General features: G+C 62.9%; 58 protein-coding genes and 1 pseudogene (1 of these 59 only partly in view). 37 read left to right on the forward strand and 22 right to left on the reverse strand.

The window, feature by feature from the left end; all coding sequences use genetic code 11:
- Positions 1-443: 443 nt before the first annotated feature.
- Both KUH32_RS01105 and KUH32_RS01110 read right to left on the reverse strand, forming a co-directional pair.
- Positions 444-1,280: a protein NO VEIN domain-containing protein gene (locus KUH32_RS01105; protein ID WP_217776229.1), complete on the reverse strand. Its 837-nt coding sequence runs from the start codon at positions 1,278-1,280 to the stop codon at positions 444-446.
- A gap of 90 nt (positions 1,281-1,370) precedes the next feature.
- Positions 1,371-4,121 (reverse strand): UvrD-helicase domain-containing protein, encoded by a 2,751-nt coding sequence (locus KUH32_RS01110; protein ID WP_217778212.1) that lies wholly within the window; start codon positions 4,119-4,121, stop codon positions 1,371-1,373.
- Positions 4,122-4,584: 463 nt separating this feature from the next.
- Between KUH32_RS01110 and drt3a the strand changes: the two genes are divergently transcribed.
- From drt3a to KUH32_RS01125, 3 genes are all read left to right on the forward strand, one after another.
- Positions 4,585-5,817, forward strand: a complete 1,233-nt coding sequence (drt3a, locus tag KUH32_RS01115) for an antiviral reverse transcriptase Drt3a (protein WP_217776230.1) — start codon at positions 4,585-4,587, stop codon at positions 5,815-5,817.
- Positions 5,818-5,833: 16 nt separating this feature from the next.
- The gene (drt3b, locus tag KUH32_RS01120) at positions 5,834-7,813 is read left to right on the forward strand and encodes an antiviral reverse transcriptase Drt3b (RefSeq protein WP_217776231.1); all 1,980 of its coding nucleotides are present in this window, start codon (positions 5,834-5,836) and stop codon (positions 7,811-7,813) included.
- 219 nt (positions 7,814-8,032) lie between these two features.
- Positions 8,033-8,281 carry a hypothetical protein gene (locus KUH32_RS01125; protein ID WP_217776232.1) on the forward strand — a complete coding sequence of 83 codons (249 nt, stop codon included), beginning with the start codon at positions 8,033-8,035 and terminating at the stop codon, positions 8,279-8,281.
- 100 nt (positions 8,282-8,381) lie between these two features.
- Here KUH32_RS01125 and KUH32_RS01130 read toward each other — a convergent pair whose 3' ends face one another.
- The 5 genes from KUH32_RS01130 to KUH32_RS01150 all read right to left on the reverse strand — a co-directional run bounded on the left by KUH32_RS01130 (position 8,382) and on the right by KUH32_RS01150 (position 12,803).
- Complete coding sequence (locus tag KUH32_RS01130; RefSeq protein ID WP_217776233.1) at positions 8,382-9,191, reverse strand: competence protein CoiA; 810 nt, start codon at positions 9,189-9,191, stop codon at positions 8,382-8,384.
- 192 nt (positions 9,192-9,383) lie between these two features.
- On the reverse strand, positions 9,384-10,058 hold the full coding sequence (locus tag KUH32_RS01135) for an ankyrin repeat domain-containing protein (protein WP_217776234.1): 675 nt from the start codon (positions 10,056-10,058) through the stop codon (positions 9,384-9,386).
- A gap of 65 nt (positions 10,059-10,123) precedes the next feature.
- Entirely contained in the window at positions 10,124-10,606 is a 483-nt protein-coding gene (locus KUH32_RS01140) for a GlcG/HbpS family heme-binding protein (protein ID WP_217776235.1), read from the reverse strand.
- Between the two features lie 89 nt (positions 10,607-10,695).
- Positions 10,696-11,304: a response regulator transcription factor gene (locus tag KUH32_RS01145; RefSeq protein WP_217776236.1), complete on the reverse strand. Its 609-nt coding sequence runs from the start codon at positions 11,302-11,304 to the stop codon at positions 10,696-10,698.
- Complete coding sequence (locus KUH32_RS01150; RefSeq protein ID WP_254898955.1) at positions 11,301-12,803, reverse strand: sensor histidine kinase; 1,503 nt, start codon at positions 12,801-12,803, stop codon at positions 11,301-11,303. Before KUH32_RS01150 ends, KUH32_RS01145 begins: the two co-directional genes overlap by 4 nt.
- 385 nt (positions 12,804-13,188) lie before the next feature.
- Between KUH32_RS01150 and KUH32_RS01155 the strand changes: the two genes are divergently transcribed.
- The 8 genes from KUH32_RS01155 (at position 13,189) to KUH32_RS01190 (ending at position 22,765) form a co-directional block, all read left to right on the forward strand.
- On the forward strand, positions 13,189-14,106 hold the full coding sequence (locus tag KUH32_RS01155) for a LysR family transcriptional regulator (RefSeq protein ID WP_217776237.1): 918 nt from the start codon (positions 13,189-13,191) through the stop codon (positions 14,104-14,106).
- Between the two features lie 96 nt (positions 14,107-14,202).
- Positions 14,203-15,813: an ABC transporter substrate-binding protein gene (locus tag KUH32_RS01160; RefSeq protein ID WP_217776238.1), complete on the forward strand. Its 1,611-nt coding sequence runs from the start codon at positions 14,203-14,205 to the stop codon at positions 15,811-15,813.
- Positions 15,814-15,874: 61 nt separating this feature from the next.
- On the forward strand, positions 15,875-16,849 hold the full coding sequence (locus KUH32_RS01165; protein ID WP_217776239.1) for an ABC transporter permease: 975 nt from the start codon (positions 15,875-15,877) through the stop codon (positions 16,847-16,849).
- The gene (locus KUH32_RS01170) at positions 16,849-17,733 is read left to right on the forward strand and encodes an ABC transporter permease (RefSeq protein WP_217776240.1); all 885 of its coding nucleotides are present in this window, start codon (positions 16,849-16,851) and stop codon (positions 17,731-17,733) included. The genes KUH32_RS01165 and KUH32_RS01170 overlap by 1 nt, the downstream gene beginning before the upstream one ends.
- Positions 17,730-18,707 (forward strand): ABC transporter ATP-binding protein, encoded by a 978-nt coding sequence (locus KUH32_RS01175; RefSeq protein WP_217776241.1) that lies wholly within the window; start codon positions 17,730-17,732, stop codon positions 18,705-18,707. The genes KUH32_RS01170 and KUH32_RS01175 overlap by 4 nt, the downstream gene beginning before the upstream one ends.
- Complete coding sequence (locus tag KUH32_RS01180; protein WP_217776242.1) at positions 18,704-19,705, forward strand: ABC transporter ATP-binding protein; 1,002 nt, start codon at positions 18,704-18,706, stop codon at positions 19,703-19,705. Before KUH32_RS01175 ends, KUH32_RS01180 begins: the two co-directional genes overlap by 4 nt.
- On the forward strand, positions 19,702-21,336 hold the full coding sequence (locus tag KUH32_RS01185) for a gamma-glutamyltransferase (RefSeq protein WP_217776243.1): 1,635 nt from the start codon (positions 19,702-19,704) through the stop codon (positions 21,334-21,336). Before KUH32_RS01180 ends, KUH32_RS01185 begins: the two co-directional genes overlap by 4 nt.
- A 13-nt stretch (positions 21,337-21,349) precedes the next feature.
- Positions 21,350-22,765 (forward strand): amidohydrolase, encoded by a 1,416-nt coding sequence (locus KUH32_RS01190; RefSeq protein ID WP_217776244.1) that lies wholly within the window; start codon positions 21,350-21,352, stop codon positions 22,763-22,765.
- A 263-nt stretch (positions 22,766-23,028) separates the two neighbouring features.
- On the opposite strand, the gene KUH32_RS01195 is transcribed toward KUH32_RS01190, so the two are convergent.
- From KUH32_RS01195 to KUH32_RS01210, 4 genes are all read right to left on the reverse strand, one after another.
- On the reverse strand, positions 23,029-23,976 hold the full coding sequence (locus KUH32_RS01195) for a DMT family transporter (protein WP_254898956.1): 948 nt from the start codon (positions 23,974-23,976) through the stop codon (positions 23,029-23,031).
- Between the two features lie 425 nt (positions 23,977-24,401).
- On the reverse strand, positions 24,402-24,950 hold the full coding sequence (locus KUH32_RS01200) for an RNA polymerase sigma factor (RefSeq protein ID WP_217776245.1): 549 nt from the start codon (positions 24,948-24,950) through the stop codon (positions 24,402-24,404).
- Positions 24,940-25,122, reverse strand: a complete 183-nt coding sequence (locus tag KUH32_RS01205) for a NepR family anti-sigma factor (RefSeq protein ID WP_217776246.1) — start codon at positions 25,120-25,122, stop codon at positions 24,940-24,942. Before KUH32_RS01205 ends, KUH32_RS01200 begins: the two co-directional genes overlap by 11 nt.
- 126 nt (positions 25,123-25,248) lie before the next feature.
- Complete coding sequence (locus KUH32_RS01210) at positions 25,249-25,503, reverse strand: DUF7218 family protein (protein ID WP_217776247.1); 255 nt, start codon at positions 25,501-25,503, stop codon at positions 25,249-25,251.
- Positions 25,504-25,662: 159 nt separating this feature from the next.
- Between KUH32_RS01210 and KUH32_RS01215 the strand changes: the two genes are divergently transcribed.
- From KUH32_RS01215 to KUH32_RS01235, 5 genes are all read left to right on the forward strand, one after another.
- The gene (locus tag KUH32_RS01215; protein WP_217776248.1) at positions 25,663-26,610 is read left to right on the forward strand and encodes an amidoligase family protein; all 948 of its coding nucleotides are present in this window, start codon (positions 25,663-25,665) and stop codon (positions 26,608-26,610) included.
- Positions 26,604-27,320 carry a gamma-glutamyl-gamma-aminobutyrate hydrolase family protein gene (locus KUH32_RS01220; protein ID WP_217776249.1) on the forward strand — a complete coding sequence of 239 codons (717 nt, stop codon included), beginning with the start codon at positions 26,604-26,606 and terminating at the stop codon, positions 27,318-27,320. The genes KUH32_RS01215 and KUH32_RS01220 overlap by 7 nt, the downstream gene beginning before the upstream one ends.
- A 106-nt stretch (positions 27,321-27,426) precedes the next feature.
- The gene (locus tag KUH32_RS01225) at positions 27,427-28,284 is read left to right on the forward strand and encodes a formate/nitrite transporter family protein (RefSeq protein WP_217776250.1); all 858 of its coding nucleotides are present in this window, start codon (positions 27,427-27,429) and stop codon (positions 28,282-28,284) included.
- A 21-nt stretch (positions 28,285-28,305) separates the two neighbouring features.
- Positions 28,306-29,649 (forward strand): NADP-specific glutamate dehydrogenase, encoded by a 1,344-nt coding sequence (gene gdhA / locus KUH32_RS01230; protein ID WP_217776251.1) that lies wholly within the window; start codon positions 28,306-28,308, stop codon positions 29,647-29,649.
- A gap of 64 nt (positions 29,650-29,713) precedes the next feature.
- Complete coding sequence (locus tag KUH32_RS01235; protein ID WP_217776252.1) at positions 29,714-30,211, forward strand: Dps family protein; 498 nt, start codon at positions 29,714-29,716, stop codon at positions 30,209-30,211.
- Positions 30,212-30,326: 115 nt separating this feature from the next.
- Here the strand turns inward: KUH32_RS01235 and KUH32_RS01240 are convergent, their stop codons facing one another.
- Positions 30,327-31,136, reverse strand: a complete 810-nt coding sequence (locus KUH32_RS01240; RefSeq protein WP_217776253.1) for a response regulator — start codon at positions 31,134-31,136, stop codon at positions 30,327-30,329.
- A 158-nt stretch (positions 31,137-31,294) separates the two neighbouring features.
- A complete protein-coding gene (locus KUH32_RS01245) occupies positions 31,295-32,266 on the reverse strand; it encodes a ferredoxin reductase domain-containing protein (RefSeq protein WP_348541066.1) in 972 nt (323 codons plus the stop codon).
- On the opposite strand from KUH32_RS01245, the gene KUH32_RS01250 reads away from it, so the two are divergent.
- From KUH32_RS01250 to KUH32_RS01260, 3 genes are all read left to right on the forward strand, one after another.
- Positions 32,247-32,711, forward strand: a complete 465-nt coding sequence (locus KUH32_RS01250) for a PRC-barrel domain-containing protein (protein WP_217776254.1) — start codon at positions 32,247-32,249, stop codon at positions 32,709-32,711. The two genes, KUH32_RS01245 and KUH32_RS01250, sit on opposite strands and share 20 nt — an antisense overlap.
- 156 nt (positions 32,712-32,867) lie before the next feature.
- Entirely contained in the window at positions 32,868-33,593 is a 726-nt protein-coding gene (locus KUH32_RS01255) for a Crp/Fnr family transcriptional regulator (RefSeq protein WP_217776255.1), read from the forward strand.
- A 55-nt stretch (positions 33,594-33,648) separates the two neighbouring features.
- Positions 33,649-33,846, forward strand: coding sequence for a hypothetical protein (locus KUH32_RS01260; protein ID WP_217776256.1), 198 nt, complete (start codon positions 33,649-33,651; stop codon positions 33,844-33,846).
- A gap of 175 nt (positions 33,847-34,021) precedes the next feature.
- Here KUH32_RS01260 and KUH32_RS01265 read toward each other — a convergent pair whose 3' ends face one another.
- Entirely contained in the window at positions 34,022-34,996 is a 975-nt protein-coding gene (locus KUH32_RS01265) for a DNA topoisomerase IB (protein WP_217776257.1), read from the reverse strand.
- Positions 34,993-35,439, reverse strand: a complete 447-nt coding sequence (locus KUH32_RS01270) for a DUF2383 domain-containing protein (RefSeq protein WP_217776258.1) — start codon at positions 35,437-35,439, stop codon at positions 34,993-34,995. The genes KUH32_RS01265 and KUH32_RS01270 overlap by 4 nt, the downstream gene beginning before the upstream one ends.
- Before the next feature lie 172 nt (positions 35,440-35,611).
- Between KUH32_RS01270 and KUH32_RS01275 the strand changes: the two genes are divergently transcribed.
- Together KUH32_RS01275 and KUH32_RS01280 are read left to right on the forward strand one after the other, a co-directional pair.
- Positions 35,612-35,773, forward strand: a complete 162-nt coding sequence (locus KUH32_RS01275; RefSeq protein ID WP_217778219.1) for a DUF1328 domain-containing protein — start codon at positions 35,612-35,614, stop codon at positions 35,771-35,773.
- Between the two features lie 49 nt (positions 35,774-35,822).
- Complete coding sequence (locus KUH32_RS01280) at positions 35,823-36,098, forward strand: hypothetical protein (RefSeq protein ID WP_217776259.1); 276 nt, start codon at positions 35,823-35,825, stop codon at positions 36,096-36,098.
- 100 nt (positions 36,099-36,198) lie between these two features.
- Here KUH32_RS01280 and KUH32_RS01285 read toward each other — a convergent pair.
- A pseudogene (locus tag KUH32_RS01285) lies at positions 36,199-36,759 on the reverse strand (type 1 glutamine amidotransferase domain-containing protein).
- A 142-nt stretch (positions 36,760-36,901) separates the two neighbouring features.
- Between KUH32_RS01285 and KUH32_RS01290 the strand changes: the two are divergent.
- The 5 genes from KUH32_RS01290 (at position 36,902) to KUH32_RS01310 (ending at position 39,940) form a co-directional block, all read left to right on the forward strand.
- The gene (locus tag KUH32_RS01290; protein WP_217776260.1) at positions 36,902-37,087 is read left to right on the forward strand and encodes a PLD nuclease N-terminal domain-containing protein; all 186 of its coding nucleotides are present in this window, start codon (positions 36,902-36,904) and stop codon (positions 37,085-37,087) included.
- 129 nt (positions 37,088-37,216) lie between these two features.
- Complete coding sequence (locus tag KUH32_RS01295; RefSeq protein WP_217776261.1) at positions 37,217-37,768, forward strand: hypothetical protein; 552 nt, start codon at positions 37,217-37,219, stop codon at positions 37,766-37,768.
- Between the two features lie 25 nt (positions 37,769-37,793).
- On the forward strand, positions 37,794-38,156 hold the full coding sequence (locus KUH32_RS01300; protein ID WP_254898957.1) for a phage holin family protein: 363 nt from the start codon (positions 37,794-37,796) through the stop codon (positions 38,154-38,156).
- A complete protein-coding gene (locus KUH32_RS01305) occupies positions 38,149-38,910 on the forward strand; it encodes a hypothetical protein (protein ID WP_217776263.1) in 762 nt (253 codons plus the stop codon). The genes KUH32_RS01300 and KUH32_RS01305 overlap by 8 nt, the downstream gene beginning before the upstream one ends.
- 4 nt (positions 38,911-38,914) lie before the next feature.
- Complete coding sequence (locus tag KUH32_RS01310) at positions 38,915-39,940, forward strand: AI-2E family transporter (protein WP_217776264.1); 1,026 nt, start codon at positions 38,915-38,917, stop codon at positions 39,938-39,940.
- On the opposite strand, the gene KUH32_RS01315 is transcribed toward KUH32_RS01310, so the two are convergent.
- Positions 39,937-41,175 (reverse strand): DUF2254 domain-containing protein, encoded by a 1,239-nt coding sequence (locus tag KUH32_RS01315; protein WP_217776265.1) that lies wholly within the window; start codon positions 41,173-41,175, stop codon positions 39,937-39,939. The genes KUH32_RS01310 and KUH32_RS01315 overlap by 4 nt on opposite strands.
- A gap of 3 nt (positions 41,176-41,178) precedes the next feature.
- Positions 41,179-42,540 carry a mechanosensitive ion channel domain-containing protein gene (locus KUH32_RS01320; RefSeq protein WP_217776266.1) on the reverse strand — a complete coding sequence of 454 codons (1,362 nt, stop codon included), beginning with the start codon at positions 42,538-42,540 and terminating at the stop codon, positions 41,179-41,181.
- A gap of 257 nt (positions 42,541-42,797) precedes the next feature.
- Here KUH32_RS01320 and KUH32_RS01325 point away from each other — a divergent pair, with 257 nt between their 5' ends.
- The 11 genes from KUH32_RS01325 to KUH32_RS01375 all read left to right on the forward strand — a co-directional run bounded on the left by KUH32_RS01325 (position 42,798) and on the right by KUH32_RS01375 (position 51,543).
- Positions 42,798-43,262 carry a hypothetical protein gene (locus KUH32_RS01325; RefSeq protein ID WP_217776267.1) on the forward strand — a complete coding sequence of 155 codons (465 nt, stop codon included), beginning with the start codon at positions 42,798-42,800 and terminating at the stop codon, positions 43,260-43,262.
- A 119-nt stretch (positions 43,263-43,381) separates the two neighbouring features.
- Complete coding sequence (locus tag KUH32_RS01330; RefSeq protein WP_217776268.1) at positions 43,382-43,594, forward strand: hypervirulence associated TUDOR domain-containing protein; 213 nt, start codon at positions 43,382-43,384, stop codon at positions 43,592-43,594.
- Positions 43,595-43,736: 142 nt separating this feature from the next.
- On the forward strand, positions 43,737-44,129 hold the full coding sequence (locus tag KUH32_RS01335; RefSeq protein ID WP_217776269.1) for a hypothetical protein: 393 nt from the start codon (positions 43,737-43,739) through the stop codon (positions 44,127-44,129).
- A 141-nt stretch (positions 44,130-44,270) separates the two neighbouring features.
- Positions 44,271-45,473 (forward strand): sensor histidine kinase, encoded by a 1,203-nt coding sequence (locus KUH32_RS01340; RefSeq protein WP_217776270.1) that lies wholly within the window; start codon positions 44,271-44,273, stop codon positions 45,471-45,473.
- 191 nt (positions 45,474-45,664) lie between these two features.
- The gene (locus KUH32_RS01345; protein WP_217776271.1) at positions 45,665-47,389 is read left to right on the forward strand and encodes a sensor histidine kinase; all 1,725 of its coding nucleotides are present in this window, start codon (positions 45,665-45,667) and stop codon (positions 47,387-47,389) included.
- 9 nt (positions 47,390-47,398) lie between these two features.
- Positions 47,399-48,874, forward strand: coding sequence for a phospholipase D family protein (locus tag KUH32_RS01350; RefSeq protein WP_217776272.1), 1,476 nt, complete (start codon positions 47,399-47,401; stop codon positions 48,872-48,874).
- A gap of 65 nt (positions 48,875-48,939) precedes the next feature.
- Positions 48,940-49,926: a YihY/virulence factor BrkB family protein gene (locus KUH32_RS01355; protein WP_217776273.1), complete on the forward strand. Its 987-nt coding sequence runs from the start codon at positions 48,940-48,942 to the stop codon at positions 49,924-49,926.
- Positions 49,927-50,070: 144 nt separating this feature from the next.
- Complete coding sequence (locus KUH32_RS01360) at positions 50,071-50,283, forward strand: hypothetical protein (RefSeq protein ID WP_217776274.1); 213 nt, start codon at positions 50,071-50,073, stop codon at positions 50,281-50,283.
- Complete coding sequence (locus tag KUH32_RS01365) at positions 50,276-50,737, forward strand: baeRF12 domain-containing protein (RefSeq protein ID WP_217776275.1); 462 nt, start codon at positions 50,276-50,278, stop codon at positions 50,735-50,737. The genes KUH32_RS01360 and KUH32_RS01365 overlap by 8 nt, the downstream gene beginning before the upstream one ends.
- A 90-nt stretch (positions 50,738-50,827) precedes the next feature.
- Positions 50,828-51,025, forward strand: a complete 198-nt coding sequence (locus KUH32_RS01370; protein ID WP_217776276.1) for a CsbD family protein — start codon at positions 50,828-50,830, stop codon at positions 51,023-51,025.
- Positions 51,026-51,027: 2 nt separating this feature from the next.
- On the forward strand, positions 51,028-51,543 hold the full coding sequence (locus tag KUH32_RS01375; RefSeq protein WP_348541067.1) for a pyridoxamine 5'-phosphate oxidase family protein: 516 nt from the start codon (positions 51,028-51,030) through the stop codon (positions 51,541-51,543).
- Between the two features lie 96 nt (positions 51,544-51,639).
- On the opposite strand, the gene KUH32_RS01380 is transcribed toward KUH32_RS01375, so the two are convergent.
- From KUH32_RS01380 to KUH32_RS01395, 4 genes are all read right to left on the reverse strand, one after another.
- Positions 51,640-52,149 (reverse strand): anthrone oxygenase family protein, encoded by a 510-nt coding sequence (locus KUH32_RS01380; protein ID WP_217776277.1) that lies wholly within the window; start codon positions 52,147-52,149, stop codon positions 51,640-51,642.
- Positions 52,150-52,209: 60 nt separating this feature from the next.
- A complete protein-coding gene (locus tag KUH32_RS01385; RefSeq protein ID WP_217776278.1) occupies positions 52,210-53,037 on the reverse strand; it encodes a Rossmann-fold NAD(P)-binding domain-containing protein in 828 nt (275 codons plus the stop codon).
- Between the two features lie 105 nt (positions 53,038-53,142).
- Complete coding sequence (locus tag KUH32_RS01390) at positions 53,143-54,147, reverse strand: AraC family transcriptional regulator (protein ID WP_217776279.1); 1,005 nt, start codon at positions 54,145-54,147, stop codon at positions 53,143-53,145.
- Between the two features lie 78 nt (positions 54,148-54,225).
- On the reverse strand, positions 54,226-56,265 hold the 3' portion of the coding sequence (locus KUH32_RS01395) for an efflux RND transporter permease subunit (RefSeq protein ID WP_217776280.1). It continues 1,104 nt past the right edge of the window; only the last 2,040 of its 3,144 coding nucleotides appear in the window; the start codon falls outside the window, past its right edge; it ends in the stop codon at positions 54,226-54,228.

Genomic DNA, 56,265 nt, shown 5'->3' on the forward strand with positions numbered 1-56,265 from the left:
TGTTTTCAGACCTCTAGTATGCACAATGCGGAAACCTGCTTTTGGCAGCTACTCCGTAGACAAGGCGACGAGTCCGAGCGTCAAGAGTTGGTATCTTGCGCACAACAATGGGAGCGCAAGATAAAAGAGGTGCGGCAACACGTGCCCAGGTGTCTGATGTTGATGAAGAAATCGCACGGCGACTCTCTAACCCTTGCCGCTTAAGGGCGCCTAAATATCTGATCTTGGGTAGAAACTGACGCCGCAAAAAGCGTCCATCGGGAATGTGCCGCTGAATTATTCGCGCAAAATCAGTGCGTTGACCGTACTTTCGCCGCGTCATGTTAAGGAGTGCGGTTGAATAAAGCCAGTCACAACAACCAGTTGCGTGCCGACTGCGGCACCCCTTTTATCTCGCGCTCCATTGATGCGCGGTCTCGGGGGTCATGTCTCGTCAACACAATTCAGTGAAAGCTTGCTTGAAAGCTGGTCGCCGTGAGCGACACATGCGCGTCAAGCGGCGGGCGCAACTCGAAAGCCTTGGGCGTTCGTGCGAAATTCCAAAGGCGAAACAAGCACCATTCCTCGCGCCGTTCATCTGCCACTGCAAGTTCATTGCGCGAGACATGGAACGGCGTGCGTTCCCACCCGTTTGTGGTCTTCACCTCGATGAGACGCTGCCGTCCGTCTGCATTGAAACTGGCAATATCATAGCCCGCGCCATCCCCTTCTTCTTCCGAAACCCAGCGGATTTGTTGCGCCAAGTCCTCCCGCCCCGCTGCAGTCAGAGTGTTACGCTCGTGTTTCAAGACGCGCTCTTCTCCAGCCTTACCAAGGGCGCGGTTGCGTTTATCCCGCGCGGCCACGTCGAACTTCTTGGCGATGTGGAGCATCTGCTCAAGCTCGTCCGGCGGCGGTTGGTTGGTCAACGTCGGTGCAGGCCCGACCCAGAGTTGCGCCGCCTCGGCCATGCCTTCCATCGGCCGGGAAGAAAGGGAACGATACGCCCAGTCTGGACGCATCGCCAACCAGCGTGCGACGGCGTCGATCAAGCTGGCCTGGAAGTTGAACGCGGGTTTGTACCCGGTGATCCAGGCCTCACCGAGCCCTTTGAGCACAGCGCTGATGTTCTGATGTTTGAACTCAACCGACCCGTCCGAGCGGTCGTTGAGGTGCGGTAGAAGCTGCCGTCGATGCTCGGCCTTGTTGTAGGGATGGCCTGCCACATCTTCGGCCAGCATCGCGAAGTAATCCGCGACGATCAGGTCATTCTCGGCATCTGTCCACGCTTGGCTCGACATCATGCCAGGCTAGGGGAAGGTCAGGCTTATGTCACTTAGTTGCGCAACTTTGGGTGCTTGCGCCCGACGTGAAGGGTCTTGATAGTGTATTTAGCGCGATGCCGTCTTCGCGATCTTCGCTTTCCCATTGCAGTCCGGGAATCGGACACACCCGAGGAAGGGTCCGAACCTGCCACGGCGTTCAATGAGCCATCCATCGTCGCAGCTGGGGCAGGCTTGCTGCGACGCATTGCATTCCGAACATTCCATCACGCTGCGTTTTTGGTCCCGGACCGGGAGTCCCACACCGCATTCTGGACATGCCGGCATACGGTTTCCGCACAGTTTCACATGTTCGCAGCGATACCACCCCGGCCCGTCCTGTCCGGGCATGTAGAGAAGACGCCCGCCGCATTGCAGGCAGGTATGTGTACGTTCGGTTGTCTCAATCGGGCTGACGACGCCGTAATCCGGATCGTTCATCAGTTCGGTAACGAAGACTGAAGGCCGTGCTTCTGACGCAAGGATTGTGACCGAGCGCCGGGCGCGCGTCATGGCGACATACATCACGCGACGCTCTTCTGCGTTCTCGAACAGCTCCGCTTCCGGTGAGACGAGACTTAGCAATGGATCGTCAACGATCATGGACGGGAACCCCATACGAGCCTTGTCGGCCCCGAGAATGATCACATGGTCCGCCTCCAGGCCTTTGGAGGCATGGATCGTCTTGAAACTCAGCGAAAGTGCCGGGTGTTGCCGCCGCAGGCGCCTGAGATCAGGTTCATTGAACCTATATCGGCCAAGCAAGAGCACGGACGGCATTTGGACGCCACCTGTGCAAGTCTCCGACAGAGAGGTGAGGGTTTCGTCGAGCACGTTTTCGGCGTTTTCGCGCCGGGTCCATGCAACCTGGATCGCAGGCTGATCCGTTTCTCCTGCCGCACGCACTGTCTTTGTAATCTGGGCTGGGTTCCGCAAGACGAAGCGTCGTGATGCGTGCGCAATCTTGTCCACCGATCGGAATGTGCGGCCAAGATCAACGGTTCGGTGGATGCCGGATGCACCGGCAAAATGCCCCCCAAACTCGGTCCCGAAGTTCCGCATTATGTGAATATCGGAACCGGCAAAGCGATAGATCGATTGCCAATCATCACCGACCGCAAAGATCTTTGCATCCGAGTGCTGCTCCTTGAGTGCCTTGATAAGACGCGCGCGTCCGGTCGAGATGTCTTGAAACTCGTCAACGAGAATGTGGCGAAAGGGGCTGTTGTAGCGTCCGCTTTCGACATGCGCAGTCGCCCGGATCACCATGTCCTCGAAATCAATGCGGTCGCCCAAGCGGTTCTGGTACTCGCGGAAGACCGCCCCGAATATCTTGAGGAAAGCCTCGGCCCTCTTTCCCATCTTCAGGGTGGATGCTTTGTCGGAGCAGTCATCGATCTGATAACCGCCGTTCTTGAAATGGCGAAGAAAGGTGCCGATCAGTGACGAGAACCCGTCCACGACCCCGACCTGTGTGACCTGATCATAAATCTCGATATCCGGGATCGGTCTCATGGTGACGTGTGGCGCGAGCTTTTCGGCGAGCGCGTCGAGCAACCGACCCTCCTCGCGCTCCCAGCTATAGGTTTCGATCAGGACCGTCTCGTGTTCCGCATGGACTTTTCGTTTCCAATCCATGCCGGCTAGGTATTCGTCTTGATCGACAAATGGCGCGGTTGTCAGCTGCTCGGTGCCATCTGAGGTTCGTCTCTTCCGCACCCCAAAGTGTTCGATGTAGACACCGCTTTCGGTCAGGCGGAAATCCGGTGTGTAGACACGTCGTCCAGTCCCGGTCAGCTTGTGTTCGTAGGTAGGTTCGTATTCGTAGGCAATGCCGTTCCGATACAACCAATTCGCGATGAGTAGTTCTTCGAAACTGTTGACGGTTTCCCCTTGCAGCGTCCGTAAATTGCGGCTTTCGACCTCGGAATACCATTCATGGGCGGACTTGAAGTCCCAAGGTGATGGGAAGTCGTCGAAGAAGCCTGCGAACCAGCCGATCACGGTTTCTGCCACGTCGCTGACGCGGCTGACGATGTATCGCAGGATGTCGCGGATAAGCGATAGAAACGCCTTGTCGTCCGTTGCCGTCGGCGCAAGCGCGGGCTTTTCCCCTTCGACATCGCCTATGATCTCGTAGGCCAGCGCATGAAACGTGCGCGCGGCGATGGGCACGCCACAACGAGCTTCGATCCTCTCAGACATCTCAGTCGCTGCATCTCGTGCAAAGGCCAGGAGAAGCAGTTCTTCCGGAGACCTGATCCCGGCCTTAACGAGATAGGCCGCTTTCGCGGTGATGACGCTGGTCTTGCCCGATCCGGCCCCGGCTAGAACCAGCGTCGCATCCTCATCGACGACTACGGACAGACGTTGTTCGGGCGTCAACGGCATGGACTCGACGGTGTCGAGAAATTCCGTCCAACGGTCGAGCTGTGCATCGACAAAGCGCTCGATCGCGGCTTCGCGGGCTTTGGCAGGGTCAGCAGAGAAGGAAAGGATCGGGGCGATTCGACGCATCGTCTTGTCGCCAACAGCCTCGGCGTTGAGCTTGGACAAGACACGGTCAGTCAGGTCCAATGCCTCTCGTGCCAATGGGTCGATATGGAATGCTGACGGGTATCGCTCAGGCGCTTGGAGCTTCTCTAGGGATTGAAGGAGCCGCTGGATTCTCTCCTCTTCCTTGGCAAGTTCCCTAAGGTTGAATTTGGACCACGCCTGCCCAACCGCTTCAGCAAATGAATTCGCAGCGGCCTTGCTGACGGCTGGAAGAATAATCTGCTTGCCACCAGCCAGATCAAGGGAAAAAGACGAAGAAAGCATCCCCCGCTTCGTCGCCGGTTTTGCGACGACTTCTTCGAAGCCGATGTTGGCTCGCTTGCCCCCACGCGCTGCAATACCACCGCCTTGTAAACTTAGCGCACGCGGAAGTCGGCGGCGCGGGTCACCAAGGAAAGCAAGTAAGGGCTGAGATTTCAGTTCCATAGACGATGGTTTAGAGCGTTTTCTGACCGTTTGGCAGACTGAGTTCGAAGAAAAGACGGTTCTGGTTCATCGATGAGCCCGATGCACTTGAACATGGCCCAAAGGTCTTGCAGTGAGGTAGCGCGGGCGGGCAGCTGACCTTCGCTGCGCCTGCCTAACGGCGAGGCAAACTTCAGAAAAGTAGACCTCTCCCAAACCGACTATAGACGTGATATCAACTAGAGATAGTGCGGACAGCGACCGTCGTTACAAGATGACAGATCAAGTTCTTAGCGGTCACAATGGATTCTGGATTTGAAATATGTATGACCCGACATTTGGTCCCACTTCTCTAAATCGACATATTAGAAAAACCGACTTCAAGGACAAACCTAAACTTAAGACCGAAGCATTCAGAAATGCTCAAATTACGAAAGCGGTGAATTACGCTAAATCCGGTCTCAAGGGCATCACGCTAGAGAAGAATGATCTTTCGGGTCGGGCAATCTACAAAAACAATGACCTACCAACTGAGCTTGTATTGCGGAAAGCCGTCCAAAATATCAGAAAAATCTCCAGCGCGAGGCAGAGTAATCGGCTTGATATTATTCAAAGGCTTCAACTTCTGTGCCAAGAGGGCATGCCTTTTGCCGTAGCGAAATTCGATGTCAGACAGTTCTACCCATCGGTAGATCAGGCTTCTCTCACGGGTATGGTGCAACGTAGATTGGATACTGCACCTGGAACGAGAACAGTTCTTGAAGGCTTCATAACTGCATGTGCGGCACAAGGCATCCACGGCGTCCCTCCCGGGCTGGCAATAAGCGCAGCACTGGGGGAAATGTATATGCAGGACTTTGATGCCTCCATGCAGTCTCAACTAAAACCACATCTCTATGCTCGGTACGTAGACGATATCATATTGGTTTTGCCGCCAACAAGAGACCTGAAGGGCTTACGAAAAAGTGTTTCCGAGCTTCTGCCGCCCGGCTTATCCCTCAATGAAAAGAAGACGCGGTTAATCAATTTCACTGAGACGAAAGCCAAAGTGCCAATAGCCGAACATCAGTTTGACTATCTTGGTTTCTCGTTCTCTGTGTTGGGGATTGGCAAAGACAGACCGAACAACAGGAAGGTCGTTCTTGATGTCTCTGACAATAAGGTGAAGAAAAGAAAGACGAGGGTCGCACGGTCACTTCTTCAGTATTTAAAGGACGGAGATTTTGGTGACCTTAGAGACCGATTTCGAGTCAACTCCTGCAATTATAAGTTCTTCGATACCCGAAAATCGCGGGTCCGTTCGGCGGGCATGTACCATACCTATGGTCTAATTGACCTCCCTTCAAAGTCATTGAAAGAGCTGGACGCCTTCCAAAGAAAAATCCTCCTATCAAAATCTGGGAAGATTTGCGGACCTCTGTCTCTTTCACTCTCCCTTGCACAACGGAATGAGCTTTTGACCATTTCCTTTGAGAGGGCATTTATCGACAAGATACACTTTAATTTCACTCCAGAACGATTGAAGTTTCTCATGGAGTGCTGGAAATATGCCTAGAAAAAGCAAAACTAAGGTGCGCCTGAAGAAAAGCGATGTTTGGCGTACTGTTTTGACCGACACAGCCCCTTTTGAAGTTCCGATCATCTTCAGCAACGATGGATTCTACAAGAATTTAAGCGATCTTCAGTCTAAGTCTGAGCTTCTCCAAAAGTTTGTTGAGACGATCGTCTTGAAGCAGCGAAAATTCACGGTCCCATTCAAGTATAGCATAGTCAAAGGGGAAGATAGCTTACGTACCCTGAGCCTTGTCCATCCGCACGGACAGGTTGAAGTCGCTCACTTTTATCACGAGTACAATCAACTCATCTGCGAGTATGGCAACCGAAGTCCATACTCGATACGAAAACCAACGAAAGTTGGAACATCGTACTTTTTTGACTCTCCTGTAGCGGACAAGAACAAGTACAAGAACGCCACAGTCGACACGACTGAGATCGACACGCTTGTGAGAAATCCAGCCAGCTACTTCTCTTACTCAGGATTTGATCGGCTGTATCGATTCTTTCTTTCGGATGATCACATCCGCTTGGAGAAAAAGTTCAAACTGATGTGTGCCTTAGACATCTCCAAATGTTTTGACAGCATCTACACACATTCCATCGCCTGGGCTACTAAATCGAAGAAGCTTGCAAAGGACAGCATCGGAGCACAGTCCTTCGGCAATGACTTCGACAGCATAATGCAAAAACTCAATTACAACGAGACAAGCGGAATCTGTATAGGTCCAGAGGCGAGCAGAATTTTTGCTGAAATTATACTTGCTAGAGTTGACAGAAATACGTCGAGCCGACTTGAAAATTTGCCCTCTCGGCTAAAGATGCGACAAGACTATGAAAGCAGACGCTATGTCGACAACTATTACATTTTTGCCAATACCAAAGAGGACTTAGCAACAATTCAACATGAACTGACGCTAGCCTTGCGAGAGTATAATCTACATTTGAATGAACTGAAGACGGAGATTATCGAAAGGCCGTTTTATACTCGGAAGTCGCTCGTGATTGACAGGGTGGACCTGAGTATCAAAAAGCTTTGGGAAAAGACGCTCGACCGCGACTACCACGAAGGACGACGAATTGAGTTTCCTCGGCACATCTATAAGCACCATGCTCTGTTTGGCGACTTCACAAGAGAGGTGAAGGCAGCTTGCTATGCGTCGGAAATGGGATACGACGCGGTTTCAAATTACATCATTGGCGCCATGCGAAACAAACTCGTGCAACTGGCGGACACCTATACCGATGCCGAAGCTTCCGACAACGAGTACTTTTCGAAGCTGCACTATCGAGAAGCGATTTTGATACTGCTAGATATCGGCTTCTACTTCTTCACCCTACATCCGACAGTTGCATCATCTTTGCGACTATCGCATACGCTCGTTCGATCGGCGCAGCACCTCAAAAATAATGACACCGAAGGCTTCCAAATCGTCCGAGAGGCGTCTTTGAGATGGACGTCGCTTTTGGCGCGTTCTCCTACATTCTACAAGCTCTACGCAAAAAGCTCTGTGGTGCCGATTGAAATGTTAAACATCCTGCTAAGCCTTCAAGAGTTCTCCGGTGACGGGACACTAGAGGCTGAAGTTCTCGATAAGATTGAAAGTGGTGGTGGAGAAGTCGGCTATTTTCAGACCGTCGTTGGCTTATATGTCTGCGGAAACAGCCCAGCTCTTAGAGGTAGAAAAATCGGAATATTTGACCGAGCTAGCGCGCGTCTTCGGGATGAGGATGATCTAATTCGAGATGCGGAATCTGCCCACCTAGCGTTAGACTTACTTGCATGCACGTTCGTTTCAAAGGCCAAAAGGGAGCAGTTGCTCGTAGACATTTGGCCCAAGCTTTTGTCTTCCAACGATGCACTTGGTACGATCACCAAGGCAAAGGCTAAACAGCTAGTCAACGAGATTGAAACCCAGCACTGGTTCGTTCGTTGGGACGGGATCGATTTACTTAGTATGATCGAAAAGAAGGAATTGAGCGCGGTCTACGCCTGATGTATCCTAGCCTTGGTTGAGGCGGTGCCTGCTGCCCATTTCGAATGGGTACAGACCTTGAGTTCAAACTAGCTAGACTGTTCAATCTAGCCAAGAGTGCTTCTGGAGCGAGCAATCGCACACACTTTTGGCACCCCCTCAGCTCCATAACTCAAGCAAATTGCTGTACACGGATATGCGCACGCGGCGAATGTCGGCAATGCGGGCTGCGAGCGCAGCATGTTAGCACAGTTTCGAGTGACCGTTGTGGGCCTTTTGAGGCCTACTGATCTGGGCGTGCATATCAGCGGCGTGCGAACCAAAGCGCGAAGTCGCCAGTCCTTCCGATTGAAAGGTGTCGAGTATCAAATTTCCCCTGCCAATGGCTACGAGAAGCCAGAATTGCCCAACTCTGCTGCACATTTTGCTGCACAATCCGCACCACGCCGCGATCCCGCGCCCAACAAAAGCAATGACTTAACCAGCTGATAAATAAAAACTTTCGGACTTCGTCTCCGCCATTTTCAATTGATTTCATTGGATCAATAGGCGTTCAACCAATCCTATCCATGAACTACCCATGCGATTTTCAGGGCTTTGAAGGGGTCAGATTGGCGATACGCGCGGCAGGCCAGTGATACCTCGATGTGCTGAAAGCGCGTCGCTTGGACACGGCAATCAACAAGTCTTCGGCCTTGAACGGTCCTTCTAGGGTCAGTTCCTTGAACCGCTTTGAATACTTCCAGAACCCGCCACTGTAGTTTTCTTCGCCACCTTCCAAAAACCACGTCGATTCTTCGACGTAGGTTTGGTGCCCCGTCAAACGCCCTAGCCAAAACGCCTTGTCGTTCGGGTCATACATCCACATGCCATTCTTGCCGTTGAAGCCGTGCACCCAACGTTCAAAGTGACGGGGCGAGTAGCGTTCGACAAACCAACCCCCATGCCGGGGCACGCCGCCGTCCCATACCCTCGACGTTAGGAAGGGTATCCAGATTTGGGCGATGCCCGCACGGGCGTAGGACAACGCGCGGCGCTCAATTTCGTCTATCCCGATTGGGGTGTGTTGCAGTTCAAAGGCGATTTGCAGCCCCTTCGGCGACCAAGCCATAACGTCGGCGCGTCGGTCGCCCGGCAAAGTGTTAACAACGAATTCAAGTTCTGCCCGCAGGCCGCGTTCTTTGAGTGCGGCGGCAACTATGACTTTCGATTCCATGTGCGCACGGGTTTCGCCCTTTACCCAAGTGCAGGTTATCGGCGGCTTGTGGGCAAAGTGGTGAACGACCTTCCGGCCTTTCTTCAATACGACTTCGCCCCTGCACTTCGGGCAATGATAAGTAGGGCCGCGTTCCGCTGTGAAAGCGTCAATTCGGTTTCCATCACTTTCGGCTATAAGCATCGCTACCCCTACATATCGAATACGACGGGTATGTAAGCACAAAACATGCTGCGAACGTCAAAAAGAAACCCCGGCTGCGACGGTGAACGCAAACCGGGGTCAGTTGCCCTTGGCACTTAGGGAACCGGGCGTGTCCGAGCGCCGCGCCTGTCGCGCACTCAGGTAAAACGCAGACTATCCCAAGCAAGCGGATCAGTGGTCTCTTCGGAGACGTTCGACCATCTGCTTGAACCCTCGCGCCTCGGCATGCTGAAGCGGCGTGACGCCATCGCGATCGGCCAGCCAACGGTCGGCACCTGCGGACAGGAGCGCGTCGAGCACCGCCTGGTGATCCGGGCCGCCATCACCAAGAACAACCGCTTCCATCACGGCGGTCCAGTGCAGGTTGTTGATGTGATCGAGCGGTGCGCCGGCGTCGATCAGGCGCCGGACCACCTCGGCATGGCCAAGATGGGCTGCGGCAATCAGCGCGGTGCCAAGGTAGGGGCTGGTGACGAGGCCCGGATCGTTGCCCAGTTCAATCGCGAGCGACATCAGTTCGGGGTCGTCCACCACCGCGGCAATGGTCACCACATCATAGGCTTGGTGTTCGAGCGCATTCATGTCGGCACCGGCTTCGGCCAGAGCGCGCAGCGCGTCATCCTCGGAGGCGAAGGCGGCGACATGCGCCGGCGTGCGGCCCCGAGAGTCACGGGCATCGACGTCGGCGCCCTCCGCGACCAGCTGCGCGATCCTGGCGACATCGCCCTCATGCGCGGCCCGGAAAAGACCGTCATAGGCGGCGACTTCGCTCGGCGAAGGGGCGGTTTGTGCCGCAACCGGGCCGGCAAGTCCGACGAGGAGGGCAATCAGGGGAAGGCGGCGCATGGGTCTACCTTTCTTGGGGTGATCGTGAGGAAGGGCCCGCGCCTCACGCGCGGAGCCCGTCCGACTTATTCGGCGCCGATCGCGTCGAGACCGACACGGGCGCAATCCGCATCGATCGCACCCGACGGTGCGCCGCCGACGCCGATGCCACCCACGAGCGCACCACCGATCCGGATCGGCAAGCCGCCGGTCTGGATCACGAGACGCGGATCCATGTCGCGCAGGCCGTTGTTCTGGGTGTTGCCGGAGATGAATTCGGCCAGCCCGGCGGTGTCGCGACCCAGACCGGCCGAGGTGAAGGCCTTGCCGGTCGCGCTCGACGCGGTGTGCGGGCCGGAATTGTCGGCCTTCAGAAGCGCCTTGGTGTTGCCGTCTCGGGCGACGATGGCAACGCTGACGCTGTGACCTTCAGTGGCACAGGCCTCGAGGGCCGCATTTGCAGCGTCAGTCGCCATGGCGAGCGGCAAATAGGGGCTGGTCGGCAGGTCCTGCGCCACGGCGGCCGCGGGCACGGCGAGAGCGGCGAGAAGAGCGGTCGTTCTGAGCATGTGGGTTCTCCTTTGCTGGTGACAGGGAGAAGCCTACGCCGTCTCTGGTCCTCGCCCCATTCGTAGGCCGGTCCGACGCCTCCGTAGAACTACCGAGTGCTCTCGGCCTCGATCCAGAGACGCGTCATCTCGGCCGGCGAGGTCGTGCCGAGCTTGGCCCCGATCGCCGCGCGATGGCTTTCCACCGTCCGGGGCGAGACATCGAGCGCTCCGGCGATGTCACGCGTCGCGAAGCCGCGCGCGACGAGCGACAGGACTTCGCGCTCGCGCGGTGTCAGCCCGGATAGCAGCGCCATCGTTTCGCGGCGCTCGGCATCGGCTTCGGCGGTTTTGCCAAGCGCCACCTGGCCCTTCTGGATGGCGTCGATCAGGTCCTGTTCGTCCACCGGTTTCGACAGGAAGTCGATGGCGCCGTTGCGGAACGCCTTGCGGCAGGCGTCAATGTCGCCATGGCCCGAAATCACTACTGTCGGCCAAGCCACGCCACTGGCGGTCAGGCGTTCCTGCAGCTTCAACCCGGATATCGCGGGCATCCGGATATCGAGGATCAGGCAGCCCGGATCGAGCTTTGGCAGGGCCGACAAGAAATCCTCGGGACCGGCAAAGGTCCTGACCTGGATCCCAACCGTCGAGAGAAGCAGCGAAAGCGCGTCCCGGACCGCTGCGTCGTCGTCGACCAGATAGACCGGGGCCGTCATTCCGCAGCCTCCTGGGCCTCGCGGACCAGCGGCAGGCTGATCCTGAACCGTGCGCCCTCGCGGGTTTCGATCACCGTCAGATCGCCACCGGCGCGCTCGACCAGGCGATGGCTGAGCGCGAGGCCGAGGCCCGTTCCGCTTTCCCGTGTCGTCACGAAGGGCGTGAACAGACGGTCCCGCACGTCCGGCCGGATGCCGGGACCGGTGTCGCTGACGTCGATCACCGCCATCTCTCCGTCCGGCGATGCGTCGACGGCAACCTCCCGCGCCCCCGAACTCTCGGCAACCGCATCCAGAGCGTTCCGCATCAGGTTGAACAGCACCTGCTCAAGCTCCACCCGATCGCCCTCCACCGTCAATGGCGTCGGCGGCATCGTCAGATTGAGCCGGGCGCCAAGCTCCGCGGCTTGTCCCGCGAGCAGGGTTTCGGCCACGCGGATGCAGTCCCTCAGATCGATCGGTTCCGCATTTCGCGCGCGCGGCCGGGTCCATGTGCGCAGGCGCTCAAGAATGGCGGATGCGCGGCGCGTCTGCCCGACCACGTCCTCGAGGATCTGCGCGACGCGGTCCGTGTCGCCCCGTGCGGCCAGGTGCCGAGCCGCCTGCGCCTGCGCCAGGATCGCGGTCAAAGGCTGGGTCAGCTCGTGCGCCATACCGCTTGCCATCTCGCCAAGCGCGTTCACCCGGGAGGCATGGGTGAGACGGGTTTCGAGACCGCTCAATTCGGCCCGCGCTTCAGCGGCGCGCACCTTGGCGCGCTGCCGTCCGACCACGCGCAGAGCGAAGCCAAAGAGTGCGATCAGAGCGAAGACGAGGGCCACCCTGCGCGGTGGCAAGCTGTCCGATACCGTCATGCGGATCGCGGTCTTGAGTACCAGCGGCTGGGTGCCGCTCGACAGCGCCCGGGTGAATTGCGGCGCGCGCCCGTCCCCGACCACACCGACGAGCGGCGTGCCGTCGGGAAGCGCCAGCCACCGCGCCGTCTCGGTTCGCGTCCAATAGGCGGAATCTCCGTCGAGCAGGGCCTCGGCATCGATGACGAGAGCGAGCCCGTATCGCGCCGCCTCGGTATTCGGGCTCCGCTTCACGATCAGATAAGCCGGGCGGTCGGACGGATGGCGCACCAGGACCGGGGCGCCGGTCGAACGTCCGGCCGCCGCGCGGATCACGTCCCCTAGCTGGGCCTCCTTGATCCCGATTTCCAACGTGCCGCCCACGCCGTCGAGCGGCACGAGCGAGACGCCGATAACGCGAGGGTAGAACCGCATGATCGCCCCTGCAACCTCGCGAAGGAGATCCGGACGCTGCTCTGCACCGGCCACCGCGATCGCCGACAGCGCTGTCAGATGCGCATCATGCTGGTCGACCCGTTGTGATGCGACCGCGTGAAGGCGCTCGCTTTCCGCAGTCAACTCTCCCAGCCGTGCGTTGCGTTCGAACCCTGCCAGCGCCGCAAGCGCAAGGCCGCACAGCAAAAGCCAAGCGCCCCCCTGTGCCATGGGGCCGCGCAGGAGGTCTCGAGCTGATCGCGTTCTCTCTGACACGTGTCCCCTTCCGGTGCCACCGATGCCGTTGGCGCATCACGAAGTCGGGACAAGCATAACCTCTTGGCACGATTTTGAAATCCGTAGGACTACAGAGACGGGTCGGCTTGCGATGACGGCTTTTGTTTTGCACCCGTTTCGAATGCGCGGAAAGCGGGCCGCAACCGCGGCATTCCTTCATCCTCCATCTGGCTCGAAAGCCTACTGCGGGGAGGACCACTTTTCAGCGGACAGGCCACAGGACAAACGCCAAGAGAGCCCGGAGCGGTCTCGTTTTACTTTCCGGGCCGTTCGCAGATAGAGTCGCGCATCGGGACGCCACGAACCCACAGAAGGTCAGATGGACATAAGACAACTCGAGGTGTTCGAGGCGATCATGCGGTCAGGCTCGGTCTCGGCGGCAGCGAGGGAACTGGGGCTGACGCAATCCGCCGTCAGCCGCATCCTGGCTCGGCTTGAATCGAACCTCGGGTCCGACCTGTTCAGCCGGGCGAACGGGCGGCTGACACCGACACGGCACGCCAACCGCGTCTTGCCACAGGCCCGCAGCGCGCTGGAATCCGTGGCGGCGATGCAGGCCATGTCGGGACGGGCCGAGCCGCGGGACCGCAAGCTGACCTTTGTCACGGTGCCCAGCCTGTCCTACGGCCTGGTGCCGTCGGTCCTGCGCGCGCTGTCGGACCAGCGCCCGGATATCCGTTTCGGCTTTGACGTGCGAACCACCGAAGCGACGGTCGATGCCATGGTCCGCCAGGAGGCCGAGTTCGCCGTGGTCGCTCTGCCGGTGTCGCATCCGGCGTTGAAGGTGACGCCACTGTTCCGCACGGCCAGCTGCGTGGTCCTGCACAAGAACCACCCCCTGGCAGGAAAGGAGGTGATCCGTCCCGCACACCTGGCCGATGAGCGGATGATTTTCCTTTTGCGGCGGCAGCCGACACGGCAATTGATCGAAGACGCCTTTCTGCGCGACGGGCTGACACCGGATATCCGTGTCGAGACGTCGAATGTCGCCACGGCATGCCGCTGCGCGGCCGAGGGGCTGGGCGTGGCGGTCGTCAACGCGATGATGGCGGGCTATTCGAACACGTCCGACCTGGCCATCCGGCCTTTCGAACCCCGTATTCACCACACGATCGCGCTGGTCGAGCAGGCCGGGCCGGAGGCGACCGAAGAACTGGCCCTGTTCATCGACTGCCTGGTCAACGAGGTGCGGGGCAAGTTTGCGTCGCTGAGAGTGCCGCTGGACTTCCTGATCTAGGGGTATTCCAGATTGGAATACCATTTGCGCGAGACGCATAAGATTGCGCACCCGCGCCCTCTGCCTAGACTTCACCCATTCCTTGGGGGGAAAACCATGAACAAACTGACCTTTGTCGCGGCTGTCGTCTCGATCGGCGCCGTCACGCAACCCGCGTTCGCCCAGTCGCTGACGGCGGCTTTCGCATCCGAACCAAGTTCGGTCGATCCGCTCTACCACAACCTCGGGCCGAACAACGCGACGCGCAAGCACATGTTCGAATCGCTCGTGGGCGAGGATGCGAACCTTGCCATCGTACCCGAACTGGCCGAAAGCTGGTCTTCGTCTGACGACGGTCTGACATGGACGTTCAAGCTGCGCCAAGGCATCAAGTTCCACGATGGCGGCGACTTCACCGCGCGCGACTTCCTGTATACCGCCTGCCGCATCCCGAACGTGCCGAACAGCCCGTCATCCATGGAGGGCTTCATCGGCACTGCCGAGACGATCACGGCGCCCGACGACTTCACCATCGAAGTCACGACGGCGGCGCCCTATCCGCTCTTGCTGACCGACTTCGCCAGCTTCGGCGTGATCTCTGCATCGGCAAATGGCCACGAGGGCCCGGTCGAATACGTCAAGGGCGGTTGTCCGGGGATCGAGGGATATCTCGATTCGAACGCCTATAACGACGGCAGCGCAACGGTCGGCACCGGCCCCTACAAATTCGTGTCATTCACACCCGGAGAAAGCGTCATCCTGGCGCGCAACGACGACTACTGGGGTGACGCGCCGCATTGGGAAACCATCACCATCCGGCCGATCACGAACGATGGCGCGCGCGTGGCGGCGCTTCTTGCCGGCGATGTCGACGTGATCGAAAAACCGCCTGTCCAGGATTTGGAAAGGCTGCGCGGAGACGAACGAGTGAACGTCGTCCAGGGCCCGTCCAGCCGCGTCATATACCTGCATTTCGATCACGAGGGCGAACCGAGCCCCGGCATCGAGGGCACCGACGGCAAGAACCCGATGAAGGATGTCCGCGTGCGCAAGGCGATCTCGCTGGCGATCAATCGTCCGCTCATCGTCGACCGGATCATGGGTGGCCTTGCCGTTCCGGCGCGTCAACTCGTTCCGGATTTCATGCGCGGCACCGATCCCGCGATCGCGCTGGAAGAGCCCGACCTCGAAGAGGCCAAGCGGCTTCTTGCGGAAGCCGGATATCCGGACGGCTTCAAGCTCGTGATCGGCACACCCAACGACCGCTACATCAACGACGCCCAGATCGCACAGGCGGTGGCGCAGATGCTGACACGGGCCGGTATCGAGACCGAAGTCGACGCCATGACGGCAAGCGTCTTCTTCTCGCGGCGCAACAACTACGAATTCTCGCTCTATCTTGCCGGGTGGGGATCGTCAGGCGCCGGCATGGCATCGCCGCTGCGTGCGCTTGTCGCGTCGCAGAACAAGGACAAGGGCCTTGGCGGCACCAACCGCGGCCGGTATTCGAACGCCGAGCTTGACGCCGTAATCGAAGAAGCGCTTTCGACGGTCGAGACCGAGACCCATGACGCGTTGCTGCGCAAGGCCAGCAACATCGTCGTGGACGACGTGGCGATCCTGCCGTTGCACTTCGAGGTCACGCCCTGGGCGCTGCGCGCCGGTCTGACCATGGAACCTCGCGCCGATCAGCACACCGTTCTGACCACGGTCCGGCCGAGCAACTGATGCAGTCCGGGCGGGCGCCTCTCCTTCAGGCGCCCGCCTACCCAGCCACGGGACCAGACCCATGCTAGCCTACCTGATCCGGCGGCTCAGCCAGGCCATCCTGGTCATGGCTGTCATGGCGACGATCGTGTTCTTCGGCCTTTACGCGGTCGGCAATCCGGTCGACCTGCTGATCAACCCGGAGGCCAGCCTTGCCGAGCAGGAAGCCACGATCGCCCGCCTGGGGCTGGACAAACCGGTCCATATCCAATTCGGCTACTTCCTGAGCGGGCTGGTGCAGGGTGACCTGGGCACCTCCTTCGTGCACAACCGACCGGCGCTCGAACTGATCCTGTCGCGGCTGCCGGCAACGCTCGAACTGGCGTTTCTCGGCATTCTCATTGCCATCGTCTTCGGCATCCCGCTCGGCATGATCGCCGGGCTGCGGCCGAACGCGCCTTACAGCAAGCTGATCATGGCCGGATCGGTCGTTGGTTTTTCCACGCCGAACTTCTGGCAAGGCCTGATGCTGATCATGCTCTTCGCCGTGTTTCTGGGGTGGCTTCCCGCCGGCGGGCGCGGGGACACGGTCGATGTTTTCGGAATACCGTTGAGCTTCCTGACGCTGGACGGTCTGGGCCACCTGATTCTGCCTGCCCTGAACGTGGCGATCTTCAAGATGGCGTTGATCATTCGCCTGACGCGGGCCGGGACGTCCGAGGTCGCGTTGCAAGACTACGTCAAGTATGCGCGCGCCCGCGGCCTGTCGCCGACGCGGGTCGTAGGGGTGCATGTCCTCAAGAACATCCTGATCCCGGTGGTCACCGTTCTGGGGCTTGAGACAGGCAACGTGATCGCCTTCGCGGTGGTGACCGAGACCGTCTTCGCCTGGCCCGGCATCGGCAAGCTGCTGATCGACTCGATCGGTCTTCTGGACCGGCCCGTCGTGGTCGCCTACCTGATGCTGACGGTCTTTCTGTTCGTCATGATCAACCTGATCGTCGACATTCTCTATTCGATCCTGGACCCGCGGGTCCGGATCAAGGGGGGCCGGTGATGAGCGTCGCCGTCGACACGCCGTTTCGCCGCTTCGCCTCGGATTTCGTCGCCAGTCCGCTGGCCGTCATCGCCGCGGTGGGCCTGGTCCTGATCGCGCTGATGGCGCTCTTCGCGGGCGTGGTCGCACCCCAGAACCCCTACGACCTGGCGCAGATCGACATCCTCGATGGATCTCTTGAACCGGGAAGCGAGGGCTTCACCGGCTTCCGCTACTGGCTGGGAACCGACGAGCAGGGACGAGACATGCTTTCGGCGATGATCTACGGACTTCGGATATCGCTGTTCGTGAGTTTCGTCGCCGTCACCTCGGCGGTGCTCGTCGGCATGGCCCTGGGACTTCTCGCGGCCTGGCGCGGCGGTTGGATCGAAGGCGTGATCATGCGTACGGTCGACATCCAGTTGAGCTTTCCGGCGCTGCTGGTCGCGCTGCTTCTGCTGGCCGCGCTTGGCAAGGGCGTCGACAAGGTGATCATCGCGTTGATCCTGGTCCAGTGGGCCTATTTCGCACGAACCGTGCGTGCTGCCGCGCTTGTCGAGATCAAGAAAGACTACGTCATGGCCGCCCGCGCCGCCGCCCTGCCCGAGTGGCGCATCTTGTTCGGGCACGTCCTGCCGAACGTCATGCCACCGGTACTGGTGATCGCCACCGTGCAAGTCGCGAACGCGATCGCGATCGAGGCCTCTCTGAGTTTTCTGGGCGTCGGCGTGCCGATCACCGAGCCTTCGCTCGGGCTGCTGATCGCAAACGGCTTCGACTATCTTCTGTCGGGCCGCTACTGGATCAGCTTCTATCCAGGCGTCGCCCTTCTGGTGACGCTGGTCTGCATCAACATGGTCGGCGATCACGTCCGGGACATCCTGAACCCGAGGATGCAGCGATGAGCGCGCCGGTTCTTTCGGTCCGGAACCTGCGAACCGAGTTCGAAACCCGGGCCGGAACCGTGACGGCGGTCGACGGCGTGTCCTTCGACGTCGGAGCGGGCGAGGTGCTGGGTGTCGTCGGCGAAAGCGGATCGGGCAAGACCATCACCGGGTTCTCGGTCCTCGGTCTTGTCGACAAGCCGGGCCGGATCGCGGCCGGCGAAGTCATTCTGGGCGGTCGGGATCTGCGAAAGCTTTCCGAGGCCGAGATGCACAAGCTGCGCGGCGACCGGATCGCGATGATCTTTCAGGATCCGATGATGACGCTCAACCCGGTTCTGCGCATCGACACGCAGATGATCGAGACGATACTAGCGCACCGTGATGTCTCGAAGGGCCGCGCCCGCGAGATGGCCGCCGAGGCGCTTGCGCTGGTCGGTATCCCGTCGCCGGTCGAACGCCTGAGAACCTATCCGCACGAGATGTCCGGCGGCATGCGCCAAAGGGTCGTGATCGCGATCGCGCTGATGCTGGAGCCGGACCTGATCATTGCCGACGAACCGACGACGGCGCTTGACGTGACGATCCAGTCGCAAATCCTGTCCGAGGTTCAGCGCCTGCTGGCGGCGCGCAACACGGCGCTGATCTGGATCACGCATGACCTGACCGTGGTCGCCGGTCTCGCCAACCGGGTGGCGGTCATGTACGCCGGCCGGATCGTAGAAACCGGGCCCGTGGATGCCTTGCTGGACCGCCCGGCGCATCCCTATACGCAAGGCCTGATCGCCTCTATCCCCTCCTCGGTTCCGCGCGGCGAACGGCTGGTGCCGATCAAGGGCATGACGCCGAGCCTGATCAACCTGCCCCTGGGCTGCGCCTTTGCGCCCCGCTGCCCTCGGGCAAGCGAGACCTGCAAGGCTTCGAGGCCGGCCGAACAGACCCTTCGTGACGGTCGGTCCCTGCGGTGCTTCCACCCGCTGGAGGTGCAGGCATGACGGCGCTTCTGTCGCTTCGAGACATTTCGCAGACCTACGTGTCGTCCCCCGACCTGGCCGAACGCATCGCGAACCTGGCGGGCGCGAATTACCGGGAAACCCGCGTGCGCGCGGTCAACGGTGTCAGCTTTGATGTCGCCGAGGGCGAAGTCGTCGGACTTGTGGGCGAGTCCGGCTGCGGAAAGTCCACCCTTGGACGGATGGTCGTGGGCGTTGAGCGTCCGGCCTCCGGAACGCTGGCGTGGCGGGGCACGGCGCTCGAAGACATGACGCAGGCAGAGCGGCGGCAGTGGGAACTGGAAGTGCAGATGATCTTCCAGGACCCGTTCGCGTCTCTGAACCCACGGATGCGCGTCGAACAGATCGTTGGCGAGGCTGCGGTCATCCACGGGTTGATCCGGCGCAGCGAACGGCGCGACTACGTCGCGGACCTGCTGAACAAGGTCGGTTTGGGTGCGGACGTGATGACCCGTTATCCGCACCAGTTCTCGGGCGGCCAGCGCCAGCGGATCGGCATCGCGCGGGCGCTGGCGCTGCGCCCGAAACTGATCGTCTGCGACGAAGCGATCTCGGCGCTCGATGTATCGATCCAGGCGCAGGTTCTGAACCTGTTCGAGGATCTGCGCCACGAGTTCGGGTTTGCCTACCTGTTCATCAGCCATGACCTGGGCGCGGTCGAGCACATAGCCGATCGCGTCGCGATCATGTATCTTGGTCGCCTGGTCGAGATCGGCACCGCCGACGAGGTTTTCGAGAATCCCCGCCACCCCTACACCCGGGCGCTGCTGGCCGAAGCGCCGCGCCTCGACCGACGCGGACAGAAGTTCACTCCGATCGAAGGCGAGATCCCGTCGCCGCTCAACCCGCCGCCCGGATGCGCCTTTCACCCGCGCTGCACGCAGGCAACCGATGCGTGCCGAAGGCAAGTACCCACCCTGCGATCCGGCAAGGACGGGCGTTTGACCGCCTGCATCCTCGAGCACGGAGAACCGGTATGACCCTCGGTGCGTTGCTTTCCGACGGCGCCGCCGCGGCGGCGGACGCGCGGACGAGATGGCTGGACGAGGGGGGCGCGATCGACGTGACCGATCACCTGATGGCAGGACGCGCGGCACAAGGCGCAGGCCGTTTCGGAGCGATCGCATCGGGTTCGCCGCACGCGACACGGATCGGCATGGACATTCTGCGGGCAGGCGGCACCGCTGCGGATGCCGCTGCCGCTGCCGCACTGGCGATGATGGTCGCCGATCCGCCGAATGCCTCGCCCGCGGGGCGCGGCCACATTCTCTGGACCCGACCAGGCGAGGACGCCCGCGCCATCGACGGTGCAACCTCGGCGCCGGATCATTTGCCCGCGCATCTGAAGAAACTGCCTGATCGCCAGGCGCTGCCCCTTCCCGGGATCGTCAGGGCCATCCTCAAGCTGCATTCGGACGGCGGCCGCCTGCCCCTGCGCGCCATCGCCACCCCGGCGCGGAATCTTGCCGGTGACGGGTTTGTCGTGCCCCAAGAGCTTGCCCGCATCTGGGCATGGCGTGCGCCGGACATCGCGGACGACGACGCGCGCCGGATTTTTCTGCCCGGGCAAGCGCCGGTGCCGGCCGGCGCAAGGTTCCGGAACCCCGCCCTGGCGGACTTCTTCGACCGGCTGATCCTCACCGGTCGCGATCCCTTCTCAGATCCCGGCTTCACGGAACCGCTGTGCAGGAGGCTTGCATCGAAAGGGGCGTTCTGGTCAACCGACGCGCTGGCCACGGCAGAACCGAAGGTCGGCGAAACCGTCAGCCTGCGCGGCCCGGACTGGACGCTGACAAGCATCGGGCGTCAGGGCTGGGGACATACGGTGCTTCGCATCGTGTCGCTGGTCGCATCGGCCGACACGACGGATGCCTGCGACGCCGAAGTCGCCCATCTTCTGGCGATCCTGTGCGCCTTCGAGGAGCGCCCCGAGGAACTGAGATCTCTCAAACCCAAGACTGATCCGCTGGCCTGGGATGTTCTGCGAGACCGGCTGGGAGAGCCGATCCCGGACAACTGGGCCGCGCCGCAGTTTCTTTCGGACGCGCTCGTCAGGGCGCGCCACCCGCAAACGGCCGAGGAGCGCGACACGACGCATCTGTCCGTCGTCGATTCCGAAGGGATGCGGGTTGCGCTGACCCAGTCCATCGGGCCGCATTTCGGCAGCCGGGTCGCGGATCGGGAAACCGGACTGCTGCTGGCACATTCCTACCGCATGGCCGAGAGCCCGACGCCGGGCGCACGGGATGTGACCGAACAATGCCCCTGCCTTCTGGAAATGTCCGACGCTGCCTACGCCCTTGGCGGCGCCGGCAGCGAAAGGATCCCGGGGGCGGTTGCAGCCGTGATCCGGCACTTGCTGTCCGGTCGGCCCCTGTCAGCGGCGCTTGCCGCACCGCGCAGCAACTGGGTGGGCGCAACGGCGCGAATTCACATCGATGCGCCGGCATCGCTGGAGGTTCGTCTTGCGGCCGCAGGTGCCGAGGTCGCGTTCACCGGGCGCGGTCCGGTCGATCATCTCGGCATCGTGCAGGCCGCGGGCCGCCATCGCGACGGCCGGGTGTGCGCCGCAGCCGATCCCGCCTATTGCGGCACCGCCGCCGCCGAATGAAGTGGAGACAAGCATGCAGAATACCGATCCGATCTGGGACCACGTCGACCGCCACCGCGACAGCTTCATCAAGCTGTCGGACACCGTCTTCGACATGCCGGAAACCCTGTATCACGAGTTCCGCTCGGTCGCCGAACACAAGCGGATGCTCGAGACACAGGGTTTCAGGATCACCGAGAACGCCGCCGGGATCCCGACCGCGGTGATCGGCGAGGCGGGCAGCGAAGGCCCGGTCATCGCGATCCTCGGCGAATTCGATGCACTGCCCTATCTCAGCCAGGCGCCGGGGGTGGCAGAACACCAGCCGCTTGAGGAAGGCGGCAACGGACACGGATGCGGTCACAACCTTCTGGGAGCGGCGGCCCTGCTGGCGGCAACCGCGGTCAAGGACTGGCTGGCCGAAAACGGGATCGCGGCGCGGGTGCGTTACTACGGCTGTCCTGCCGAGGAAGGCGGCGCCGCCAAGACCTACATGGTGCGCGAGGGGTTGTTCGACGATGTCGATGCCGCGATCTCGTGGCACCCGGCGACCTTCACCGCCGTGAACGAAGCGGTTTCGCTTGCCAATACGCGGATCGATTTCACCTTTCACGGCAAAGCCGCGCACGCTGCCGGCGCCCCCGAGCTGGGACGGTCGGCACTGGACGCGGTCGAGTTGATGAACATCGGCGTCAACTATCTGCGCGAGCACATACCCGACAGTGCCCGCGTTCATTATGCATATCTGGATGCCGGCGGGGTCGCACCGAACGTGGTGCAGGCCAAGGCGACCGTACGCCAACTGATCCGTGCCAGCACGTTGCCGGAACTGCGCGACCTGGTGACGCGGGTGCGCAAGATCGCCGACGGTGCGGCGCTGATGACCGAAACACGGGTCACCAGCCAGGTGTTTTCCGGAGTCTCGAACCTGCTTGGCAACCGGCCTCTGGAAGAAGCCTTGCAGGCCGAACTGGACAAGCTCGGGCCGGTCGAATTCGACGAGGCGGACCGCGACTTTGCGCGCGAGATCCAGAAGACGCTGACGGATGCCGATATCGCCGCCACCTTCAAGCGCATTGGCACGAAGCCCGACAAGGGTCTGGCGCTTTGCGATTTCGTCGCGCCGCTAGACCGCAATCGTGAAGGGGGCGAGGGATCGACCGATGTCGGCGATGTGAGCTGGGCCGTGCCGACCGTTCAGGCCCGCGTTGCCACCTGCGCCATCGGCACGCCGTTTCACACCTGGCAAACCGTCGCCCAGGGAAAGGCCCCCGCGGCGCACAAGGGCATGGTCTATGCCGCAAAGGCGATGGCGGCAACCGCGTGCAGGCTGATCCAGGATCCTGCATTGGTCAGGGCGGCGAAATCTGCGCATCAAGAGCATCTGTCGGAAACTCCCTATGAATGTCCCATCCCGGACGATGTGAAACCGCCGATCGTTGCGGCCTAGAGCCGGTCGTTTCATCCGCCTTGGAACGGAAGCCGTGTCTTCACGCGAACTTGGCGTGACCAGAGGCTCTGCGTTCAGTCTCGGCACCGTTTGACGGCCCTCGGATGTCCCTTGCCGCAAACCGGATCGGAGCCGAAAGCCGTTCAGGGCGGTTCGCACGTTGCGTGCGGTCAGACGTGCCGCGAGGCCATCGGCCAGGGGAAAGAATGGCGCTGCTTCGATGGCAGGGTAAAAAGGGCGGGTCGTCCGTCAGGGGCAATGCCTCAGATCGGTGGAGCCGCACGTTCGGTGACCAGCTGTCTGGCAGTGACCCTTTCGCGGTGTATCATGTAAAGCCCGGCAGCGATGATGATGGCGATGCCGGTCAGGGTCAGCGCGTTCGGAAAATCGTTGAACACCAGGAACCCCAGCAGGGTTGCCACCGGCAATTCCAGGTATTGCAGCGGAGCCAGAGTGGCCGAGGGGGCCAGTGACAGCGCATAGGTCATCATCATGTGGCTCAGCGCGGCAAAGAACCCGACCCCGAAAAGCCACAACCACGCAACGCCCGCGGGCCAGACCGGATCGAGCAGTTCCGACCCCGAACCCTGGGCCAGCATCAACACCGGGATGCAAAACAGGCTGGCGATCAGGCCCGTGTAGAATTGCAGTGTCACGGGGTGCACATGGCGCGACAGCCCGCGCGTCACAAGAATGTAGGATGCGAAGCACACGACCGTTCCCAGTGGAAACAGGGCCACGGCGCCAAAGGCCGCAAAGCTCGGCTGGATCACGAACAGGACGCCCGCAAATCCCACAAGCGCCGCTCCGACCCGTCGCGGGCCGACATCTTCACCCAGGTAGAACTTGCCGACCAGAAGCACGATGAACGGGGCCACGAAAACAATCGCCAGCGCATCCGCAAGCGGCATCACGCTGATCGCGGCGATGAAACAGAACGTCGCGACCAGCAGGAAAAGCGCACGAGACAGCAGTGCAAGCCAGCGTCCGCGCGCCACCCGCAACGACAATCCCATGACCCAGAGGAACGGAGCCATCAGCGCGCACTGCACGACAAAGCGTGCGGCGGTGATCTGTGCCACCGGTACGCTTTCGGATGCCAGCTTGGCCGCGACATCCAGCAAGGGCGCGGTCAGGCAAAACCCCAGCATCAGGACCACACCGGCAAGGATGCGGTCCGCGGATGGGGTCGGAGAGGTCGCTTCGGTCATGGCTCCACGTAAGGCTTTCGCGAACCATCGTCCATCCTCATCGTGGTGCCAGGCGACAGGGCCGCCTGCGGCGGGCCGTACCGCCCGTTGGGGTGCGCAAGCCATTGCTGCGCGGTTATCGTGCACATCGCCAAAGGGTGGACCGATCCACACCTTCGCGTGTCTCCGACACGCCCGACCCCTGTGAACCGCCCGTTTCGATCAGTTGCGATCGGGTGAAACGCCACTTGCGTGTCGTTCGCCGCTTTCGAGAGCGTCGCAAAGGTCAGGTCGGAAAGAGGGAGGCTTTGAACGGATTTGGTCACATCGCGTGCGAACCGGCAATCGCAGTTCCGGTATCCGCAATCATCCACGACGGCACACGCTGAAATCACGCCGGAAACGGCTGCCGGCCCACATCCCGCGGAAAAGCTTTGGAAACTGGGTCAGGCGGCGGGGTGGCGTGAAAGGACGCTTTCGGTCACCTTGTCGGCGAACTCCATTTCCTCGCCGTCATCCACCGCGAGCAGTTCCGCCAGACGGGCGCGGGCACGGCCGACGCGGCTTTTGATCGTTCCGACTGCGACACCACAGGTCTCGGCTGCCTCTTCGTAGGAAAACCCGTTCGCCCCCACCAAGACCAGCGCTTCGCGTTGGGTGTCGGGCAATTGGTCGAAGGCGTGACGGAAATCCCGGAAATGCAGCCGGCCGTCATGGTCGGGTTTCGTGGCCAGGGAAGCGGCCATGGCTCCATCGACATCCTCGACCTCGCGCTTGCGCTTGCGCCTGAGCGAATAAAAAGTGTTGCGCAGAATGGTGAAAAGCCAGGCGCGCATATTCGTTCCGGGTTGAAAGCTGTCGATATTGGTCCATGCCTTGACGACCGTGTCCTGCACCAGATCGTCGGCGGCGGCAGGGTTGCGTGTGAGGCTCAGCGCGAAGGCGCGAAGCACGCCCAGATGCTCGACCAACTCGTCCCTCGGGTCAGTCGTCATTGCCGGTCTCCTCGCCCTTGCCTTGGGCTTCGGCTTGCTTGAGCTGCGCCAGCAAGTCCGTGAACCGTTGCGGAACAGGTTCGTTCGCCATTTCCTCGAACGCCTTTTTCAAGTTGCGATCGATTTCTTCGACGACTTTCGACTTCGGTTCTTTGCGGTTCACGTTGTTCATTTCCGGCTCGTTCGGCTCACTACACATAGGGCGCAACGCACCGAGACCCAATCGGTTCCATGATCGCCCGAATTTTGTCGACATCCGGCAGGGACGGGTCGGTTCGACCGGTTGCCGGAAAGCCATTCAGCTGCGCAGCGCTTCGATCAGTTTGGCTTTGGTCATGTCGCTGCGCCCGTCAATGTCCAGTTCCCTGGCCCGTTGATACAGGTCGTCCCTGGTCCATTCCTCGTAGGGCCGCGCCTGCCCGCCCTTTTCGGATGGCGACATCGTGTCGTTGGCCTGAGCATTGGCGATCGCCGCGGCCTTCGACTTGTCATACCCCTTGTCGCGCAACGCTTCGTACGTATCGTCGTTCTTGATCGAACGGCCATGTCCCATGGTTTGTGTCCTTTCGCCCGTTGTTTCTGCGGCGGTCGGCCAAAGCTGGTCCAGACAGCCGCGCTCTTATCCGCCAACGCCGATTGCCGCGGTTGGTTCCATGGGCGTCGGCCGCGCATCAGCGCAGGGAACCAATGCGGTGGATGCGCGTTGGGGGGCATGAACGCACGAACGCACCGCACCCTGACGCCTTTGCCGGTCGCCGAAACCACCGATGGCCAGCCTCGCCGCAACGGCGTGGAGATCGAGCTGTCGGGTCTTGCCGAGACCGAGGTGGTCCAGATCGTCGAGACCTGCCTTGGCGGCCGGGCGGAACAACGCGAGCAACATCGCTGGTCTGTCGAAGACACCCGGATCGGCACGGTTGTCGTTGAACTCGACACCCGGTTTGCCAAGGGCGATCCGTCGCAAATCGCTGAGCTGGCTCTTGACGCGGCAAAATCCGTGGTGCCGGTCGAAATCATCACCGAACCCCTTGGCCCCGAAGCATTCGAGCAGGTGCCAAAGCTGATGGACGCCTTGAACGAGGCCGGCGCCAAGGGAACCAGCGACGGTGTCCTTCTGGGCTTCGGCATACATTTCAATCCCGAGATCGCCGGTTTCGACCATCCGCACACCGCGCGCACGATCGTCGCCTACGGTCTGCTGGAATCCTGGATGCGGGATGCGCAGCCGGTCGATCCGTCACGGCGACTGCTGCCCTTCATCCAGCCTTGGCCCGAGAACCTTGCCGACGCGCTGGCGCGGGCGCCCGATGCATCGCTGAGCACGCTGCGCGACCATTACGCCCGGCATGTTTCGGACAGGAATTTCGGGCTGGACCTTCTGCCGCTGTTTCGCGCCTTCGATCCCGACGCGTTCGACCGTGCCTTCGGCGACGTCGACAGCGCCAGCCGCCCGGCCTTCCATTTCCGCCTGCCCGATTGCCGCGTCGGAGAAGGGGACTGGTCCATCGCCGACGAATGGGACCGCTGGGTTCTGGTCGAGCGCCTGGCCGCGAACGGCGAGTTGCTGCACCGGCTCGCCGAAGCGCGCCGCACAAGCGCCGACAACTGGATCGCGGCGACACAAGCGCTGATCGGCAAGGATGGCACGGCCCTATGGTAGGAACCCGACCGGTGATCGGCGTCACGACCTCGCGACGCTCGGGCTGGCGTGTATTCCCGCTTGTCCGTTTCAACGTGTGGCTGGTCGGTGGCCGGGCGATCCGCTGGACCTCCGCCGCGGATGTCGATCTTGGTGCGGTTGACGGCATCATCATCGGCGGCGGCGACGACATCTCTCCGGAGCTCTACGGTGCCTCGGTCAAACTGACGGCAAGACTGGACCCCGACCGCGACCGGATGGAGCGTGATATCGCGCGACAGGCCGTGCATGACGGCATCCCCGTTCTGGGCATCTGTCGCGGCGCACAGATGCTGAACGTCGCCCAGGGCGGCAGCCTGCACCAGGACGCCTGGCCGCTGTTCGAGAACGCAACACCGATCAAGACCATCCTGCCGCGGCGCGATGTCGAAATCGCCCCGGGCAGCCGCCTTGCGAAGATCGCCGGCGATGCGCCGATGCGGGTCAATGCACTGCACACACAGGCCGTCGACCAGTTGGGAACGGACCTGCGGATCGCGGCGCGCGATCTTCACGGCATGGTCCAGGCGATCGAACGGGTTCGTGACCCTTTCGCCCTGGGCGTGCAGTGGCACCCCGAACACCTGTTCTATGCGCACCGCCAGCGCGCGCTGTTTCGCGCCTTGGTCCGTGCCGCCCGCGCCTACCGGACGGACGCGCAGCAGATCCCGCTGGCCGTCGGTCAGGATTGAGCGGGAACAGAACCGCCCGGATCACGGCGGAACAGCGATCCTGCCCGGCTCGATCGGGTCGAACAACAGACGGCGCAACGCGCGGCTCAAGGAAAGAGAGGACCCGATGGGACAGAAAACCTCGTCCGAACTGGTCGAGAACGACCAGCACGACGAAACCGTCAGCGACGCCACGCCGATGGCGACCAAGCTGGTTTTCGAAGTCATCCGGCGCAATGGCGAAGAAGAACTTGCGCGGCCCATCGCTTCGCTCTGGTGGTCGGGGATCGCCGCGGGGTTGCTGATCGCCTTCTCGGTCTGGGGCGAGGCGCTTCTGCGGGCCAAGCTGCCGGATACGGATTGGCGCTATATCATCGAGAATATCGGCTATTCGCTGGGCTTCGTGCTGGTCATCCTGGGCCGGATGCAACTGTTCACCGAAAACACCATCACGACGGTGGTTCCGGTCGTGCTCAAGCCCACGGGCGCATCATTCGGACGCCTTGTCCGGCTTTGGACCATCGTCTTGGCGGCCAACGTCGTGGGTGCCTTCGTCATCGCGACCTTCATGGCCTATGCGCCGGTGTTGGAAAGCGATGTGCGTGCTGCAATGCAGACGCTGAGCGAGCACGCAACGGGCATGGGCGCGGCCGAAGGGTTCTACCGGGGCATACCCGCCGGCGTTCTGATCGCGGCACTGGTTTGGATGCTGCCCAGCACGCAGAGTTCGCAGCTGTTGCTGATCGTTCTGTTCACCTGGCTGATCGCCCTTGGCGACTTCACCCACATCGTCGCCGGATCGGTCGAAATGGCCTTTCTCATGGTGCAGGGGCAGCTTGGCCTGCATCCGGCGCTGACCGGGTTCTTCCTGCCGGTGCTGGCGGGGAACATCGTCGGAGGCACGGTCGTTTTCACGCTGCTGACCTGGGCCCAGATCAAACCCGAGATCGAAGAGAACGCCGCCGAACCCGCCCGCACCGCGTGAGCATTCAACCGAGGACGAGACATGAACAGACATGACGCCCTGACATCCGCCTTCCTGCAGGAACTGGGCCCCCATACCGATCACCAGCCGGTCTTTCTGCAAGCGGTGGAAGAGGTCGCGCGCGACGTCCTGACCATCGAAAAGAACGACGCCGGCTGGGCTGCTGCACGGGTTCTGCACCGTTTGGCAGAACCGGACCGCATCCTGTCCTTCCGCGTCACATGGGAAGACGATGCAGGCACCGTTCATGTGAATCGCGGCTGGCGCGTGCAAACCTCGAACGCCATCGGCCCCTACAAGGGCGGGTTGCGCTTTCACCCATCGGTCTCGGTCGACGTGCTCAAGTTTCTCGGCTTCGAGCAGTGTTTCAAGAACGCCCTGACGGGCCTGCCCCTGGGCGGCGCCAAGGGCGGTTCGGATTTCGACCCTTCGGGCCGGTCAAGGCGCGAGATCATGCGCTTTTGTCAGGCTTTCATGCGCGCGCTTGGCCCCTTCATCGGGCCAGACCGCGACGTTCCGGCCGGCGACATCAATGTCGGCCCGCGTGAGATCGGTTTTCTGTTCGGTGCCTGGCGCAGCCAGCACGATGTCTTCGCCGGCGCCCTGACCGGAAAGGGTCTGTCCTATGGCGGCTCGGAGATGCGGATCGAGGCCACCGGTTTCGGTCTGGTCTATTTCGTGTGCGCCATGCTGGCCGAAAGCGGGGACGCGATCGAGGGCAAACGGGTCGCCATTTCCGGCAAAGGCAATGTCGCCACCCACGCCGCGCTCAAGGCGATCGACAGCGGCGCGACGGTCATCACCCTGTCGGACACCGCCGGAACGCTTTATGCGCCCGACGGGCTGAACCGCGACACGGTGGCCTGGGTTCAGGCCCGCAAGGCGGCCGGCAAGGATATCGCCGATCCACCACGCGACAGCGGCGCCCGGTTCGAAACCGATGCCCTACCCTGGATCTTCGAGCCCGAGATCGCCCTGCCCTGCGCGACCCAGAACGAGATGGATGCCGACATGGCCAAGGCGCTGGTCGACGGCGGCTGCATGGTGCTGGCAGAAGGCGCCAACATGCCCCTGACGGCCGACGCGGCCGCGGTCGTCGAAACTGCCGGGATGGCCTATGCGCCGGGCAAGGCCGCCAACGCGGGCGGGGTTGCGGTCAGCGGGCTCGAAATGAGCCAGAACAGTCATCGCCGCTTTCTGGACGCCGGCCAGATCGACGCGGCGTTGCGGGACATCATGCACAGCATCCATGCCGAAACGGCCGGGGAAGGCCGGGATTCCGACCGGATCGACTATCGCCGCGGCGCCAATGTTGCCGCCTATCGGCGATTGGCCCGGGCGATCACCGCGCAGGGCGTGATCTGATCCGATCCGGGAACGATCCCGCCGCCCAAGCGTTTTCAGAACGAACCGCAACAAGGAGGCAAAGATGACCGACGCATTGAAAGTCGTTCCCAGCAAGGACAGGGTGTCCACAGGCGTTCGTGATACCGAAGCGGTGGCGCAGGGGCTGGCGGATGTTCTGGCTGATACCTATCGGCTGGTGTTCAAGACCCATGCCTATCACTGGAACGTCGAAGGCCCGCTGTTCTACGCGGTCCACAACCTGACCGAAGGACAATACGAAGAGATGTTCGCAGCGGCAGACGAACTTGCCGAACGCATCCGTGCCTTGGGGCATCTTGCACCGTGGCAGCTGTCGGCGGTGATGGAAATGTCGCGCGTCAAGGACGCCGAGGGGCTGATGTCGGCGAACGACATGCTGGATGATCTGGCCAGCGACCACGAAAACCTGGCGCATCGACTGCACGCGCTGGTCGAACTGGCCGAAGACAGCAAGGACCCCGTGACCGAGGATCTCGCGACCGAACGCAGCACCTTTCACGAAAAGGCAGCCTGGATGCTGCGCGCCCTGGCAAAGTCTTGACGACCGTCACACAGCCGCCCGGCACGTGATGCCGGGCGGCGTTGCTTTCGCCCCAGCTTTGGCAGGCAACCGGCTGCTCGGTGCGGCTCTGCCGCCAATGGCCGGGCGGGCGACGCTAAGACAGAGTTTCGGTCGAGGCAAAGAACATGGCCTGGCTGACAGCCGAACGCACCTGTTCTTCGAGATAGGGCTTGGAGATGAGGAAGGCCGGTTCGGGGCCTTTTCCGGTCAAAAGACGCTCAGGGAACGCGGTGATGAAGATCACCGGACGGTCGCCGTCGCGGGCCAGCAGCCGATTGACCGCATCGATGCCGCTTGACCCATCGGCCAGTTGGATGTCCGACAAGATCAATTCAGGCTGATCGGTGGCGGCAAGATCCAGCGCTTCGGTCTCGGTTCTTGCGATGCCGGTCACCCGGTGGCCCATATCGGCCACGATGGTTTCCAGGTCCATCGCGATGACCGCTTCATCCTCGATGATCAATACCTTGCCGGACATCGCATCGTTCATCTCGGCGACGCCCGTGTCGATGAATTGCCGTGCCTCGGATTGATCGACCTGCATCACCTGGCTGACCTGCGCCACCGTGAATTCCTCGATCGTGTGCAACAAGAGCGCTTCGCGGGTGTTTTCGGTCAACTTGCTCAGCCGCTTCTGCGCCCGCGCCGCCAATCCGATTTCGCCCTGTGCGTCGACAGGCATGCCGGAGCTGCTCCAGATCGCGTGGAACACGCGGAACAACGCGACCTTGGGGCCGAGATCGTCGGCGTAGAGGCTTCTGTCGCTCAGGATGGCTTCGAGCGTTGCCGCTGCATAGCGATCGCCGGTTTCCTGTTGGCCTGTCAAGGCGCGCGCGTAGCGCCGGAGATAAGGCAGGTTGGCTGCGATTTCCTGCGTGGTGTCCGCGATGGCCTGTTCCGACATGTGTCCCTCCAGTGTCTTGCATTGCATGAAACGCACGACTTGCGTCTTGGTTCCACGCATTTCTGAAAGGATGGCTCGAAGTCCCGGATCGGCAACCATGCGGACAAAAAACGAAGACGCGCCGCCTGTCCCGGTTGTGCAGGCATGCCCGCCCTGGTCTATCCGTCGCCCTCGCGCAAGATCCGCTCCGGGTCCACGCCGATACCGGTCAGCATCTCGCTTATCGCGTCCTCCATCGCTGGCGGACCGCAAAGATAGACAGGCGCTGCGGCCTTGCCGACAGCGGTGTCCAGCATTTCAGCGTCGATCCGATCGGCGAAGGGGGCATTGTCCTCGTCCGTCACGACGAATTGCACCTGCAATCCATCCAAGCTTTCCCAGAACGGACGCAAGATGATGTCTGCCGCGGTTCTGTTCGAGTATATCAGCCTGCAGCCGTCGAGCGTTCCCGAACGCGCGCGCGCCGCAAGGATGGGTATGAACGGTGTGATGCCCGCCCCGCCGGCGACGAACACGCCCGGCCCCTTGTCTTCGATCGCGCCCCAGGCATCGCCGATCAGGAAACGGTCGCCGGGCTGGGCGTGCCACAGTTCGGCGGTCACACCATCGCGGTCGCGGTAGCTCTTGATCGTGAAGGACAGCACATCGGCATCGGGATCGCTGGTGAAAGTAAACGGGCGCTTTTCCTCGCGCCAGCCGTCACGCTCCAACGACAATTCGGTCGCTTGCCCGGGTTGGAACGCGTAGCCATCCGGTTTGGAACACACATAGTGGCGGGTGTCCGGCGTCAGGGTCACGGTATCGAGCAGGATCAGCGCGTGGGTCATGGAAGCTCCGTTGGTTGTTGCCGGGTCAACGGGTAACAGCGCGATGTGTTCCGGCGGCGGCGCAGAAAGCCGCCGATCGCGCTGCTTGTCGACCGCGATGCCCGCAGTCACGCCAATCGCGCGGATGCGCCCCGTCGGCAGGCCCGGTGACTGGCAAGTGCCGAACCGCGGAACCGCCGTTGCCTTTGGCAAACTCTGTCGCCGCCAGATTTCTTGTCGAAAATCGGAACCTTTGAAACGCGGCTTGGTTGAACCGGCATAACCGAAACCAACGGAGGTTGACATGAAATTCCTTACTTCCACGACCCTGTGCGTCTTGCTCGTCTCGACTGCGGCCTTGGCCGACAGCCATGCCGCCACGACCATGACCGAAACGGCCGACAAGTCCGAAATGTCGATGGACGGCGCAGATCTGATCCGCACTCGCGACATCACTGGTGGCACCATCTACACGATCGCCGCCGTGGATGACGCAGGCTGGGAAATGGACTGGGCATTTGCCGACATGCAGGACAACCTGACCGAAATCGGCGAGATCGAGGACATCGTTCTGAGCAGGTCCGGCGAGTTCAAGGGCATCGTCGCCGAAATCGGCGGGTTCCTCGATATCGGCGACAAGCACGTCATGCTGCCGGTGGGCGATGTCAAGCTGGTTGCCGTCGACGATACCACCTATGCCTACGTGACACGTCTGAGCGAGGAACAGCTTGAGCAGATGGAAAGCGTCGACGAAGGTTTCTGGAACTGATCGCCGACACGCTGCAAACAAAGGGGTCGGGTCGCACCGACCCCTTTTTTCCACCCGTTCACCATTTTGCATTCGCCCGGCACGCGTACCGAACCTAGAGTGTCGGGCACCAAGACAGGCCGTCGCGATGCGACGACATCGCCGGAAGGCCGGACCATGACGACGAAATGCGAAGATTGTCCGCTGCGCCCGCTGTCGCAATTCCTGCGTTTCTCCGCCGAAGAACTGGCCTTCATGGAACGTTTCAAGACCGGCGAAATGCAGGTTCAACCGGGAACGCACCTGCTGACCCAAGGCACGCGGTCGCCGCAATTGTTCACCACCCTGTCCGGCCTCGGCCTGCGTCACAAGACGCTGGTCGACGGATCGCGGCAGGTCATCAGCTTTGTCATGCCCGGCGATTTCCTGGGATTGCAGGCCGGCGTGATGGGCGAGATGGGCCATTCGGTCGAGGCGGTCACCGACATGACCCTGTGCGTTTTCAACCGGGCCGACATCTGGTCGCTGTTCAAGACCCTGCCGGAGCGCGGCTATGCGCTGGCGCATCTTGCGGCGATCGAGGAACAATTCCTGGGCGACGCGCTGGCCACCGTCGGACAGAGGCCTGCCTATGACAAGATCGCCTGGGCGATGGCGCGCTATTTTCATCGCGCAAAGGCGGTCGGAATAGCCAAAGGGAACACCTGCCCCCTGCCCTTCCGGCAGCAGCACCTGGCCGACGCGCTTGGCCTGTCGCTGGTGCACACCAACAAGGTTCTGGGTCGGCTGCGCAAGGAAGGCGTCCTGGTCTGGACCGATGACGTCCTGACGATCCGAGACATGGACCGGCTCGAGCAGATCGCGGCGCTCGACGACGGGCCGCCACCCAGGCCACTGATCTGAACGGGAACAATTCCTGTGCCTTCGCGTTCTCGTTGCTGCAACCAAGGAGAACACGATGTCACCACCCGATACCAATCTCGAAGTCCAGAAGCGCCGTCACAAACCCGCGCTCTGGGGCATCGTCGCGGTGGTGATCTTCGCCGCGATCCTGCTGTTCGGTCTGCTGGTCGTTCTGGCCGAACGCGGGAACGCGCCACAAGGCGCCGACACGCAGATCGAATTTCCGGTCCTTCCCACGCCCCCGTCAGACTGACCGTCGCAATCGAATGGCTCCGGTCCCGGAAATGTCGCCCGACGCGGGAACCGATGACGCGGGCGCGCGTTTGATCAGGGAAGCGTGATACCTCGTCGCTTCCGGCCGCGAAGACCCAACGATCCGGCCATCTCCCCCACGGCCCCTGCGCGTTTGGCGTGGGGGCCGTTTCGCATCACCCACGCAGAAACCGCAACAAAGCCCGTTCGCCCGCCCGCCAGCCGCGATCGGGCGACCAATCCATGCCATCCGGCTCCGCGCGCGCGCCGTCGCGTCCGGCTTCGGCCAAGCTCAGGATTTTCGGATGGACATAGCTGTTGCGGGCGACGGTCGGCGTATTGTGCAGACGCTCGGCGGCGGCCCGCGCCATCGCCTTGATCGTCACCGGGGCATTGGACCGGAGCGTACAGAACGCCGCGTGACTGCCAGCCCAGGTGCGCAGCGCCTTGGGGGTGACCTGCTCTCCACAGAGCCGGGCCAGAATCTCGGTCAGATGCTCCGAGCGCACCGAAAGGTGGCGCCCGTCACCGGCGTCGTACACGAAGATTTCCGGCCCGGGCAGATCGGCAAAGCGTTCGAAAACGCGCGCCAGAGCCGGGCCGCGCAACATCTTTTGCACAAGCTGCCCGCCTTTCGCGCGATAGCGCAGCACCACATTCGATCCATCGACCGAGACATGACGCCCCCGCAGCGTTGTCGCCCCGAAGCTTTTGTTTTCTTTCGTATAGTTCTCGTTTCCCGGGCGCATCGACGCGCGGTCGATCAACGCCAGAACCGCTGCGACGGCCGTGTCGCGGGCACCGATATCGCCGGCCAACTGGCGCGATATCCACGCCCGCAGCGTTGGCAGCGCCTCTCCCACCTCCGGCAGCGCCTGGTATTTCCTTTCGGATCGAAGCGCCTGCCAATCGGGATTGTAGCGGTACTGCTTTCTGCCCTTCGCATCCCGGCCCGTCGCCCAAAGGTGACCTTGGGCAAGCGGGCTCATCCAGACATCGTCATAGGCCGGCGGCACCGCCATGCGCGCAAGCCGTTCGCGTTCGGTCTGGCAATCGATCCGCGTCCCGTCCGGCGCGACATAGCTGAAGCCCCGGCCCCGTCTTTCGCGGCGGATGCCGGGGCGGCTGTCGGGATAATAACGGATGCTCACACTTTCGCGGTCCGGTCCAGCAACGACACCAGTTCGTCGCGCATCGCTCGCAGCCCTTTTCGCACCGACGGATGTTCGACGGCGCCGATCGCGTCGTCGAAGGCCGCCAGCACATGCTTTTCGCTTTCCCGCAGCCGGGGCATCGCGTCATCGTCGGTACCGCTCGGAAGGGCACGTGCGGCGACCACCGACCAGTTCAACGCCGTCATGAAAGACCCTTGCCGAGTCGGGTCCAACCCGGCCTCCGACATCAACCGGCGCAATCGGTCGGCATGATCGTCGTGCAGGTCGTGGAATTTCCGGGCCGCCGGCGCGAAATCGCCGTCCGCCCCGTCGACCAGCATCCTGACACCGTTCCCTGTATCGATGATGCGCACCAGCAGCCTGTCCAGCAATCCCTTGGCGGTTTCAAGGGTGCCTTCGGTGGCAAAGGCGACGTTCATGGCGTGTCTCCTGACTGACTGTCCTGCATGGCGAAAACGGATCGGACGGCGTCTGGTTCCGCTTTTCCCGGCAAGGAAAGCAAAACGGCACGGGAACAAACGGCGCGAATGATCGTTGACCCTGCAGACGCGCCCGTCCGACGGGCGCAAGCACACAGCAAAGGAGAAAACCATGCTTGGATGGGCCATCACGTTTCTTATCGTCGCCCTGATCGCCGCGGTTCTTGGCTTTGGCGGCATCGCCGGCGCATCGGCCGGCATCGCGCAGATCCTGTTCGTGATCTTCCTCATTCTGTTCGTCGTGTCCCTGGTGATGCGCGCGGCTCGACGCTGACCGCGCCCCTGCCGCAACCCAGCCACACCGTATTCGAAAGGTGACAGACATGAGCAAAGCATCCGAAACCACCCGCCCGTCGAATGGCAAATCCGCTTCGGGTCACGACGCCGAGGGCGTGTTGGAGGCGGCAAAGGATCAGGCGCGCGAAACCGCCGATTACGCCCGGGCCGCCGCGCAGACCGCCGTCGACAAGGTGTCGTCAGAGGCCGACCGGTTGACGGCACAGTCCACCGATTTCATCCGCGCCAATCCCGGGCTGGCAGTGGCCGGCGCGCTCGGGCTGGGCGTGCTGCTGGGCCTGGCCTTGCGCGAACGGTACTGACGTTCATCGGAACGAGGAAAGCCGCGGCCCGTGCCGCGGCTTTTTTCTGTGCTTGTCGCGCGGGGCCCGGGGGCGGTCACGCGCCCCTGGGGAACCCGTCTCAGGCGGCACGGCGCCGGACCTGCCCGGTTTCGACCTGTGCGATGATGGCAGAGACGAACGCCTCGATATCGTCGGGCGAACGGCTTGTGATGATGCCGCCATGGTTGACGACCGGCAGATCCAGCCACCGCGCGCCGGCGTTCTGAAGGTCCGTCTTGATCGACGGATAGGATGTCGCCTCGCAGCCCGAAACCGCGCCGATCTCGATCAGCAGTCAGGGCGCATGGCAGATCGCGGCGCAGGTCTTGCCCGCGTCATGCATCGCCTTGATGATCGCCAGCGCGACGGCATCGGTGCGCAGCAGGTCCGGGTTGATCTGGCCGCCGGGCAGTATCAGCGCATCGTACATGTCGGCCTTCACGTCCTCGAAGGCGAGATCGACCGCCACCTCGCGCCCCCAATCGCTGCCTTGCCAGCCCTTGATAGACTTGCCATCCGGCGAGGCGACGTCAACGGCCGCGCCCGCCGCGATCAGCATGTCGCGGGGCTTTTCCAGTTCGCTTTGTTCGAAACCGTGGGTCGCGATGATCAAGACTTTTGCCTGGGATATCTCCGGCATGGATCGTCTCCTGTTCTGTTGCGGAAACCGGCGGTCGGAACCGCCTTGCAGATCAAACGGCGCAGTGACCGTTTCCGTTCCGTGGAACCTTTCGACATGTCGCACGTTTTTCCCCCACAACCGCAACAAGAAGGAACGCGTCATGGAATATGGTCTTGTCGGTCTGCTGATCCTGGTCGCCAACATCTACGCCATCTATCAGACCCTCGCCTCCGGGGCGTCGACTGCGGCTAAGTTGATCTGGACCCTGGTCATTCTGGTTCTGCCGGTGCTGGGCTTCATCGCATGGCTGATCGCGGGCCCGCGTGCGCCGGCCGTGCGCGCCTGAACCCAATCGCCCGACGAAAGCCAACCCGGCGTCTGACAACGCCGGGTTTTTTGCATTCCGTCGTCGCGTTTCGGAACCATCGCCGCGACCCGGCGTTGAAAGACCAACCCAACAGAACGGAGGTACGACATGGCGATTTCGTCAGATCTCTCGGACACGGTGCGCCGGCACGCCCAAGAGCTTGCCGCCGACGCCAAGGCGCAAGTGTCGAAAAAGGCCGAGCGCGAAATCGACAAGGCGCAGCAGCGCACGGCTCGGGAAATCCGGCAAGCGGCCAAAGCCGCCGACGCTGCCGGAGACGCCTTTGACAGCGGTTCGCTGCAGGCCGAGGCCGCCCGCCGCATCGCCCATTCGCTGGAAGGGATCGCGCAACAGGTACGCCAGGCGGACCTGGGCCAGACGGCGCACACGGTCAGCACATTCGCCCGCAGACATCCCGGCTTGTTCATCGGTGCCGCCGCCTTCGCAGGCTTTGCCGCCATGCGTTTTCTCAAGGCAAGCGGCCCGGCGCCCGACGCCCCCGAGACCGAGCACGATCCCTGGGCGGCGACCCGGCGCCAATCACCCGCAGGCGCCGATGCTGTGCCACATCCGGATCGCGAAACCCTGCGCCAATCGCTGCACGACCCCGACCATCACGGCCGTCCGGCCGAAGAAAGCGGAGGGATCTATCGTGATTGAACCGCGCGCACATGAACTGCCGGGATTGCTGACGGAAGCCGGGGGGCATCTTTCATCCTTGCTGAGAACGGAATTGGCGCTTGCCAAGGCCGAACTCAGTCAAAACGCGACGCGACTGGGCACCGGCGCCGCGATGCTCGTCGCCGGCGCCCTGCTGGCGCTTGTCGCGCTCAACGTGCTGGCATCGTCGCTGGTCGCGTGGATCGCATCGACCGGGGTGGCGCCCGGCCTGAGCGCTTTGATCGTCGGCGGCGGATTCCTGTTCGCGGCACTCGGTTTTTTCCTGTCCGGCAAACGTCGGCTCTCGGCGAAAAACCTGCGCCCGTCGCGTCTGGCCAAGAACCTGCGCCGCGACGTGGCGACCATCAAGGAAGCAACCCATGTCTGATCTGTCGGAAATCGAGAACCGCGCGGCACAGGAGCGTCGACAGCTTGCCGCATCGCTGAGCAGACTTGCCGGCGTGGCATCACCGGACCGTCTGGCGCAGGACGTCGCGGCCCGGATCGAAGGATATGGCGGCGAGCTCGGACGCCAGGTGTGGCAGGCCGCGCGCGCCAACCCGGTGTCGCTGGCTTTGGTCGGAACGGGGCTGGCGCTGATGGTCGCGGGTCCGTTCACGAAACCGGACGCAAGCGGATCATCCGATACCGACACCGCGCCCGGGCGTGCCGCCGCCGGCTTTGACGCCCGCGTCGAGGCCGCCGACACGGCGATCCGGGCCGGCGAGACCGGACAGTCGCAGGAAGGCGCAAGCGCGTCCTCCATGCGCTCGGCGCTTGGCAGGGGGCTGGAACGCCTGCCCGCAAGCGCACGCCGACGCGTACTCAGGGCACGGAAGGCTGCACTTGCGGCACAGGAAAGGGTAGAGCATCAGGCCCGCCGGGCCGCCGGCAAGGGCCGCGCGCTTCATGCGCGCCAGCCATTGGCGACCGGTGCGATCGCTTTGGGTCTTGGCGCCATCGTCGGCGCGCTTTTCCCCGCGACCCGACGCGAAGACGCGCTGCTGGGACGCGAACGCGACGCGCTTCTGGCCAAGGCACAGGAAGCGCTAAGCGAAGAAATGGCGCGCCTGAACCTGGTCGCCAAAACGCAACAAGGCGACACAGCCCGTCAATCCCACCCCGCGCCCGACCGAGGATGAACCGATGATCCAGACGATCCTGAGCGAACAGGCAACACGCGTCATGCTGTCCATCCTGACCACGCTGGCGCTGGTCATGGCCCTGCAGTTCGGTCAGCAGATCCTTGCACCGATGGTTTTCGCGCTGGTGCTCGGGGTCGTCGTCTCTCCACTGGCGGACCGGCTGTCGGGTCTGGGTGTGCCGCGGCTCGTCATCGCGGTGGTTTTGCTGGCGCTCAGCACGGCGTTCACCGGCGCGGCCCTTCTGCTGGTCGAGCCGCTGGTCGGTCTGCTGATCGACGAATTGCCGCGGATCAAGGCCGTGGCGGCGTACTGGCTTGAAACCGCGTCGGGCCTTTTGCGCGGGATCGAGGAAATCAGCCAGGAGATCGGCGAAAGCGTCGGCGCCGAGGACGTCGATCCGCAGACCGCCATTCCGACGGTCAGCGATGCGCTGTGGCTGGCGCCGAGCTTCCTGTCGCAGGTGTTCATATTCGTCGGCACGCTGTTCTTCTTTGTTCTGACGCGCAACGATATCTACGCAAAGACCGGTGCGCTGGAAGGTAAGCTGCGCAAGGCCGATCGCGCCGTCTCGCGCTATTTTGCGGCCGTGACGCTGGTGAATGTCGGGCTGGGCTGCGCGACGGCAGGCGTGCTGATGGCGATCGGCGTCGAATACGCCGTGCTCTGGGGGCTGGCGGCGGGTCTGCTCAACTACATCCTCTATCTCGGACCATTGATGGTGATCCTTGCATTGACGATCGCGGGCATGATCCAGTTCATCGGCTTTGCGGCGCTGCTGCCACCCGCCGCGTTCCTGACGATCAACATGCTCGAGGCGAATTTCGTGACACCGCTGGTCGTGGGCAAGCGTCTGGCCATGAATCCGCTCATCGTTTTCCTGGCGATCATTTTCGGCTTGTGGATCTGGGGGCCGATCGGCGCCATCGTCGCCTTGCCGGTCCTTCTTTGGTTCGGCGTCATGCTGCGGCCCGAGCTGGTGCTGTCCGATCTGCCGCAGCGCCGCCGGATCGCCGGTCTGGCTCGCTAGCCGCGTCGGTCGGAAAAGCCGGCACGGTCGGGGGCCGCGGTCAGGCCATCCTGTCCAAAGGCGACGATGTCCCGGGCAAGCGCCTCTGTCCGGTCGCTGCCGCATCGCTGGGACAGCTTGTCGACTGCGGCCGCCACGCGGGCAAGCACGCTGACATTGGTGCGCCCGTCCCGGGCAATGGCGCGGAACGCCATGTCGACCAGCGCATCGGGCGCGTATTCCGGCAGGTAAACCCGGTCATACAACGCCTCTTTCTTCTCGATCGGTTCGGTCGCTTCCCACAACAGCCGCTCCAGCCGTGCCGTCACATCCATTGCCGTGCCCGGATCGTTGATACCCGGCGACAGCGCCTTTTGCGCGCTTTCGCGCAACGTGCGGATGGCATAGCGCGGGTCCTGGTCGTAGCTGCGATTCTGGCCCAAAAGGATGCACCCGGCATAGGCCTCGGGATCGGCATCGCCGTCCAGTCGCGCGACGATTTCGCCGCTGAGAACGTGATCGCCGGGACGCACCGACAGGACGACGCGGGCTTTGTCCTTTTCGGCGCGTTCCTGCAGATCGGCAAGCTGTATGCGCGTGACATAACCGGACGCTTGGGCACGCACCGGCGTGTTTGCCGCGGCCGCAGCGGCGTCCGTGACCGCCAGCGCGCCCATGCACGGCCATTCCCGATGCGTGTTCAGCACCGACCGCGCCGAGTCTTCGGCCCGGTCCAGCGCGTATTGCAGGCTGCCGATCTGCGACAACCGGCCGATCCAACGGATCAGTGATACCACAATGGCGAGCACCACCATGACCGTCGCGACGAAAACGATGACCACGGCGCTCTGGTCGTAATAGCCCGCGCGGAACAGGATGATCGCCGACAGCGCGAAGACGAAGGCGCCGATGAAGGTCGCCAGAACCGACTGGGTCGAAGTGTCTTCCATCAACAGCTGGTGGATGCGCGGCGTCGACTGGTCGGCCAAGGTGCGGTGAGACGACACCATGATGCCCAGCGAAAACGTCGCGACGGCCAGCATGCTGCTGGCCAGCACGTTCAGGACCGGCAAGGTGGCCTCGGCGGAAAAGCGGTCCTTGGAGGCCTGCGGGATCAACGGATCGAGCAGACCGGCCGACAAGGCCGCCGCAATCGACAGCGCCGATATCAGCGCCACCCGCACCCAAAGAATACGGCTGACCCGGCGCAGGGTCTGCCAGGTCTGGGACAGCGAAAGGGCGGTCGGTCGGATCATCGCTCATTCCGCCTTCTGTTCGGAATCGAGAAGGTTTTCTTCGTTCCGGGCGCCCGCACGCTCACGCGCCGCCGCATCGACGCTGGCATCTTCGGTGCGGGTCGGATCGGCGGCATCGGGCAACGCAGAGCTTTCGGCCGGCGCGGCGGCCCGGGCCGCCGGAACGCCACCGGACGGGGTGGTCTCGGGCGCGACGCCGGGCTGGTCCAGTCGAACACGATAGATCGGCTCGGGCAGGCCGAACCCCGCGGCTTCAAGGGCCGTTTTCGTCGTGCGGATCGCTTCGCCGCGCGCCTTGGCGAAATCCACCGCTTCCTGATCGACCCAGCCCACGAAGGTGAGAATGACGTTGGAATCGCCGACCTCGCTGATCCACGCGCCGACTTCCGGGGTGTCCAGAACGAAGGGCAATTCGTTCAACGCCTGCACCGCGGTGGCCAGTGCCGCTGCAAGATCCGCATCGGCGTCAACACCCAGGTCGAACGAAAAGCGGCGCTGCGGGTCGCGCGTATAGTTGATGATCCGGCCCTTGAACACGGTGGCATTGGGGATGCGCACGTGATTGCCCTCGGGCGAAATCAGGATCGTCGCGCGCGAGGTCAATCGGGCGACCGTGCCCACATCGCCCTGGATGTCCACGAAATCATTCGGCCTGAAGGGCTGGCGCAGGCTCAGCAGGATCGACGCGATGAAATTCTCGACCGTATCGCGCACGGCAAAACCCAAGGCCAGCCCGACCACGCCAGCGGCTCCAAGAACCGCCCCGATCAGAGCGGTCGCGTTCAGGATGTCCAAGGCCAGAACGACGCCCAGCAAGATGAAGACGATCCGCGCGACGGCCCGGTAGACATCGGCGATGAACAGGTTCGGCGCAAGCCATGACCAGATGCCGATCCGGGTGGTCAGGGCCCAACCGCCAAGCGCGACCAGCAGAAAGGCCGAAACAGCGACAAGGAAGATCGGCGCGTTGACCAGCAGATTGCGAGACCGTTCCGTGATGCGATCCACCGCCGGCGCGAGACGTTCTTCCAGCGTGCCGCTGATCTCGGTGTCGTTCTCGATGGCGACCACACCGGCGACCCGGTTCACGATCGTGCTCAACTGATCCTGCGCCGCGTTGTCCAGCACCTCGCCGCTCAACCGGACGACACCTTGCGACACCGCCACGCGAACCCGGTCGTACCCGTCGATCTCGGCCAGAAGATTGGAAATCCGCACGCGGATCTGGTCATCGCTGGGTGCGCCTTCACCCACTTCGATGGTGGTCTCGGTCTGGACCGGCTCCGAAGCGGTCTGGGCGCAAAGATCGCCGGGGGTCGCGACCCAAAGTGCGAACGCGACCCCGAAAATCGCCTGTTTCAACATGATGACGACCCTATCGGCTTGGATTGGCGTGCGACAGCGAAAACCCGGACCTGAGCGCGGTTTCGGACCACTCCCGAGCGTTCGGGACCGACGATCCCGACCCGGACCGGACAGTCTGCGCGCTGTGCGGGAACCGGGGAAAAATCCGGTTTCGCGAACGGCTGCGCCGCGGGAAATCGGCTTGGCGCACATCCCGGCGCGTCGCGTCTGCCAGTGTGGCAGGGCGCCGACGCGCAGTATGCGCAAGGATTGCAGAGTTGGTATTCACAACGTTCTTCACCTGTGGATGCTCAGGCAAAGCCTGCGCGCGGCTGGTGAACGCGCCGGGCCGTCTTTGGTTCCGGTTGATCGGGCGCGGCGGGAAGCGCGGCAAGAAACACGGTTTTCAGGAACCAAACGCCGCGCTCGGGAATTGTATGACCGAAGCCGGCGAAACGGAGGCGGACCGCAGTCAATCCGCGATCTTTCCCAACCGGACAACGCCCGACGCCGGGCACGCAATGCGTGCAATCCAGACCTTTCAGGAGATATCCTTGAACGCACAATGCCTGATCGTCACGCCGCACCTGTTCAGCATCGGCGCGCTCATGATCGCCGCTCATGTCGGCACGGACCGAACCCGACGGCGTGATGACGACTGGCCCCGATTGGCCTCCACGGCCCGATGCAGCGGCCGTACCGCCGCCGCCGCGGACCCGATTGCGCCCCGGCCGCCGCGTTGACGCTTTTGGGCCGGGGTGCCGGACCGCTCCGCTCGATTTCGCGAACCACGGCCCGACCGCACCTCCGGCACCGGTCGCCGCAGCGAGGGACATTTACAAATCACAGAAAGGATTCCGGGATGCGTTTTTCAAAGGGCGACGCGGTCGCATGGAGCTGGGGAAACGGCACCGGCAAAGGCACGATCACCGAGGTTTTCACCGAAAAGGTGACACGGACGATCAGCGGCACCGAAGTGACCCGAAAGGCCAGCAAGGACGACCCGGCCTACCTGATCGAACAGGACGATGGCGACGAAGTGCTGAAAAGCGCCAGCGAGATCGAACGGGCCTGAACCGGGCCGCAGAAAGCCGTCCATCGGCGGCAATCCACGCATCCGCTGTGATCGGCCGAGACCTATGTCACAGTTTAATGCGGCCCACCCATCACGCTGCCATACCCACCGCAAAGTCACCATCAAAGACAGGTAGCGGGTCATGGCGAATGCGATCGATTCCCGACGGGCTCGGGCCTTCATTCTTACCGAGAACGCGCTCGAGGCGATGGATATCGCGGAATTCCTGCAATCCAAGGGTGTGGATCGAATCGGGATGGCCACCACGGTTTCCGCCGCGACCGCCCTCGTGATCCAAGCCGCCTCGCCGCCAGCACTGGTGATGTTCGGTTTCCCGCTATCCGGGTCCGAAGCCAGGGATTGCCTGGCCGCGATCCGCTACATGGGGTGGCCGACGATCGTGGTGAACGGGCACAGCGTGGACCCGGCTTCGGAAGGACTACCAATTCTTGCGCGACCTTTCTCGACCGCGGATCTGGATCACGCCCTGCGATCCGTGCGAGGCTTGGCGGAAGACACCCCGGCGCCATCTTGACGATGCGCGTCGTTGCGCGATCGGCAGCGAACGATCCTGGCGTCCCTGTGTCCGGCGGTTGGAAATTCGCCCGTTTCCTGCAATCCTCGTGCGCAAGACAGCGATTTCAGCCTTTCACTCGAACAGCCACGGAGCCAGCCTTTGGGCGACGGAAAGACCAATCGACCGGCGGCCGTGCGCGTGGCGGAACGCGGCGAGGAATCCTGCGAAACAGGTTCGGAACGGCAACAGGAACCGGCGTCGCGGGCACTGGGCGCGGAACGGCGGCTGGCAGCGCTGGACCAGGCCGAGGTGATGGATGCCGAAGCCGATCCCGATTTCGACCGCGCCGTTCGCCTCGCCGGTCGTCTGCTGGGCGTCCCGGTCAGCCTGGTGTCCTTCGTCGACGCGCACCGGCAGTTCTTCGGCGCGCAGCAAGGGCTTTCCGGCTGGGCCTGCGATAATCGCGGTACGCCGCTGAGCCATTCCTTTTGCCAGCACGTGGTCGCCCGTTCCGAACCGCTGATCGTCGAGGACGCGCGCAAGCATCCGCTGGTCCGCGAAAACAAGGCCGTCTCCGATCTGTCGGTCATCGCCTACCTGGGGGTTCCGATCCGCGGACCGGACGGCGAGGTGCTGGGCTCGTTCTGTGCCATCGACCACAAGCCCCGCGCCTGGACCGCCGAGGATGTCGCCGCGATGCAGGACATCTGTGCTTCGCTCGAGACAACGCTGCGCCTGCGCGATGCCATCGCGGAAAGCGAGCTGATCGTTCAGGAATTGAACCACCGGGTGAAGAACCTCTTTACGCTGACGAACGGGATCTTGAGGATGGAACGCGCCGCGCATGACAGCGCCGAAGCCCTGGCGACCAGCGTTTCGGGGCGCATCCAGGCCTTGGCCGAGGCACACGCGCTTCTGGTGCCTGTTGCCCATGCAGCGACAAGGGACGGCGCCGCAACGACGCTTGGCGATCTGCTGGGCCGGCTGATTCAGCCCCATCTCATGGCCAACCGTGACCGCGTGGCGCTGTCCGGCGATCCGGTCGAACTGGGGCCGCGATCCGCGGTCTACGCCGCGCTGGCCTTTCACGAATTGGTGACGAACGCGGCCAAGTACGGCGCGCTTTCCGAACCCGAGGGCCATCTTCGCGTGCAGTGGCGGATCGCGGACGACGCGGTGAGGATCGCTTGGGACGAGACCGTGCAGAAAACATCCAGTGCGCCGCCGGCGAAAGGCGGCTTCGGTTCGCGGTTGCTGGAAATCTCGCTGGAACGGCAATTGCGCGGAACGATCGAGAACACCGTTTCACCCGGCCGGTTCTCGTACACGATCAACCTTTCGGTGAAAATCCTCGAACTCTGACGGTGGGCGCGTGTCGCGTCGACTTTTCGTACGAAAGCTTTCATGAAGGAACTCAGGAACTTTTGACACTGCGGCGTGTTTTGGATTCATGTCACACCGTCTCTTGATAATGGTCGCGCAGACCGTCGCGTCTCGGCGCCTTGCCGAGGCGTGCGAAACATGCGTGCAGCTTTTCGTTCCGAACGGTCGCAATGTCTGATCGGGCCAAAAGCCATGCGCCCGACGATCTGGCCGCAAAGCCCCGTTGGAGCCGCAGTCTGATCACGCGCATCGCGCTGCTGATGACGCTGGCGATGCTGCCGCTCGGGTTGATCTCGGTCTACCAGACCCGAGTGGTCATCGAGGACGCGCGCAGCCTGTCCTCGGCCTCGCTCAAGGCGCGCACGCTGGCGGCCGCGACCCGCGAACGCGAACTGATCGAAGGCGCCCTGGGTGCGGCCAAGGGACTGGCATCCGTTCTGCCGACGCTGGATGACGATCTCTGCCGCACCGCGCTTGCGGATTTCGTGTCCGAGAACCCGCTTTACATTTTCGCCGCCTTCACCCGGCCCGATGGCCGAATGGCGTGCAGTTCCACGGGGGCCGTCCGCGATTTCTCGGGCAGCGATCGCTTTGCCGCCGCCCGAGACCGGCCGGGGCCGATGGTCTCGGTCGATACCGCCGGCGCGGTGACTGGCGAACATGTCGTGCTTGCCAGCCACTCTGCGCGGCGCGACGGCGCGTTTTCCGGAATCGTCACGCTTTCGATACCCTATGCGGCGATCAGCGCCCTGCAGGGCGACCCGGACGCGCACAAGGATTTCGAACTCGCGTCGATCGATCGCACCGGCAATGTCGTCGCGTCTTCGTCCACCGCGGAACTGGCGCCAATGTTCCTGCCCCGCGATATCCCGCCGGCGCAGCTTGTCGATCATGCCGACACGACCTTTCTCGCCACCGCCGAAAACGGCGAGGATCGCCACTACGCGGTCGCGCTGACACTTGCGGATTCGCTGGTTCTTGTCGGCAGTTGGCCGGCCAGTGCTCCGCTAACGGACCAATCGCGACTGGAAGGTACGGTCGCAACCGCGTTTCCGATCCTGATGTGGCTCGCCGGTGTGGGCGTGGCGTTGTACGGAATGCAGCGTCTGGTGATCCGCCATGTCGCCGGGTTGCGTTCGGCCATGCGCCGGTTCGCGCTTGGCGAAAGGGGTGCCGTGCCACTGTCGCTGGACGACGCACCCGAGGAACTGAACGAGGCGCAGCGCGCGTTCAACCGTATGGCGCTGCTCATTTCCAAGGCCGAGGCGCGGCGCGAAAAGGATCTGAAGGACAAGGAGGTTCTGCTGCGCGAAGTTCACCACCGGGTCAAGAACAACCTGCAACTCATCGCATCGATCATCAACATGCAGGCGCGCAAATCCGCGTCGGAGGACGTCACGCAGGTGCTGGGCCGCTTGCAGCGGCGGGTGCGCAGCATGGCCGTTCTGCACCGGGCGCTGTTCAATAATCCCGACCAGAGCACGGTCGACGCGACCGAACTGGTCCGCGCGGTGATCGACGACGCGTCGGCACTGGCAGGCAAGCGGCACATGGTCGACCTGACGCTCGATGACAGCAAGATCGACCTGGTGCCGGATCAGGCGATGCCGATGTCCCTGTTGGTCGCCGAAATCCTGGCTGAACGGATAGACGGCGCCGATCCGGCGGGCCCCATCCGGCTGACGCTGGAAGCCGTGAACGACGATCGGCTGCGGCTGACCTTCGATCAGGCCGAGACCCCCCTGCCCGACCGCGACACAGCGGCGGGCGATCCGCTTCAGGCGCAACTGACGATGGCGTTCGCCCGCCAATTGAACGCCGAGATGGAAACCTTTTCCGCCGACGGGCGTTCCACAACCATCGTTGAGTTCCCTAGAACCGTTCCCGCGGCCTGAGAGGCAGACATGTCGGATGAATTCGAGGTCTTCGTCACCGCTGACGAAGCATTTCCGGCTTTCGAGCGCGCCGTTCTGTCGGCGCAAAGGTCGGTGGTCGCGGGATTTCGCATTTTCGACATGACGACGCGGCTGCGCAGCGCCGAAGCCCGCGCCATCGGAGAGACGTGGTTCGATCTGCTGGCGCATGTCATCCGGCGCGGTGTGGCCTTTGACCTGACCGTCAGCGATTTCGATCCGGTCATGGCGACGGAACTGCACCGTCGGGCCTGGACCACGGTCCGGCAGGGCGCCGCGCTGGCCGAGATCGCCGATGCAGCGCCTGGCCGTGTCGCGGTTCGTGCGCATATGCATCCCGCCCGTGCCGGCCTTTTGCCCCGCCTTGCCTTCCTGCCGCTGGTGCTGCGACGGCGCGGCAAGGCCGTTCGCGAGATGCCGCAGGCCGCCCTGTCCCGCGAGGCCATCGGTTTGCAAGACGCGTCGCCACCGGATCTCTGTCCGGTCTCGCACCACCAGAAAGTCGCCGTGATCGACGACCGCGTCCTGTATGTCGGGGGGCTGGATCTGAACGATCGGCGCTACGACACACCCGATCACGACCGGCCCTCGCGGGAAACCTGGTCCGATGTCCAGGTCATCGCCACGGGCAAGGCCGCGCGCGAAGCGCGCCGGCATCTCGACACCATGGCTCGGGTAACCGCAGGCGAAATCGATCCACCTCCGTTCCGACGATTGAAACGAACGCTGTCGGTGCCGCGTCGGATGCAATTTCCCTTCGTTTCGCCGCGCACCGTACTGAACGAAATCGAACAGGCGCATCTGCAGGCTTTCGCCGAGGCGCGCCATCTCATCCACATCGAAACGCAATTCTTCCGGTCTCGGCGCATCGCGGATGGTCTGGCGGAGGCGGCCGCGCGCAATCGCGATCTTTCCGCGCTCGTGATCCTGCCCGGAGCCCCCGACGAACTGGTGCATGACGGCAAGACCGGCCTGGACATGCGGTTCGGTCTGTCGCGCGCTCAGGATGCGATCGGAACGGTGCGGGATGCGATGGGCGAACGTGCCCTCTTTGCCGTTCCCGTGCGCCCGATCCTTGCCGCGCGCTGCGATCTTGCGACACTCGCCGGATCGCCGATGATCCATGTGCACAACAAGGTGCTCGTGCAGGACGACGACCTTGTGCTGATCGGCTCTGCCAACTTGAACGGACGGGCCCTGCGATGGGACACCGAACTTGCGGTGGATACACGCGCGCCATCCCAGGTCGCGGCTGCGCGCGCCAAGCTTCTGTCGCATTGGTGGTTCGCCCCGCTGCCCGCCGAGGCCCGCGCGCCCGAAACGCTGTTGGCATGGTGGCGCCGCGAAATCACCCGAAACGCGGTGCATCGGCCCGAAAACCGCAGCGGATTCCTGGTGCCCTTCGATGCTGGCAAGACCCGCGATATCGCCCAGCCCCTGCCCGGCGTGACCGAAGACATCGTCTGAGAAGATCGGGAACCCAGGGCGCCGGTCCGGCGTTTCCTAGCTGACCCGACCCGAGGACGCCCCGAATGACGCACGGCCGCAACGCGACACATCCGCAAGAGATCCCGGCACGGGGTTGGCTGGACGTGGCGCGCCGCGTCTGGGCGCGGCAGAGCAAGGTCAATCTCGGTCTTCTGGCCGCCGGCATCGCCTTTTACGGCCTTCTGTCGCTGTTCCCCGGGCTCACCGCGCTGGTCGCGATCACCGGGCTGGTTTTCGACAGCAGCCTTCTGATCGACCATTCCCAGACCATCGCCGCGGTCCTGCCCGAAAGCGCGCGCGAACTCGTGCTGGGACAACTGCGCGAGGTCCTCGGCGGGGATGCGGCGTCTCTGACATTGGCGGCCCTGTTCACTCTTGCGGTATCGCTGTTTTCGGCGTCGCGCGCGGTGGGCAACCTGATCGCCGGGCTGAACGTGGTCTATGAGGAAAACGAGACACGCGGCATCATCGCTCTGACAGGGCTCAATATCGTGCTGACGGTATCGCTGGTTCTGGCCTTCCTGGTGTCGCTTCTGGCCATCGCCGCCTTGCCCGTCCTGGCTGGGTGGCTCGGTGCGCTTGTGCCCGGCGATCTGATCCTCATGGTGCGCTGGCCGATCCTGCTGGCCATCGCTGCCACGGGTATCGCGGTGCTGTACCGGTTCGGGCCGGACAGGCGGGCGGCGAAATGGCGCTGGCTGTCCCCCGGAGCAACGCTGGCCTGCCTTTTGTGGGTCGCGGGCAGCTTGGGGTTCAACGTCTACGTCCAGACCTTCGGATCGTACAACGAAACCTTCGGCGCCCTGGGCGGCGTGATCGTTCTGCTGACCTGGCTGTGGCTGTCGGCCTTCATCCTGCTGCTTGGTGCGCTTGTGGATGCCGAACTCGAAGCGCAAACCGCCCGGGACAGCACTATCGGACCGGACCGCCCGATGGGCCAGCGTGGAGCGGTAAAGGCCGACACCGTCGCACACGGACCCAGCCGAGATCGGATCGGTCCGCCGTCAGAGGTGCGTGGCCATGGCAGCTGATCCGCGGCCGTCGCACAGCCACCATCGGCAGCTTTCCCGTGATGTGTCACGGGGCCGATCCGTTTTCGAATTTCAACCGGCGCAACGCGGCACTGCGCGCATGCAGGCCTGACCGCGATGCGCCCCAACACAGGAGGCAACGCCATGGCTGATCGCCATCGATCCAAGGACGGTCGTCAAGAGACCAGGGAGATGCACGGAGAACCGGGAACCGCCGGGCAGCAAGGCCGCGAGGGCGGTCGCCTGGCGCGGTCGTTGGGCACCAAGGACGAATTGAAACGCGCCCATGAACGTCCCGCCGGGGCGACCCGCGTCACGAAATCCATGGAAAAGGACAAGGAAGATCGCAATGGCTGACGGCATTCCGCATCGCGCATGGGTCCTGGTCGCGGACGGCGAAAAGGCGCTGTTTCTCGTCAACAAGGGCGATGGCGAACATCTGCATCTGGTGGTTCGCGACAAGCAGGAACAGGACAACCCGAAGGCACAGGATTGGGCCGCCAACCGGCCGGGACGTTTCAACGATGGCCCCGGCGTGCAGCGCTCGGCCGTGGACGATACCGACTGGCACGAACTGGAAAAGGAGCGGTTCGCCAAGACCATCGCCGACGATCTCTATCAGGCCGCCCATGCCGGGCGGTTCGACGCTCTGGTCATCGCCGCCAGCCGACCCGTCCTCAGCGCTCTGCGCAAGGAGATGCATGTCAGCGTCGAGGAAAAGCTGCTGTTCGACGTGCCCAAGGTGCTGACCAACATGCCGCTGGACGAAATCGAACAGGCGATCCTGCGGGCCACCCGGGATGCCGCGTGACGCCGGAACCGAATGCCGCGCGGCGCGTTGATTCGACATCACGGCTGGGAAACATCCCGCGCCGACACACCGACGACAGGAGCAAAGCAGATGGACAAGGACCGCATCGAAGGCAAATGGACCGAGATCAAGGGCAAGCTTCGCGAAGCCTATGGCGATCTGACCGACGACGATCTCGAGGAGGCCAAGGGCGACCGCGAGCAATTGGAAGGCAAGCTGCAGCAGAAGCTGGGCAAGTCCAAGGACGATATCCGCAGCACCGTCGACCGCATCCTCGAGGGTATCTGACCGTGGCCCGCTTTCCCGAAGACGCAAAGCAAGCCGCCTCGCAGATGTGGCGGCGTCTGCAAGACACGCGCGCGGGCATGTTGTGGATCACCGGCAGTGACCAGCACCCGCAGCCGATGACCCATTTCGCCGACGAGGAGTCGGAGGCGATCTGGTTCATCACGGCCGCGGACACCGATCTGGTGGCTGCGCTTGGACCCGGGTCGGAGGCGTCCTTTGTCTACCAGTCCGAAAAGGGCGACTATCACGCCTCGATCCGCGGGCCTCTGGTGATCTATCACAGCGACGAAAAGCTCGACGAGCTTTGGAGCACACCCGTCGCCGCCTGGTTCGAGCAGGGTCGGGACGACCCCCGCGTTACACTGCTGAGGATGACCCCGCGCGAGGCCGCGGTCTGGGCGTCGGACAGCAACCCGGTCCGCGTCGGGTTGAAGATGATGAACGCCGCCATGCGTGACGGCGTGGCCGAACCCGATATCGGTGTTCACCGGATCATCGATTTCGCGCAGGCCGCCTGACGCCTCGCGCCTTTCAGTGCGCTGACGATTGCAAGCGCCGGCCCCACGGGGCCGGCGCTTGGTTCGTTCCGCTGGTATGACGGGCAGCAGCTGGCATCACGGGGTGGCCACGCCCGATCGCGCCAGCCGCAGCACCGCCGAAAGCAGCAGCGCCGCCGAAAGCACGCAAGCCAGTGTTCGGACGGTGTTCCACAAGGTCCAACGGGGCAGATAGGTGCCCGACCAGTATTCATGCGCGTCGGGGCCAGTGGCGTCCATTCGGGACAGGGCGTCGTTCATCGGCACGTTGACGGCGACGGTCACACCGAAACAGCCGACAAGATAGCTCAGGCCGGCCGCCGTCATCAGCACACCCGCGCCGCCATCGACAAGGATGCCGCCATATCCGGCGATCAGCAACGACACCGGCGCAAGGCCCAGAAACAGCGCCATGAAGACCCAGCGGAAAACCTCGCGGTTGATGACCTGCATGGCATCGATACCGCCGGAACCGCCGGTCCGCGCCAGGGACCGCATGAGAAAATCCGAAAAGGCCAGGAACACGCCTCCGACCAGGGCATAGGCCAGGATGCAGAACTGCAGGAAAAGGAAAAGGATCGGGGACATGGGTTCGACTCCTCGGGCATGCAACAGCGCCGGGATCGCATCCATCCCGGCGCTTGGGGTTCAGGCCGCGTTTGCCCAGGCGCCCGATGCGGCGGCACCCCGGGCATAGTCGGCGAAATCGCGCGGCGGACGGCCCAGGGCGCGCTGGACGCCATCGCAGACATGCGCGTTGCGACCGTCCAGCGTTTCGCGGGCAATGGCGGTGAACACATCGGCCACGAAAGGGCCTCCTGCTTCGGCCACATTGGCGTGGAAATCCTCGAAGCTGATGGGGATGTGGCGGATCCGCCGTCCGATAGCCTGTGACAGCGTTTCGGCCATGTCGGCAAAGCCCATCAGCCGCGGCCCGGTCACCTCGTAAAGCGCACCCCTGTGGCCATCCTCGGCAAGCGCGGTGACCGCCACTTCGGCGATGTCGTCGATGTCGATGATCGGTTCCCGGATCGCACCGCCCGGCATCGGCAGAACGCCCGAGAGGATCGGATCGCGCAAATAACCTTCGCTGAAATTCTGCGCGAACCATGACGCCCGGACGAGGGTAAAGTCGATGCCCGAATTGCGCACGACCTCTTCGCCCAGCCGGGCATGGTGCTCGCCACGCCCCGACAGCAGGACAATGTGATCGAGACCGGCCGTCTTGGCGGCTTCGCAAAGCCCGGCGACCTTGTCGACGGCTCCCGGGAAGGCCAGATCGGGGTAGTATGTGACATAGGCTTTCGACACACCGGACAATGCGGGCATCCAGGTTTCCGGCACTTCCCAGTCGAACGGGATCGCGGCGCCGCGCGTGCCACGGCGTACCGGCAGCCCGCGTGCCTCAAGTCCTGCGACGACGCGTGAACCGGTCTTGCCTGTTGCACCGATGACGAGGATGGGGTCGGTTTTCATGGTCTTTCTCCTTGGCTGGGATCGTTGACCAAGGGATAGCCGGCGCGGCGGCCTGCGGTATTGACAGCCACTGCCAGCATTTTGACGATCGCCGCCAATCCTGCGTCAGGGGTCGATCCGGCCCCTGCGATAGCTGGCAGGCGTGTCGCCGACCCAGCGTTTGAACGCGCGGGTGAACGCGCTTTGTTCCGAAAAGCCGGTCAGAAAGGCGATCTCGGCCAAGGAATAGCGGTCGTCTCGCAACATGCCTTCGGCCAATTCGCGGCGGGTTTGTTCGGTCAGCGTCTGAAATCGGAGACCGCGTTCGGCCAATCGCCTGTGTAGCGAACGCGCGCTCAACCCCAGGTCTCGGGCGATGTCGGCCATTTTCGGCAGCCCGGCGCTGAGTGACCGGGCGATCGCATCCTTGGTCCGGGTTTCGAGCGTTTCGGCGCCTTCGATCTCGGACAGTTCGGCATCCAGATGGGTCAAGAGAAACCGTGTTATCCCGCGATCCCCCAGAGCGTTCCGCTGCGCCAGTGACTCGTCCGCCACGCGCAGTGCATCAAGTTCGGCACCAAAGCGCACGGGACATCCGAAATAGGCCTCGTGTGCTGCGGTTTCGGCCGGTCCGGCATGGCGCAGCAGAACCTCGGCAGGCGCGAACCGCGCGGGCGATACTTGCCGGGCCAGCGACACCGCGCTGGCCAGCGTGGCCTCGTTCGACAACCGCATCCCCAGCCGTCGCGGGCCGTCGCGATTGAGGATGAACAGCACCGTTCCGTCACCGGGCCGAAGCTCGTACTCGACGACGCTGGTCCACAACCGCGCATAGCGTTCCACCCGCCGGAACGAGCCGAGCAGATCGGGCGCGGCCTTCCAGGCCAGACCCAGGGCGCCGTATTCGTCGCAACGCATCGACGCCCCGCATCGAAGCGGAAGATCGGTCACGTCGGTTTCGTCCGCGATCCGTTCGAGCATACCGTAGTAATCGGTGTCCCGGACCATGACCTTCGGGTCGCAGGGTGCGCATGGATCCAGACCGATTGCCGAGAGATGCGCATCGCCGTCCACCGCACTGCCCGCGGCGGCCACCATCTTTCGCGCGAAAAGCGACGTGATCAAACCCATGACCGGAACGATAAGCGTGGATGCGGGCGCGACCAAGGGGCCGCGCCCGAATGCAGGTGGACGGATCGGGCTGTTGCCTTACTCAGCCGCGATCTTGAGCGCGGCGCGTTCCGACGCCGCGGCACAGGCGGTGCCCGCCGTCTCGGCCAAGCCGCGGCGGCGATGGATCAACGCGAAAACGGGCGGAGTGAAGTAGAACGACACGACGGTCGACAGAAGAACACCACCGGCAATCGCGACCGCGAAAGGCGGCCAGAAGGCACCGCCCCCCAGGATCAGCGGGAGAAAACCTCCGAAAGTCGTGATCGTCGTCGACACGATGTGCCGGCTGGATCCCGTGACCACGCGGGCCATGGCGTTGCGATCCCCGGCGCTGGCCTGCGGATCCTGCTGCAAGGCGGTAAGAATGATGATGGCCGCGTTGATCGATACGCCGATCGAGCCGATCACCCCGATGATCGCCTGGATGCCGAACGGAAATTGCAGCACGGCCAGCGCCAGCATCGACAGCCCGGCCGACAGCGCACAGACCAGCAGCGCGACCAGGGTCAGGCGGAACGAATTGAACGTCAGCGCGATCGTGGCGATGGTCAGCGTCACGATCAGCCCGACCGACGCCAGCAGGTTCCCGACCGTGTTCGACCGGGCGTCGCTGTCGCCGCCCAGTTCCAGCGTATAGCCCGCGGGCAGCGTGAAACCGGTGTGCTCGAGTGCGGCCAGAACGTCTTGCAGCGCCTCTTCGGGCAGCACGCCCGGGACGATGAAAGCCTGGATGGTGTTTTCGCGGATCCCGTTGTTGCGGGTGATGACACTTTCGGCCGGTTCGATCACCGGCTGCGCCAGTTCCGACAGCGGAACCGCCGGAAAGGCTCCGGTGGCGGAAACCGCCGCCGCGTCCGGCAGAAGGATCGGCATGTCCGAAATCGCCCGCAGATCGCCGCGCATTCCGTCGCCCATCCGCACGCGCACCGGAAGTTGTTCGGTACCTTCGACCAGCGACCCGCCGGTCAGTCCGACCAGCGCAGTGTTCATCTGCGCCGCCACATCCGTGACGTCCAGCCCAAGCAATCGCGCCTTGACCTCGTCGATCTGGAACCGGATCTGCGGGGCACCGCCGTTGACCGTGGCGCGGGCCTGGGTCACGAGTTCCAGGTCGGCCATGACCGCCCGCACGTCGTCGCCAAGCCGGCGCAAGGTTGCGATGTCCTGGCCCTTGATCTTGATTTCCACCGGGGCATCGACCGGCGGGCCCTGCACCAGCCCGCGCACGATGACCTGGGCGTCGGGGAAGCGCATGTCGAATTGCGTCTGCAATGCGCTGACAAGACGCGCGGCATCGGCATCTGTGCGGGTCGTGACCATCGCCTGGCCGAAACCCGGTTCCTGCGACCGGCTGCCGACGATGTTGTAGTAGAAGGCAGGGCCGGACCGCCCGACCGTCCAGTAGACGCTGTCGACACCGTCATCGGCACGGATCACGGCATCCATTTGTTCGACGACCGCGGTTGTCCTGGCCAAGGCCGTACCAGGTGCCATGTCGACCTCGATATAGAACTGGTTGCGCTCGACGCCGGGAAAGAACTGGGCGGTGAGCGTCGGAAAGGCCGCAAAGCCCATGACGGGCAGGACAAGCGACAAAGCGATGGCGCGAAACGGGTTTCCCACGGCAAGGCGGATCGACGCCTCGAACAGGCGCCCGAGAGCCGGGATCGAAACACCCCGGCTCAGGAAACCGCTCTTGTCCGCGGTCGGCAGCACCCACCCCGCCAGCGCCGGCGTCACGGTCAGCGCAACCACGAAGGACCACGCCAGCATAAGCACGACGGCGATGGCGATGGACCCGACGAAATCCCCGGCCGGCCCGGGCAGCAGGATCATCGGCGTGAAGGCAAGCGCGGTGGTGACGGTCGACGCCAGAAGCGGTGCGAACAGGCGCCGGACGGCGTCGCGCACGGCATCCGGACGGTCCATCCCTTCCTGCAACCGGCGGCGCACCTCGTCGGTCATGACGATGGCCGCGTCGACCAGAAGGCCAAGCGCCACGATCAGCCCGGTCACCGACATCTGGTGGATCGGAAGGCCGATGAAGTTCATCGAAGCCAGCGTGCCAAGCGACAC

Source organism: Thalassococcus arenae (assembly GCF_019104745.1).
Classification (GTDB): Bacteria; Pseudomonadota; Alphaproteobacteria; order Rhodobacterales; family Rhodobacteraceae; genus Thalassococcus_B; species Thalassococcus_B arenae.

Coding starts and splice junctions, on each gene's coding strand:
- KUH32_RS01105 (WP_217776229.1), bottom strand. CDS start 1,280: ATGTCGAGCCAAGCGTGGACAGATGCCGAGAATGACCTGATCGTCGCG.
- KUH32_RS01110 (WP_217778212.1), bottom strand. CDS start 4,121: ATGCTTTCTTCGTCTTTTTCCCTTGATCTGGCTGGTGGCAAGCAGATT.
- drt3a (WP_217776230.1), top strand. CDS start 4,585: ATGTATGACCCGACATTTGGTCCCACTTCTCTAAATCGACATATTAGA.
- KUH32_RS01125 (WP_217776232.1), top strand. CDS start 8,033: ATGTTAGCACAGTTTCGAGTGACCGTTGTGGGCCTTTTGAGGCCTACT.
- KUH32_RS01130 (WP_217776233.1), bottom strand. CDS start 9,191: ATGCTTATAGCCGAAAGTGATGGAAACCGAATTGACGCTTTCACAGCG.
- KUH32_RS01135 (WP_217776234.1), bottom strand. CDS start 10,058: ATGCGCCGCCTTCCCCTGATTGCCCTCCTCGTCGGACTTGCCGGCCCG.
- KUH32_RS01140 (WP_217776235.1), bottom strand. CDS start 10,606: ATGCTCAGAACGACCGCTCTTCTCGCCGCTCTCGCCGTGCCCGCGGCC.
- KUH32_RS01145 (WP_217776236.1), bottom strand. CDS start 11,304: ATGACGGCCCCGGTCTATCTGGTCGACGACGACGCAGCGGTCCGGGAC.
- KUH32_RS01150 (WP_254898955.1), bottom strand. CDS start 12,803: ATGGCACAGGGGGGCGCTTGGCTTTTGCTGTGCGGCCTTGCGCTTGCG.
- KUH32_RS01155 (WP_217776237.1), top strand. CDS start 13,189: ATGGACATAAGACAACTCGAGGTGTTCGAGGCGATCATGCGGTCAGGC.
- KUH32_RS01160 (WP_217776238.1), top strand. CDS start 14,203: ATGAACAAACTGACCTTTGTCGCGGCTGTCGTCTCGATCGGCGCCGTC.
- KUH32_RS01165 (WP_217776239.1), top strand. CDS start 15,875: ATGCTAGCCTACCTGATCCGGCGGCTCAGCCAGGCCATCCTGGTCATG.
- KUH32_RS01170 (WP_217776240.1), top strand. CDS start 16,849: ATGAGCGTCGCCGTCGACACGCCGTTTCGCCGCTTCGCCTCGGATTTC.
- KUH32_RS01175 (WP_217776241.1), top strand. CDS start 17,730: ATGAGCGCGCCGGTTCTTTCGGTCCGGAACCTGCGAACCGAGTTCGAA.
- KUH32_RS01180 (WP_217776242.1), top strand. CDS start 18,704: ATGACGGCGCTTCTGTCGCTTCGAGACATTTCGCAGACCTACGTGTCG.
- KUH32_RS01185 (WP_217776243.1), top strand. CDS start 19,702: ATGACCCTCGGTGCGTTGCTTTCCGACGGCGCCGCCGCGGCGGCGGAC.
- KUH32_RS01190 (WP_217776244.1), top strand. CDS start 21,350: ATGCAGAATACCGATCCGATCTGGGACCACGTCGACCGCCACCGCGAC.
- KUH32_RS01195 (WP_254898956.1), bottom strand. CDS start 23,976: ATGACCGAAGCGACCTCTCCGACCCCATCCGCGGACCGCATCCTTGCC.
- KUH32_RS01200 (WP_217776245.1), bottom strand. CDS start 24,950: ATGACGACTGACCCGAGGGACGAGTTGGTCGAGCATCTGGGCGTGCTT.
- KUH32_RS01205 (WP_217776246.1), bottom strand. CDS start 25,122: ATGAACAACGTGAACCGCAAAGAACCGAAGTCGAAAGTCGTCGAAGAA.
- KUH32_RS01210 (WP_217776247.1), bottom strand. CDS start 25,503: ATGGGACATGGCCGTTCGATCAAGAACGACGATACGTACGAAGCGTTG.
- KUH32_RS01215 (WP_217776248.1), top strand. CDS start 25,663: ATGAACGCACGAACGCACCGCACCCTGACGCCTTTGCCGGTCGCCGAA.
- KUH32_RS01220 (WP_217776249.1), top strand. CDS start 26,604: ATGGTAGGAACCCGACCGGTGATCGGCGTCACGACCTCGCGACGCTCG.
- KUH32_RS01225 (WP_217776250.1), top strand. CDS start 27,427: ATGGGACAGAAAACCTCGTCCGAACTGGTCGAGAACGACCAGCACGAC.
- gdhA (WP_217776251.1), top strand. CDS start 28,306: ATGAACAGACATGACGCCCTGACATCCGCCTTCCTGCAGGAACTGGGC.
- KUH32_RS01235 (WP_217776252.1), top strand. CDS start 29,714: ATGACCGACGCATTGAAAGTCGTTCCCAGCAAGGACAGGGTGTCCACA.
- KUH32_RS01240 (WP_217776253.1), bottom strand. CDS start 31,136: ATGTCGGAACAGGCCATCGCGGACACCACGCAGGAAATCGCAGCCAAC.
- KUH32_RS01250 (WP_217776254.1), top strand. CDS start 32,247: ATGAAATTCCTTACTTCCACGACCCTGTGCGTCTTGCTCGTCTCGACT.
- KUH32_RS01255 (WP_217776255.1), top strand. CDS start 32,868: ATGACGACGAAATGCGAAGATTGTCCGCTGCGCCCGCTGTCGCAATTC.
- KUH32_RS01260 (WP_217776256.1), top strand. CDS start 33,649: ATGTCACCACCCGATACCAATCTCGAAGTCCAGAAGCGCCGTCACAAA.
- KUH32_RS01270 (WP_217776258.1), bottom strand. CDS start 35,439: ATGAACGTCGCCTTTGCCACCGAAGGCACCCTTGAAACCGCCAAGGGA.
- KUH32_RS01275 (WP_217778219.1), top strand. CDS start 35,612: ATGCTTGGATGGGCCATCACGTTTCTTATCGTCGCCCTGATCGCCGCG.
- KUH32_RS01280 (WP_217776259.1), top strand. CDS start 35,823: ATGAGCAAAGCATCCGAAACCACCCGCCCGTCGAATGGCAAATCCGCT.
- KUH32_RS01290 (WP_217776260.1), top strand. CDS start 36,902: ATGGAATATGGTCTTGTCGGTCTGCTGATCCTGGTCGCCAACATCTAC.
- KUH32_RS01295 (WP_217776261.1), top strand. CDS start 37,217: ATGGCGATTTCGTCAGATCTCTCGGACACGGTGCGCCGGCACGCCCAA.
- KUH32_RS01305 (WP_217776263.1), top strand. CDS start 38,149: ATGTCTGATCTGTCGGAAATCGAGAACCGCGCGGCACAGGAGCGTCGA.
- KUH32_RS01310 (WP_217776264.1), top strand. CDS start 38,915: ATGATCCAGACGATCCTGAGCGAACAGGCAACACGCGTCATGCTGTCC.
- KUH32_RS01315 (WP_217776265.1), bottom strand. CDS start 41,175: ATGATCCGACCGACCGCCCTTTCGCTGTCCCAGACCTGGCAGACCCTG.
- KUH32_RS01320 (WP_217776266.1), bottom strand. CDS start 42,540: ATGTTGAAACAGGCGATTTTCGGGGTCGCGTTCGCACTTTGGGTCGCG.
- KUH32_RS01330 (WP_217776268.1), top strand. CDS start 43,382: ATGCGTTTTTCAAAGGGCGACGCGGTCGCATGGAGCTGGGGAAACGGC.
- KUH32_RS01335 (WP_217776269.1), top strand. CDS start 43,737: ATGGCGAATGCGATCGATTCCCGACGGGCTCGGGCCTTCATTCTTACC.
- KUH32_RS01345 (WP_217776271.1), top strand. CDS start 45,665: ATGTCTGATCGGGCCAAAAGCCATGCGCCCGACGATCTGGCCGCAAAG.
- KUH32_RS01350 (WP_217776272.1), top strand. CDS start 47,399: ATGTCGGATGAATTCGAGGTCTTCGTCACCGCTGACGAAGCATTTCCG.
- KUH32_RS01355 (WP_217776273.1), top strand. CDS start 48,940: ATGACGCACGGCCGCAACGCGACACATCCGCAAGAGATCCCGGCACGG.
- KUH32_RS01360 (WP_217776274.1), top strand. CDS start 50,071: ATGGCTGATCGCCATCGATCCAAGGACGGTCGTCAAGAGACCAGGGAG.
- KUH32_RS01365 (WP_217776275.1), top strand. CDS start 50,276: ATGGCTGACGGCATTCCGCATCGCGCATGGGTCCTGGTCGCGGACGGC.
- KUH32_RS01370 (WP_217776276.1), top strand. CDS start 50,828: ATGGACAAGGACCGCATCGAAGGCAAATGGACCGAGATCAAGGGCAAG.
- KUH32_RS01380 (WP_217776277.1), bottom strand. CDS start 52,149: ATGTCCCCGATCCTTTTCCTTTTCCTGCAGTTCTGCATCCTGGCCTAT.
- KUH32_RS01385 (WP_217776278.1), bottom strand. CDS start 53,037: ATGAAAACCGACCCCATCCTCGTCATCGGTGCAACAGGCAAGACCGGT.
- KUH32_RS01390 (WP_217776279.1), bottom strand. CDS start 54,147: ATGGGTTTGATCACGTCGCTTTTCGCGCGAAAGATGGTGGCCGCCGCG.